Annotated in this window: 51 protein-coding genes, 4 tRNA genes and 1 other RNA gene; 11 read left to right on the top strand and 45 right to left on the bottom strand. The window is 45.0% G+C overall.

Going from position 1 to position 49,486, the window contains the following annotated elements:
• Positions 1-721 precede the first annotated feature (721 nt).
• The gene (locus Q7P41_RS10770; protein ID WP_303884168.1) at positions 722-1,396 is read right to left on the bottom strand and encodes a GntR family transcriptional regulator; all 675 of its coding nucleotides are present in this window, start codon (positions 1,394-1,396) and stop codon (positions 722-724) included.
• A gap of 242 nt (positions 1,397-1,638) precedes the next feature.
• Here Q7P41_RS10770 and nifS point away from each other — a divergent pair, with 242 nt between their 5' ends.
• From nifS to Q7P41_RS10785, 3 genes are read left to right on the top strand one after another with little or no spacing between them, the layout of a single operon-like run.
• The gene (nifS, locus tag Q7P41_RS10775) at positions 1,639-2,808 is read left to right on the top strand and encodes a cysteine desulfurase NifS (protein WP_303884169.1); all 1,170 of its coding nucleotides are present in this window, start codon (positions 1,639-1,641) and stop codon (positions 2,806-2,808) included.
• 5 nt (positions 2,809-2,813) lie between these two features.
• On the top strand, positions 2,814-3,227 hold the full coding sequence (nifU, locus tag Q7P41_RS10780) for a Fe-S cluster assembly scaffold protein NifU (RefSeq protein ID WP_303884171.1): 414 nt from the start codon (positions 2,814-2,816) through the stop codon (positions 3,225-3,227).
• Complete coding sequence (locus Q7P41_RS10785; protein ID WP_303884173.1) at positions 3,212-3,661, top strand: MOSC domain-containing protein; 450 nt, start codon at positions 3,212-3,214, stop codon at positions 3,659-3,661. Before nifU ends, Q7P41_RS10785 begins: the two co-directional genes overlap by 16 nt.
• A 66-nt stretch (positions 3,662-3,727) precedes the next feature.
• On the opposite strand, the gene Q7P41_RS10790 is transcribed toward Q7P41_RS10785, so the two are convergent.
• The 8 genes from Q7P41_RS10790 to Q7P41_RS10825 form a co-directional block, all read right to left on the bottom strand.
• On the bottom strand, positions 3,728-4,663 hold the full coding sequence (locus Q7P41_RS10790; RefSeq protein ID WP_303884175.1) for an oxalate oxidoreductase subunit beta: 936 nt from the start codon (positions 4,661-4,663) through the stop codon (positions 3,728-3,730).
• 14 nt (positions 4,664-4,677) lie between these two features.
• Positions 4,678-5,865: an oxalate oxidoreductase subunit alpha gene (locus Q7P41_RS10795; protein WP_303884176.1), complete on the bottom strand. Its 1,188-nt coding sequence runs from the start codon at positions 5,863-5,865 to the stop codon at positions 4,678-4,680.
• A 12-nt stretch (positions 5,866-5,877) separates the two neighbouring features.
• Positions 5,878-6,837, bottom strand: a complete 960-nt coding sequence (locus tag Q7P41_RS10800) for an oxalate oxidoreductase subunit delta (protein ID WP_303884178.1) — start codon at positions 6,835-6,837, stop codon at positions 5,878-5,880.
• Positions 6,809-8,881 (bottom strand): AAA family ATPase, encoded by a 2,073-nt coding sequence (locus Q7P41_RS10805; protein WP_303884180.1) that lies wholly within the window; start codon positions 8,879-8,881, stop codon positions 6,809-6,811. Before Q7P41_RS10805 ends, Q7P41_RS10800 begins: the two co-directional genes overlap by 29 nt.
• A 121-nt stretch (positions 8,882-9,002) precedes the next feature.
• Positions 9,003-9,173 carry a hypothetical protein gene (locus tag Q7P41_RS10810; RefSeq protein WP_303884181.1) on the bottom strand — a complete coding sequence of 57 codons (171 nt, stop codon included), beginning with the start codon at positions 9,171-9,173 and terminating at the stop codon, positions 9,003-9,005.
• A gap of 24 nt (positions 9,174-9,197) precedes the next feature.
• A complete protein-coding gene (locus Q7P41_RS10815; RefSeq protein WP_303884183.1) occupies positions 9,198-10,814 on the bottom strand; it encodes an L-lactate permease in 1,617 nt (538 codons plus the stop codon).
• Between the two features lie 302 nt (positions 10,815-11,116).
• A complete protein-coding gene (locus Q7P41_RS10820) occupies positions 11,117-11,758 on the bottom strand; it encodes a cysteine hydrolase family protein (protein ID WP_303884186.1) in 642 nt (213 codons plus the stop codon).
• Positions 11,759-11,760: 2 nt separating this feature from the next.
• The gene (locus Q7P41_RS10825; RefSeq protein ID WP_303884188.1) at positions 11,761-12,480 is read right to left on the bottom strand and encodes a class I SAM-dependent methyltransferase; all 720 of its coding nucleotides are present in this window, start codon (positions 12,478-12,480) and stop codon (positions 11,761-11,763) included.
• A gap of 67 nt (positions 12,481-12,547) precedes the next feature.
• On the opposite strand from Q7P41_RS10825, the gene Q7P41_RS10830 reads away from it, so the two are divergent.
• Entirely contained in the window at positions 12,548-14,155 is a 1,608-nt protein-coding gene (locus Q7P41_RS10830; protein ID WP_303884190.1) for a gamma-glutamyltransferase family protein, read from the top strand.
• A 34-nt stretch (positions 14,156-14,189) separates the two neighbouring features.
• Complete coding sequence (locus Q7P41_RS10835) at positions 14,190-14,645, top strand: pyridoxamine 5'-phosphate oxidase family protein (protein ID WP_303884192.1); 456 nt, start codon at positions 14,190-14,192, stop codon at positions 14,643-14,645.
• 113 nt (positions 14,646-14,758) lie between these two features.
• On the opposite strand, the gene Q7P41_RS10840 is transcribed toward Q7P41_RS10835, so the two are convergent.
• The 10 genes from Q7P41_RS10840 to raiA form a co-directional block, all read right to left on the bottom strand.
• Entirely contained in the window at positions 14,759-16,186 is a 1,428-nt protein-coding gene (locus tag Q7P41_RS10840) for an RtcB family protein (protein WP_303884194.1), read from the bottom strand.
• A gap of 18 nt (positions 16,187-16,204) precedes the next feature.
• Positions 16,205-16,618: an archease gene (locus Q7P41_RS10845; RefSeq protein WP_303884195.1), complete on the bottom strand. Its 414-nt coding sequence runs from the start codon at positions 16,616-16,618 to the stop codon at positions 16,205-16,207.
• A complete protein-coding gene (gene surE / locus Q7P41_RS10850; RefSeq protein WP_303884197.1) occupies positions 16,619-17,398 on the bottom strand; it encodes a 5'/3'-nucleotidase SurE in 780 nt (259 codons plus the stop codon). It lies immediately after the preceding gene.
• A 33-nt stretch (positions 17,399-17,431) separates the two neighbouring features.
• Positions 17,432-18,034: a site-2 protease family protein gene (locus Q7P41_RS10855; RefSeq protein ID WP_303884262.1), complete on the bottom strand. Its 603-nt coding sequence runs from the start codon at positions 18,032-18,034 to the stop codon at positions 17,432-17,434.
• 7 nt (positions 18,035-18,041) lie between these two features.
• A complete protein-coding gene (locus Q7P41_RS10860; protein ID WP_303884199.1) occupies positions 18,042-20,672 on the bottom strand; it encodes a CBS domain-containing protein in 2,631 nt (876 codons plus the stop codon).
• The gene (gene coaE / locus Q7P41_RS10865; RefSeq protein ID WP_303884201.1) at positions 20,669-21,559 is read right to left on the bottom strand and encodes a dephospho-CoA kinase; all 891 of its coding nucleotides are present in this window, start codon (positions 21,557-21,559) and stop codon (positions 20,669-20,671) included. Before coaE ends, Q7P41_RS10860 begins: the two co-directional genes overlap by 4 nt.
• Positions 21,519-23,504, bottom strand: coding sequence for an ATP-dependent helicase (locus Q7P41_RS10870; protein ID WP_303884203.1), 1,986 nt, complete (start codon positions 23,502-23,504; stop codon positions 21,519-21,521). The genes coaE and Q7P41_RS10870 overlap by 41 nt, the downstream gene beginning before the upstream one ends.
• Position 23,505: 1 nt before the next feature.
• Positions 23,506-24,165, bottom strand: coding sequence for a hydrogenase nickel incorporation protein HypB (gene hypB / locus Q7P41_RS10875; RefSeq protein WP_303884204.1), 660 nt, complete (start codon positions 24,163-24,165; stop codon positions 23,506-23,508).
• Positions 24,143-24,511, bottom strand: coding sequence for a hydrogenase maturation nickel metallochaperone HypA (hypA, locus tag Q7P41_RS10880; RefSeq protein WP_303884206.1), 369 nt, complete (start codon positions 24,509-24,511; stop codon positions 24,143-24,145). The genes hypB and hypA overlap by 23 nt, the downstream gene beginning before the upstream one ends.
• 97 nt (positions 24,512-24,608) lie before the next feature.
• The gene (raiA, locus tag Q7P41_RS10885) at positions 24,609-25,142 is read right to left on the bottom strand and encodes a ribosome hibernation-promoting factor, HPF/YfiA family (RefSeq protein WP_303884208.1); all 534 of its coding nucleotides are present in this window, start codon (positions 25,140-25,142) and stop codon (positions 24,609-24,611) included.
• 264 nt (positions 25,143-25,406) lie between these two features.
• Between raiA and Q7P41_RS10890 the strand changes: the two genes are divergently transcribed.
• Entirely contained in the window at positions 25,407-26,600 is a 1,194-nt protein-coding gene (locus Q7P41_RS10890) for a pyridoxal phosphate-dependent aminotransferase (protein ID WP_303884210.1), read from the top strand.
• A gap of 126 nt (positions 26,601-26,726) precedes the next feature.
• Here Q7P41_RS10890 and arcC read toward each other — a convergent pair whose 3' ends face one another.
• The 5 genes from arcC to rpsB all read right to left on the bottom strand — a co-directional run bounded on the left by arcC (position 26,727) and on the right by rpsB (position 30,588).
• Positions 26,727-27,695: a carbamate kinase gene (arcC, locus tag Q7P41_RS10895; protein ID WP_303884212.1), complete on the bottom strand. Its 969-nt coding sequence runs from the start codon at positions 27,693-27,695 to the stop codon at positions 26,727-26,729.
• 61 nt (positions 27,696-27,756) lie between these two features.
• Positions 27,757-28,320 carry a ribosome recycling factor gene (gene frr / locus Q7P41_RS10900; RefSeq protein WP_303884214.1) on the bottom strand — a complete coding sequence of 188 codons (564 nt, stop codon included), beginning with the start codon at positions 28,318-28,320 and terminating at the stop codon, positions 27,757-27,759.
• Positions 28,307-29,062 carry a UMP kinase gene (gene pyrH, locus Q7P41_RS10905; protein WP_303884216.1) on the bottom strand — a complete coding sequence of 252 codons (756 nt, stop codon included), beginning with the start codon at positions 29,060-29,062 and terminating at the stop codon, positions 28,307-28,309. The genes frr and pyrH overlap by 14 nt, the downstream gene beginning before the upstream one ends.
• Positions 29,063-29,142: 80 nt before the next feature.
• On the bottom strand, positions 29,143-29,736 hold the full coding sequence (tsf, locus tag Q7P41_RS10910; RefSeq protein ID WP_303884218.1) for a translation elongation factor Ts: 594 nt from the start codon (positions 29,734-29,736) through the stop codon (positions 29,143-29,145).
• 3 nt (positions 29,737-29,739) lie between these two features.
• Entirely contained in the window at positions 29,740-30,588 is an 849-nt protein-coding gene (gene rpsB, locus Q7P41_RS10915) for a 30S ribosomal protein S2 (protein ID WP_303884227.1), read from the bottom strand.
• Positions 30,589-30,798: 210 nt separating this feature from the next.
• Between rpsB and Q7P41_RS10920 the strand changes: the two genes are divergently transcribed.
• Positions 30,799-31,140, top strand: coding sequence for a metal-sensitive transcriptional regulator (locus Q7P41_RS10920; RefSeq protein ID WP_303884228.1), 342 nt, complete (start codon positions 30,799-30,801; stop codon positions 31,138-31,140).
• A 24-nt stretch (positions 31,141-31,164) separates the two neighbouring features.
• Here the strand turns inward: Q7P41_RS10920 and ffs are convergent.
• The 5 genes from ffs to Q7P41_RS10945 all read right to left on the bottom strand — a co-directional run bounded on the left by ffs (position 31,165) and on the right by Q7P41_RS10945 (position 32,828).
• Positions 31,165-31,264: signal recognition particle sRNA small type (gene ffs, locus Q7P41_RS10925), an RNA gene on the bottom strand.
• A gap of 34 nt (positions 31,265-31,298) precedes the next feature.
• Positions 31,299-31,391 (bottom strand) — tRNA-Ser (locus Q7P41_RS10930).
• Positions 31,392-31,456: 65 nt separating this feature from the next.
• Positions 31,457-31,549, bottom strand: a tRNA-Ser gene (locus tag Q7P41_RS10935).
• A complete protein-coding gene (locus Q7P41_RS10940; RefSeq protein ID WP_369693158.1) occupies positions 31,503-32,012 on the bottom strand; it encodes a nucleoside deaminase in 510 nt (169 codons plus the stop codon). The genes Q7P41_RS10935 and Q7P41_RS10940 overlap by 47 nt, the downstream gene beginning before the upstream one ends.
• Positions 32,013-32,177: 165 nt before the next feature.
• The gene (locus Q7P41_RS10945) at positions 32,178-32,828 is read right to left on the bottom strand and encodes a LexA family transcriptional regulator (protein WP_303884230.1); all 651 of its coding nucleotides are present in this window, start codon (positions 32,826-32,828) and stop codon (positions 32,178-32,180) included.
• A 146-nt stretch (positions 32,829-32,974) separates the two neighbouring features.
• Here Q7P41_RS10945 and Q7P41_RS10950 point away from each other — a divergent pair, with 146 nt between their 5' ends.
• Together Q7P41_RS10950 and Q7P41_RS10955 are read left to right on the top strand one after the other, a co-directional pair.
• On the top strand, positions 32,975-34,234 hold the full coding sequence (locus Q7P41_RS10950; protein WP_303884231.1) for a Y-family DNA polymerase: 1,260 nt from the start codon (positions 32,975-32,977) through the stop codon (positions 34,232-34,234).
• A 15-nt stretch (positions 34,235-34,249) separates the two neighbouring features.
• On the top strand, positions 34,250-34,642 hold the full coding sequence (locus Q7P41_RS10955; RefSeq protein ID WP_303884233.1) for a S24 family peptidase: 393 nt from the start codon (positions 34,250-34,252) through the stop codon (positions 34,640-34,642).
• A gap of 196 nt (positions 34,643-34,838) precedes the next feature.
• Here the strand turns inward: Q7P41_RS10955 and Q7P41_RS10960 are convergent.
• The 3 genes from Q7P41_RS10960 to Q7P41_RS10970 all read right to left on the bottom strand — a co-directional run bounded on the left by Q7P41_RS10960 (position 34,839) and on the right by Q7P41_RS10970 (position 36,313).
• Positions 34,839-34,915 (bottom strand) — tRNA-Arg (locus Q7P41_RS10960).
• Positions 34,916-34,930: 15 nt separating this feature from the next.
• Positions 34,931-35,024: transfer RNA gene (locus tag Q7P41_RS10965), tRNA-Ser, on the bottom strand.
• Between the two features lie 125 nt (positions 35,025-35,149).
• Complete coding sequence (locus tag Q7P41_RS10970) at positions 35,150-36,313, bottom strand: SurA N-terminal domain-containing protein (RefSeq protein ID WP_303884235.1); 1,164 nt, start codon at positions 36,311-36,313, stop codon at positions 35,150-35,152.
• Between the two features lie 131 nt (positions 36,314-36,444).
• On the opposite strand from Q7P41_RS10970, the gene Q7P41_RS10975 reads away from it, so the two are divergent.
• Positions 36,445-37,941 (top strand): AarF/ABC1/UbiB kinase family protein, encoded by a 1,497-nt coding sequence (locus tag Q7P41_RS10975; RefSeq protein WP_303884238.1) that lies wholly within the window; start codon positions 36,445-36,447, stop codon positions 37,939-37,941.
• Between the two features lie 9 nt (positions 37,942-37,950).
• On the opposite strand, the gene polA is transcribed toward Q7P41_RS10975, so the two are convergent.
• Positions 37,951-40,524, bottom strand: coding sequence for a DNA polymerase I (gene polA / locus Q7P41_RS10980; protein ID WP_303884241.1), 2,574 nt, complete (start codon positions 40,522-40,524; stop codon positions 37,951-37,953).
• 159 nt (positions 40,525-40,683) lie between these two features.
• Here polA and gltX point away from each other — a divergent pair, with 159 nt between their 5' ends.
• Complete coding sequence (gene gltX / locus Q7P41_RS10985) at positions 40,684-41,997, top strand: glutamate--tRNA ligase (protein ID WP_303884243.1); 1,314 nt, start codon at positions 40,684-40,686, stop codon at positions 41,995-41,997.
• A gap of 93 nt (positions 41,998-42,090) precedes the next feature.
• On the opposite strand, the gene Q7P41_RS10990 is transcribed toward gltX, so the two are convergent.
• From Q7P41_RS10990 to mnhG, 12 genes are all read right to left on the bottom strand, one after another.
• Positions 42,091-42,495, bottom strand: a complete 405-nt coding sequence (locus tag Q7P41_RS10990; protein WP_303884244.1) for a 4Fe-4S binding protein — start codon at positions 42,493-42,495, stop codon at positions 42,091-42,093.
• 12 nt (positions 42,496-42,507) lie between these two features.
• A complete protein-coding gene (locus Q7P41_RS10995) occupies positions 42,508-43,503 on the bottom strand; it encodes a respiratory chain complex I subunit 1 family protein (RefSeq protein WP_303884246.1) in 996 nt (331 codons plus the stop codon).
• Positions 43,500-44,732: a nickel-dependent hydrogenase large subunit gene (locus tag Q7P41_RS11000; RefSeq protein ID WP_303884248.1), complete on the bottom strand. Its 1,233-nt coding sequence runs from the start codon at positions 44,730-44,732 to the stop codon at positions 43,500-43,502. Before Q7P41_RS11000 ends, Q7P41_RS10995 begins: the two co-directional genes overlap by 4 nt.
• Before the next feature lie 14 nt (positions 44,733-44,746).
• Positions 44,747-45,292 carry an NADH-quinone oxidoreductase subunit C gene (locus Q7P41_RS11005; protein WP_303884250.1) on the bottom strand — a complete coding sequence of 182 codons (546 nt, stop codon included), beginning with the start codon at positions 45,290-45,292 and terminating at the stop codon, positions 44,747-44,749.
• The gene (locus tag Q7P41_RS11010; RefSeq protein ID WP_303884266.1) at positions 45,285-45,752 is read right to left on the bottom strand and encodes an NADH-quinone oxidoreductase subunit B family protein; all 468 of its coding nucleotides are present in this window, start codon (positions 45,750-45,752) and stop codon (positions 45,285-45,287) included. The genes Q7P41_RS11005 and Q7P41_RS11010 overlap by 8 nt, the downstream gene beginning before the upstream one ends.
• 21 nt (positions 45,753-45,773) lie before the next feature.
• Positions 45,774-46,115 carry a hydrogenase gene (locus Q7P41_RS11015; RefSeq protein ID WP_303884252.1) on the bottom strand — a complete coding sequence of 114 codons (342 nt, stop codon included), beginning with the start codon at positions 46,113-46,115 and terminating at the stop codon, positions 45,774-45,776.
• Positions 46,115-47,674: a proton-conducting transporter membrane subunit gene (locus Q7P41_RS11020; RefSeq protein WP_303884254.1), complete on the bottom strand. Its 1,560-nt coding sequence runs from the start codon at positions 47,672-47,674 to the stop codon at positions 46,115-46,117. The genes Q7P41_RS11015 and Q7P41_RS11020 overlap by 1 nt, the downstream gene beginning before the upstream one ends.
• Positions 47,671-48,018: a sodium:proton antiporter gene (locus Q7P41_RS11025; protein ID WP_303884256.1), complete on the bottom strand. Its 348-nt coding sequence runs from the start codon at positions 48,016-48,018 to the stop codon at positions 47,671-47,673. Before Q7P41_RS11025 ends, Q7P41_RS11020 begins: the two co-directional genes overlap by 4 nt.
• On the bottom strand, positions 48,008-48,502 hold the full coding sequence (locus Q7P41_RS11030; RefSeq protein WP_303884257.1) for an MnhB domain-containing protein: 495 nt from the start codon (positions 48,500-48,502) through the stop codon (positions 48,008-48,010). Before Q7P41_RS11030 ends, Q7P41_RS11025 begins: the two co-directional genes overlap by 11 nt.
• A gap of 5 nt (positions 48,503-48,507) precedes the next feature.
• Positions 48,508-48,777 carry a hydrogen gas-evolving membrane-bound hydrogenase subunit E gene (gene mbhE, locus Q7P41_RS11035; protein WP_303884258.1) on the bottom strand — a complete coding sequence of 90 codons (270 nt, stop codon included), beginning with the start codon at positions 48,775-48,777 and terminating at the stop codon, positions 48,508-48,510.
• Entirely contained in the window at positions 48,764-49,039 is a 276-nt protein-coding gene (locus Q7P41_RS11040) for a hydrogenase subunit MbhD domain-containing protein (RefSeq protein ID WP_303884259.1), read from the bottom strand. Before Q7P41_RS11040 ends, mbhE begins: the two co-directional genes overlap by 14 nt.
• A 2-nt stretch (positions 49,040-49,041) precedes the next feature.
• Positions 49,042-49,486: monovalent cation/H(+) antiporter subunit G (gene mnhG, locus Q7P41_RS11045; RefSeq protein WP_303884260.1), on the bottom strand; the 445-nt coding region annotated here is incomplete at its 5' end.

The following is a 49,486-nucleotide window of genomic DNA, read 5'->3' on the forward strand; positions in this document are numbered from 1 at the left end:
AAGTCTCCTACACCACGACTAGAGGTTATAAACACTGGCAGATGATCCCTCTAAATGGCAATAAATTCGGGGGAAATAAATACTTAGATACCTAAATACTTAGATACCAAGATAGGAAAGCTACTGAGCCAGGGGATATTAAACACGAGCGACAACTGTATGTAGCTTGTGGTTATTTAGTGAATGATTGGGAATTAACCTGAAAGGATATGAGACAAGAAGTACTTCGAGAATGGAAAAAACAGGAACAGAGACAAAAACATAAGCAATATTGTGAAATAGGTGAAGTAGCTCCAGTAATGGCGGGAATTTAACCTCCAGATTTAATCAGGGGGTAATTTGACAGAAAATTATGGACTTGACCCAACAAAAAGACACCGTAAATAAAGGTATTATACGATAAAGAAGAAGCAAAACATGAGTGCATAATTGAAGTATAAAGTCAGCGTGAAATTTATCTACTGCCATAGGCAGCGAAAAAAATCGCTCTTCTCGTCAATTTAGAGAAGAGCGATCCCATAAAAGCCTGAGTTGAACGCTGTCTGTTTGAATGCCAATTTGTTATTATGTTATCACGCAAAATTAAGCTTGTTTGTGCTTTTGTTCACCTTGACTTACTAAATACAAAAACCTCGTAATCGCTCGCAATTTTAGTTATGAATGCTTAAAAAGAAAATTGCAACAAACGAAAATAAGCCGCCTTTGATGCTTTCTATGGCCTTTACGAATTTTTTTGTAATTCCTTTATATATGCTTCTTTTGATCTTTTGATGTGTTTTCTAGCCCACTCTTCGGCCTTTCTGGGGTTTTTGGAAACCAATGCATCCAATATTTTTCTATGTTCTAGGGCAGCCTCCGATTTTCTGCCCGGGAATGCATATCCAATACGAGTATAGGCTTTTATACAATCCCTTAAATCCATGAGCAGTTGACATAATTTTTTATTTCCAGAAGCTCGATATAATCTTTCATGAAAAAGCATGTGAAGTTCTTCTAACTTATCGTCGTCATTTACATTGATGCACTGTTCCATATCCTCAACCAAGCTGCCAAAGTAGGCAAGATCATCGGGTGTCGCGTTAGTCGCTGCAAGACTAGCCGCAAGCCCTTCAAGGACCTCACGAACATGGAATGTATCCAATACTTCCTCTGGCGTAGGTTTTGCCACTATCACTGTTTTTCTCGACACTTGAACCGCTAATCCCATCGTTTTCAGGCGCTGTATTGCTTCACGCACTGGCGTGCGTGATACCGCGAGTTTTTCGGCAAGATCGCGTTCAATAAGAGGATCACCCGGTTGTAACTCACCACGATGGATGGCGGTCTTGAGCACAGCAAACACCTTGTCACTTATGTTAGTATCAACTAGTGGTTTTATAACGCTTGCCTTTTCCATGCTTCATCTCCTATTTTCCATAAAATTGCATAATAACATTGCCATTTGGCACATTATATACCAAAAGCCAGCTATAGTCAAAGACAAGCCCTTAAAGTAAAACTAAAAGTCACGATGGGTCGTCTTCTATGTACTTTTCTTAAAATAATTTCTAGACATTTCTATTTCATTTACTTGACAATCCTCTTCTTAGAAAATAAACTTAAGTTAGGTCAATCTAATAAAGAGAGGCGATGCAAACAATGAGCCGTTCTGTTTATCTCGACCATTCAGCAACTACGCCAGTCGACCATGATGTACTAGAGGCTATGATGCCTTATTTTACTTCCGATTTCGGAAATCCAAACAGCCTTCACGCATGGGGCAGAAAGGCACGAAAGGCCCTGGATGAAGCAAGAAATCAAGTAGCTCAATTAATAAATGCCGACCCCACGGAAGTAATTTTTACCGGCGGTGGCAGCGAAGCAGACAACCTTGCAATAAAAGGTATAGCTTACGCGCGAAAAGATAGGGGACATCATATCATAACATCTGCCATAGAACACCATGCAGTATTAGATGCATGCAAATGGCTGGGCAAAGAAGGTTTTGATATCACGATTTTACCGGTAGACAAATATGGAATGGTGAGATTGGATGAGCTCGAGCGAGCCATTCGACCTGATACAATTTTAGTTACTATACAATTCGCAAACAATGAAATAGGCACTATCGAACCGATAGAACAAATAGGAAGTATTTGCCGCGAACAGGGAGTGCTTTTTCACACTGACGCGGTTCAAGCAACGGGGCATCTTCCCATTGACGTAAAAAAACTTCCAATAGATTTGATGACAATGGCTGCACATAAAATGTATGGCCCTAAAGGCGTAGGTGCGTTGTATGTAAAGAAGGGGGTTAAAATCGCGCCTTTGATTCACGGTGGCGGACAAGAAAGAGGGTTGCGTTCTGGAACTGAAAACACTGCCGGAATTGTCGGATTCGGCAAAGCCGCGGTTTTAGCCGCAAAAAGGCTCGCGAACAACGAAAACGAGAACGAAAAACGTCTTCGCGATCGTTTAATAGACGGCATCCTTGAGCGCATCGATGATGTTATCTTGACGGGTCATCGCACTGAGCGCCTTCCCTTTCATACAAGTTTCTGCTTTCACTACATTGAAGGAGAATCCATGCTTTTGCGCCTTGATGCATTGGGAATAGGGGCAAGCAGTGGTTCTGCCTGTACGTCAGGAAGCTTGGAACCTAGTCATGTGCTCCTTGCCATAGGATTGCCACATGAGATTGCTCATGGGTCCTTAAGGCTGACTTTAGGAAAAGATACAAGTGATGAAGATATAGATTACGTTTTGGAAAACCTACCGAAAGTGGTAGAGTCTTTAAGAGCCATGTCTCCTCTTGGCAAAAGGGGGTAGTAAATGTGTATTCTCAAAAAGTAATAGATCTTTTTATGAACCCTAAAAATGTCGGACGCATAGATGATGCGGATGGAGTTGGCGAAGTCGGCAATCCCGTCTGCGGGGATGTCATGAAAATATATTTAAAAATAGAAAATGATCGTATTGTAGACGTCAAATTTGAGACCTTCGGCTGCGCCGCTGCCATTGCAACAAGCTCGATGGTAACCGAGATGGTCAAGGGCAAGACGCTAGACGAAGCACTTAAAGTCACCAACAAAGACGTAGCCGAGGCACTGGATGGGCTTCCACCTCAAAAACTACACTGCTCTTTGTTGGCCGAGGAAGGAATCAAGGCAGCCATAGAGGATTATTTGGCCAAAAAGGGCAACGCCAAGCAGGAAGAAAGCGAAGCGAAACAATGTGCGAAGGCGTAGTGTGGGCGGTATGCTTTTCTAAGAAAAAGGGCACCGTCAAGGAAGACGTTGGCGAGGCCTTGCTCGTCGAAGGCCTTGGCTTGGCAGGTGATGCCCATGCAGGCTTCATGCACAGGCAGGTAAGCTTGCTCGCCCTTGAGGACATAGAAGAAATGCAAGAAAAACTCCCCGATCTTAAAGCAGGGAGTTTTGCCGAAAACATCACGGTAAAAGGCTTTAATACGGAAAGTTTATCTGTCGGAGATAAGTTGCAAGTAGGTGAAGCTTTGCTTGAGGTGACACAAATCGGCAAAAAATGTCACAGCAAGTGTGAGATCTACAGGATAACCGGCGACTGCATCATGCCAAAGAAGGGCATATTTTGCGCTGTCACCAAGGGCGGTAAGGTAAAGAAAGGCGATAAGGTTAAGAAACTTCCAACGAAGGATAAATAGAATAGAAAGGAAACAGGCCCTCATATAAAAGAGGGCCTGTTTCTGCTAATCCAACTTAACTACACCTTACGACAGAGCTGCTATTTCGATCTCTATTGCCTTGACCTTCTGATCAACGAAATTCTGGATTTTTTCGATATGTTCAGGTTTTAAGTGCTTGAACCTTCCCTGCAGCTTAAGGAATTCGTCAACGGGTTTGCGCTCCTTAGGCATGTAGGACATTTTATACTTGCCATCTTCAAGCTCATATAGTTGAAACATGCCCGTATCCAAAGCAAGCTTTGCCATTTCAATGGTTTTATTTGAAGGGAACTGCCATCCCTTGGGGCAAGGAGCTTGGATGTGCAAATAAGCCGGACCCTCTGCATTAAGGCCTTTTCTAACCTTATTGAAAAGATCCACCGGGAAAGCGGGAGAGGCCGTGGCCAAATATTTAAGCTCCGGATGCCCATGAGCTATCATCTGGGCATTGTCCTTCGGCCATAGCCTTTTGCCTTCCGGTACCGCAGGGCCCGAGGGAGTAAACGTAGTAACCGCTCCCCAAGGGGTTGTAGGTGAAGTCTGAATGCCCGTATTAGCATAAGATTCATTGTCATAGCATATGTAAAGCACATCATGTCCGCGGTAAATCATGCCCGAAAGAGCTTGTAATCCAATATCGGTAGAGCCTCCATCCCCAGCCATGACTATCGCATGCGGACGCTCACCTGTGTATTTGCCCTTTCTCATCATGGCCTTATAGGCTGCTTCTATGCCCGAAGCTACTCCTCCGCCATTTGTAATTTGGGCATGGATCCAAGGCACCGCCCAAGGACCGCAACCGTAGCTTGTGTTTGCAACGTACATACAACCGGTAGGCCCCACGAAGATGGTATTTGGACCCGCAGCCTTCGCCACTAATCTATATACCAACGCAGGACCACACCCTGCACACGTCCTATGTCCGGGAACGTAGTATTCTTCCTTAGGCATATCACGAAGCGTTTTTATAGTCTCCAACATCACCTTCACCTCCTTTAAAGCTCGTACGGGAGCCAGTAAGAATCTCTTTCGACCTTGCCAGTTTTTGCAATTTCTTTTAGCTTAGCGTACATCTTATAGAACTCTTCCATGGTAATGACTTCACCGCCAAGCCCCCCGACAAAGCCAACCGTCTTTGTTTTATCTCCCAATCCGTATAAGGCCGTCCTGGCTTCACTCAGCAATACTCCTCCGTCGCCTGCAATGCCATAGTTAACGGAGTTATCCACCGCGCCCACGGCTTTGAACCTGGATAAAACATCTCGTACAATTTCCGTCGGGAAAGGCCTGAGGGTGCGCAGTTGCACTACGCCCACCTTTTCTCCGTGATTTCGAAGTTTTAGTGCAACGTTTCTGGCTGTAACTGAATGAGCTCCCTGAATGAAAATGACAACTTCAGCGTCATCGGTCATATATTCTTCGACAAAAGGACTGTACTTGCGACCAAATATTTCTCCGAATTCTTTGTAAGCTTCTGCTATTACTTTTCTGGCTTCTTGGATGGCTATGTACCGTTGATATTGAAGAGGCGGTCCCATCTCAGGTTCTATCTGAGCGCCTATTATCATGGGATCGGAAATATTGAGCGAATGTTTGTTCTTATAGGGTGGCAAAAATTCTTTTACTTGACCTTCGTCTGGGATTTCCACTTCACCGGCGATATGGGAGACAAAGTAACCATCCTGACAAGCATACTGAGGGAGCAACACTCTGGGATCTTCGCCAATTCGGTAATACAATAACGTCAAATCAAGAGCCTCTTGGGGAGTAGCCGCCCATCCCTGGATCCAACATTGATCTCGGCATGATTCGGCCTCTGTATGCTCAGAACCAAAGTCCCCGGGAGGATCAAGCGTCCTATCTGCAATCGCCATATGAACAGGCAGCCTTGTTCCTGAAATGGGAGAATACACCTCCATGGCATAAGTTACTCCCACTCCGGAGCTTCCAGTAAACGTCCTCGCACCAGCAGCCGATGCTCCATACACTATGCTGAGCTGGGCGTGTTCGCCATCAGCATGGATAAACTCGGCGTCCAACTCTCCATCAGCCACCATCCTTGCCAATTCAGACATTATACCCGTATAGGGCCTTATAGGAAACGAAGTAATCACGTCTACATCTGCAAGCCTTACGGCTTCAGCAGTGGCTACAACTCCAGATATAAGCCTCTTTTTTCCCATGGATCTCACCTCCTAATCCTCAAAATCCAGTTCTGGGACCATGGTTATTGCCTTAGTTGGACATACTTCTGCGCAAATGCCACATCCCTTGCAATATTTCAAATTAGTGAAATCCGCAGCCTCAGGTGTCTTGTAAACCACAACTGAATCGGGGCAATTTACCCAACATAGCAAGCAGTTAGTACAACGTTCTTTAGACCATACAGGACGTTCGCTCCTCCAATTACCCGTAATTCTCTTTTCGTTTTCCTTATCAACAGAAGGAACAGTGCCCGCAAAAGGAAGGTCCTCTGGTCCCAATGGCTTCTTAGGAGCCGGTTTAAACTCGGGGAATGTCGTATTTACTGTCACTAAGCGAACTTCATCATAACCATATCGGCAAGCTTCCTCGTTTTGAACCGAGGAAAGCACGTTCTCGGGCTTAACGATGGATTTTGCCTTCACAACGGCCCCGGCCAAAACGGCTCCAACGCCAACGCCTATGCCTGACGCATCAGTTGCGCCTTCGGCTCCAGAAAGTGTTTGCACGTGTCCGGCAACTTCAGTCGCATCGATGCACCCGATCGTTCCAAGATAGGTCGTGTCCTTTAAAAACTTCAAAATGTATTCTGGGTCTCTTTTTGTGTTGACTATTAACACACCACCCGGCTTCATACCTTGCAATACGTCGTTTCCCTTTACTAGAGCCTCATTAGTCAATACCACGACATCAGGGTGTTCATTTTCGTATACGTATTTGCTTAGCAGCGGCTCATCACTAATCCTGGCGTATGCGCGAACAGGGACGCCAACTCTATCGGGAAGATCGACGTAGTTTTCCCATGCTTGAACGTATTTACCTTCTTTAGATCCAGCATTAGCAAGCGCGAAAACGACATCCCTTGCGTCCTTATTCTCGATAACGCCTCGAGCCCAAGTTGTAATTTGAATAAGGCTCGGTTCCTCAAACAACTTCTTGACATCGAGATTCATTAAATTGCACCTCCCGTCTAAAATCAATCTCTTTCAAGACAGCCAATACCTCCTTATTTGTCAGGACCCCACCTCCTCTGTTTAGGATCTTTTTGGAAAGAACCCTATGACAAGCTTTTTCGATGATAGCTTTTAAGTCAGCGCCAGTCAGGCCTTCCGTAACCTCTGCCAAATACTCAATCGATACCTCGTGGTTGGGCAGATCTTTAAGAATGATTTCTAAAATTTCTTTTCTCTCTTCAATGGTAGGGATATTGAAGGTAAACATCTTGGTTAATCTGTTAGAAGAAATAAGAGATTGGTCAATTCCTTTAAGGGAGTTAGCTATCGCAATGATCACATTATTCACTTCTTTATTTGCATCAAGTTCCATAATTAGCTGATTAGTGAATCTCTCTCCAAGGGTTTGAACAGTACCATCTATTCGATCGAAAAGTAGCACACAAGGAGAAACTCTTTTAGCCAGCTTAAATACGTCACTTATGGACTGTTCAATGCCGATTTTGTGGGATATTAGCATGGGAGGGGTTATGTGTATGAGGTTAAGACCTGCTTCTTTAGCAATGGCGTTTGCCATCAATGACTTGCCAACTCCTGAAGGACCTAAGAAAAATATAAATCTGGCCTTTTTTAAACCATAACTTTCATATTCCTCGCTATGTTGCAGCGGTATTTTGACAAGCTCTAAAAGATTTTTTTTGATATCGTTTAAACCGCCTATATCTTCGAATCCGACTGAAGGGACTTCCACGACCATTTCCCTAAGGGCAGAGGGTTCAATTGCCTTTAAAGCGTTTTCAAAGTCTTCTTTAGTGACAATAACATCTCCAACTTCATGTCTGTCCATATAACGCCCGAGGGCGCGCATGCCTGCTTCTTTGCAAAGCTGGGCAAGATCAGCTCCTGTATACCCATGTGTCAGATACGCAATTTTTTTGAGATCGACGTCGGGTGCCAGGCTCATCCCTCTTGTGTGGATCTTTAGTATCTCTTCTCTTCCTCGTGTGCCGGGAACACCGATAAAGATTTCCCTGTCAAATCGGCCCGGCCTTCGTAAAGCGGGATCCAACAACTCGGGCATGTTTGAAGCACCTATAACTATTACGTCACCTCGTGATTTTAGGCCATCCATCAAGGAAAGTAGCTGCGCCACAACCCTTTTTTCGACGTCACCGACAACTTCTGAGCGCTTTGGCGCAACGGCGTCCAACTCATCGATGAAGATTATCGCCGGCGAGTTCTTTCTGGCCTCCTCGAAAATCTCTCTTAACCTGGCTTCACTTTCTCCATAATACTTGCTCATGATTTCAGGGCCATTAATTGCTATAAAATAAGCCCTGGAATCGGACGCAACGGCACGAGCTATCAAGGTTTTGCCCGTGCCAGGAGGCCCGTAGAGTAAAATACCCTTGGGCGGTTCAATACCAACTTTTCTAAAAAGATCAGGACGTGTAAGCGGAAGTTCAACAAGCTCTCTTACCTTTTTAACTTCCTCATCCAAGCCTCCTATATCTTCGTAGCTCACGCTATCTCTTTTAGAATCCAAAGTCTGATCTACCAAAATGATGGCGGTGTCTTTTGTAACAAGTCCTATCTCCACTGGAGGCGCCATACCCTGTACCCTCAGGGCTATAGCACTTCCACCATAAAGCACGACCGGGACTTTATTTGAAATAATGACAGCCCGGCCTAACAAGTGCCTTTTAAGTTCCTCTTGTGAAGGTATTTCATCAGGAGCAAGCCCTCCTCTATCCAACATAACCGTCTTCAAGGGAGTGGGTTCTACTTTTTCTACTTCAACTGGATCTCCAATGCTGACCCCCAAATTCTCTCGAGCTATGTTGTCAACTTGAATCAAACGGGCTCCTCGAAAATTTGTCGGGCAAGGAAAAACCTTTAAAGCTACTTGCGATTTTCCTTTAATCAAGAGGAAATCTCCAGTCTGGACTCCAAGGTTTTTCATATCCTCGGGATCCATTCTTACTATGTCTTTTCCCTTATCTTCTGGCAAGCCCTCTGCAACATAAAAGTGGTATTTATTCACCTTTCTATCCCTTCCTGCATCTTCTTGTATCCTTTTCACGCATTTGGAATACGGTATGCCAATCCTTGTTCAAAGATAACTCATTTTTTCATTCGCGTCAAGTGCAATATGGATATTGAGATTACCCTTTAAAAATGGGAATCAACATTGATATGACAAGAACGAGATATCCAATCACTTCTAAGGCAACATTCTCCTTAATGACTGCCGGATACAGCAAAAGAGGAGGTGCAATAAGCATTCCAAGAAGCGCGAATCCCAGTAACACCGGACTGGACTTTTTGCCGCTCATTATAAATCTCCCTCCATTTATATCCTAATAAACGTGCCTGCATAATATAAACAACATGACCCAACCCACAATTCCCAGGATCAGCGCTAAGGTAACGCAATATCTTAACGTTTTACCTATGACTTCCCCTTCGCGTCCGGTTAGCCCAACCGTCGAGGTGCCCACTATAACTTTAGATGGAGCCAACATGCTGCCTATGGAACCGCCTGCAGTTTGGGCAGCGGCACTAATTAACGTACTAATGCCGAGGATATTTGCGACTTGCACCTGAAAGGCTCCAAACATCACGTTGGAATTGGTGTTACTTCCTGTCATAAATGCTCCAAGTACCCCGACTAAAGGAATAAAGATAGGATATATAGAACCCAATGCATCAGCTACACCCTTTGCCAACATGTAAGTCATACCAGATTCGACCATTATAAAAGCCATAAGTACCATAGAAGTTGTAGCAATACTGGAGTTAACCCCTCCTTTTACAACTTTGGATAGAAGTTTCTTCAACATACCTGCTTTCCAAATACCTTTAGCACGATATATTAGTATGCCAATGAAAGATGCATAGAAAAGAAACGCACCTGCATGAGAAAAAATACCGACACTTGTAGAAGATCCAGCCGGCGTAACCCAACCAAGTCCTGTGGAGTATTCCCCGAATTTAAGTTTGAGAACTAATAGATTTTTTAGCCAATCCTCAACACCGGGCACAAACTTGACAAATAAAACAATGATGATCAGGGAATAATACGGAGCAAAGGCGAGGTTAAAGGGCATCTTTTTTTCCACTACCTTACCCTTTGCAGTTACGGGATTTGAAGTTAAGTGACCTGCAGAGGCCGAAGCTTCTACCGCGGCCTCGGTGTTGTATACCTTAACCCTTGATAAGACAGCGGTAACAACCATTCCAATGATCCCGGACAAAAAAGTGGCCAACGTTGGTTCCCATTGGGCTATAAACCAAAGCGAGATAGACATTGATAGGGAAACTACGAGTGTAGGTACAATTCCTTGACGCAGAGCTTTTGTGCCCCCGTAAGCATGCACCGCGAACATTCCGCAAAATATTCCTGCTAAAGCGATAAAAAATCCGCACCAAGGAGCCAAGTCAGCTGCAGACAACCCCGTAGCCTGCTGCAAACTTGCGAAAGAAGCAGCCATATCACCGAAAGTAACTGCCCAAGCATGCCCGATTAGCGCTACAGCTACGGCAGTGACAGGGTCAAATCCCATACCGATTAACAAAGGCGCCCCCACAGCTACAGGAACGCCAAACCCCGCAACTCCCTGTAAAAAGGTGACAAAGGCAAAACCGATCATTAAAAGCTGCAATATCTTGTTCTTCGTCATTGCCATAAAGGTGGCGCCAATGCTTTCTATTCCACCAGTTATATCTACAACATTATAAAGCAGTAAAGCACCCCATACAATGTACAATACGTAAAATGCCATTACAAAACCTTTTGCATTTGAATTGGCCAACAAATGAAAGTTTGCTTTAAATACCAGAACGGCAACCGCGAGTGCGACAAAAAAACCTGTCGGTCCCGCTTTTGAAGCACTCCATTTAAACCCCACCATCAAGATAAGAATGGCCAATATGGGAAGAGACGCACAAATCCACATAAAAAAATTTACTTGCATCTGTTAACCCCCTCTCCTCAGTGGACTTTAAAGGCAATGATTGGAATACCATATACTGCATTCCTATTAGTTATATGATTAACACAATTGATCTCTTATGTCAAGAAGCTAATAAGAAATTAAAATAAAATAAACATGTGAGAACGCTTTGCACCATATCGTATATATCTCGTTAATTTAGCTTTCTTAAAATGATTATCAACTGGCATATCGATATAGGGGGGTTTTAAAGGGAAATCAAAAAAATAAGAGGGTGCTGGAAAACACCCTCAATCCATTGAACTCATTTGCTTTATGTCCTATTACGCTCTACTTTCTAATTTTGCTTTCAATACGTTGTTTCTAATTTTTTCTACTAAATCGTCTTTCGGTGGATTGGGCAAGCTCTTGATGAACTCCTCCACCGTCATCAGCTTAATGCCGATGTTTTTCATATCATTGAGATTTGCTTCATGAACCTCTGGACTGCTGGCTCCCGTCCCATCGGTAAGGACGATAACTTCGTAATCCAGGGAGTTAGCGTCCCAGACTGTACCCCTGATGCAATTAGGCGTTTGAACTCCCGTAACGACGACCTGATCCACGCCAAGGCGCTTTAAAAGATTGTCTAGTTCGGTCTGAAAGAAAGCGCTCCATCGCTTCTTGCAAATTAGGTATTCGCCTTCTATGGGTTTAAGCTCATCGACAATTTCTCCACCCTTCGTCCCTTCGATCAAGGCCCCACCGACCTGCACGAACTTATCGTATCTGGTGATTTCAACGTCGCTTCCGTCGGGCCGATAATAGCGGAATACGTGTACAACGTACAGCCCGTGTTTTCGGCAAGCTTGCAAGGCTTCACGTATCTTTTTTGCCACCTCCATCGCGCCTTTCACTTCAAAGGGCGCCCCTGGCAAACAAAAATCATTTTGCATGTCGATAATTAAAAAAGCAGTATGACCCATTCTCAATCAAGCTCCTTTCTTTTAGGTAAAGGCTTATAAGACACGGCACAAATGAACCCACCATCGGTCCTGCCCTGCCTTTGAGCTTTTTCTTCCAGTGCCAGTGCCTCTTCCACATTCTCGAAATTAAAATCCGGAGGAACGAATAAAACCGCCTTGCCCTGAACGTTTTCACCAGGCATGGCAGCAATAAGTTCATCTAACGTTCGAAAGTGGGCATGTCTAAAGACGCTTTCAGAATCTTTCTTGGCCTTTTCCTCGTAATACATGCTCCAGGCGCTTCCTCCTCCAATAAGACCGATTACCATGCGACCGCCCGGTTTTAGCACGCGATAAATTTCTAATAGAGTTTTCTTTAAATCAGAGGCGAATTCTAGGGCCGAAAGAGAAACTACTGCATCGAAGGTCTCATCCTCGAAGGGCAGGTTGTTCGCATCGGCACGGCAAAAGCTTATGCAGAGATTTTCCTTGGCAGCCTTCTCGCGCGCTTTAACCAGCATGGCTTCCGAAATATCGACACCTGTAACTTCGGCTCCCAATTTGGCTAATTCCAAAGAAAGATTTCCCGTTCCACACCCTATGTCTAAGATCTTCATCCCCGGTTGGGGCTTTAAGAATTCGTATATGACTTCTTTTTCGATCCTGTCTACCAGCCTACCTTTTGGCGTCTTGTACCAATCGTCATAGGTTTCCGCCATTTGAACGTCAAAAATATCGGACAATTTACATCACCCCCCTTTTCGAATATTAGTTTATACTAATTAAAATATACCATGCGAGGTGATTTTTATGTGGTTTGATCCTTATTCACATAAATATCCGTCACGGCGAAACCTCGTATTCGCCAAAAAAGGGGCGGTCGCAACTGGACAGCCTTTAGCAGCTGAGGCTGGACTTGAGATCTTAAAGAAAGGCGGGAATGCCGTAGACGCTGCAGTAGCTACAGCTGCATGTCTGACCGTCGTAGAACCGGCTTCTAATGGCATAGGCGGGGATGCTTTTTGTATAGTTTGCATTGACAATAAATTATACGGCCTAAATTCCAGCGGCCCTGCGTCAAAGAACATTTCTATCGAAAAACTAAAAAGCGAGGGATATGATGAAATCCCTCCCATCGGTTGGCCCGCCGTTACCGTCCCCGGTGTTCCAGCAGCCTGGGCCACCCTAGTAAAGCGCTTCGGCAAATTGCCTTTAAACGAAGTTTTAAAACCAGCCATTCAATATGCTAGGGAAGGTTATCCCCTTTCCCCGGAATTGACGAAAAACTGGAAAAGACGTTTTGAGTGGTATCAAGAGGTCGCAAAAGATGATGTATTTCAGCACTGGTTTGAGACCTTTGCGCCCCTTGGACGAGCTCCCCTTCCCGGAGAGATTTGGAGATGTGAAGCAATGGCAAATACCCTACAAGAAATAGGAGATACTTGGGCGGATTCATTTTATAAGGGTTTGCTGGCGGAAAAAATCGTGCGTTTCTCTCGCCAAACCGGCGGTTATTTTGATTTAAGCGACTTTGAATCCTTCGAGCCCGAATGGGTAGAGCCACTGCACATTAACTACAGGGGGATAGATGTATGGGAACTTCCTCCTAACGGACAGGGACTTGTAGCCTTAATTGCCCTCAACATACTAAAAGGATACGAAATGATCTACAAAGAGGATCCCAGATCTTATCACCTTCAAATAGAGGCCATTAAGCTGGCCTTTGCCGATGGTTTGTCACTAATAGGAGACCCCAGTTATTCTCATATACCTATAACTAAGCTATTATCCGAAGACTACGGCCAAAAAAGGAGAACTGAAATAAGCGAAAAAGCTAAGATTTATGGTCCAGGTATCGTCCCAGAAAGCAATACAGTGTACCTCGCTACAGCCGACGAGGAAGGCAACATGGTTTCTTACATTCAAAGCAACTACATGGGATTTGGGTCTGGTCTTGTAGTGCCGGGCACCGGAATTGCATTACACAATAGAGGGCATTGCTTCGTTTTAGACCCTAAACACCCTAACGCCCTTGCCCCCCGAAAGCGCCCTTATCATACGATCATTCCGGGATTTTTAACAAAAAACGGATCGCCCATCGGGCCCTTTGGAATCATGGGAGGATACATGCAACCTCAAGCTCATGTGCAAGTTCTGGCAAATTTACTGGATTTCCATCTTAACCCTCAAGAGGCATTGGATGCACCGCGCTGGCAGTGGATCAAAGACAACGTGGTATCGATAGAATACGGAACACCCGAAAACATTCCGGCGGCTTTGTCCAGAATAGGACACGACGTGAAAGTGGAGTTGGAGCACCACTCCTTCGGTAGAGGTCAAATAATATGGAAGACAGAGCACGGGACTTATTGCTGTGCTACAGAACCTCGAACTGACGGACACATTGCCGTTTGGTAACTAAACCTTTCAGGTACAAGAAGGAGGGACTGCTTTGAGAAGGAAAGATCGCGAAATAACCGATGCAAAACAAATTGAAGAAATCTTAAAAGAGGGGAAAGTTTGCTATTTGGCTCTTTGCAAAGAAAACGAACCCTATGTGGTGCCCATGCATTACGCATGGCAAAGCGGATATCTTTATCTTCATTCTGCTCGAGAGGGGAAAAAGGTCGAATTTGCCAAACAAAACCCTCACGTTTCATTTTGCATAGTTCCACAATGGGAAATAATAGAGGGATCGAGATCATGTGATTGGACAACTCATTATCGCAGCGTTATGGGATCGGGTGTCGTGGAATTCGTCGAAGATGTAGCCGAAAAAACAAAGGCTCTTGAAACCTTTATGGGACACTACACTTCTGAGCGATTTGAATTTTCCAAGGCCATGTTGGATCGCGTATTGGTCTGGAAAATTAAGGTCGACGAGCTAACAGGAAAGAAAAATCCTTAAGTTCCTTAAGTAAGGGCTAGAAATATGAATTTAAAAGACGAGGCCAATGAAAGCCATTCTTTGGCCTCGTCTCTGTATTTCTTAAATGCGATTATTCAATGATTTTACGCACTTTAACCTTTGATGACCGCTAGAGGACGTACTCGGGCAATTTTTCTGCTTATTCCCGCTTTTTCAACGACATCTACAACGCGCGATACGTCCTTATAAGCCTCTGGAATTTCTTCTCTTACAGTCCTTATTTGTTCGGCCATAACTTTTATGCCCTTTTCTTCAAGCCTTTTTAAAACAGTATCCGCTTGTTCGTCTTTCATGGCGGACCTTCTGCTCATCACCCTTCCTGCGCCATGGCATGTTGAAGCAAAACACTCTTCCATTCCCCTCTTTGTTCCAACCAGGATATAGCTTTCCGTGCCCATGCTGCCCGGTATTATCACCGGTTGTCCAACTTGACGAAACTTTTCAGGTAAAGACGGATGTCCAGGAGGGAATGCTCTGGTTGCGCCCTTTCTGTGAACACACACGTCCATGAGCTTGCCGTCAACTTCATGTTTTTCGATATGGGCTATATTATGACTAACGTCGTAAAGAAGCTTCAAGTCAGTTTTTGGGAAAAACCTGCTAAATACATCCCTTACAAGTTGGCCTATTACCTCTCTATTGGCCAAGCCATAATTTGCTGCAGCCTGCATGGCACCTAAGTAGCTTTTCGCCTCTTCTGATTTTAAAGGTGCACAGCATAATTGTCGATCGGGAACGCTTATGCCGTACTTGTTCATTGCCCTAAGCATGACCTTTATGTAATCATCGCATACCTGGTGTCCCAGCCCTCGGCTGCCACAGTGAATCATCACCGTGACTTGTCCCAAATTTAAGCCGAGTTGCCTTGCTACATTTTCATCATAAACTTCATCTATAACCTGGATCTCAAGGAAGTGGTTACCGCTACCCAAAGTACCTAGTTGAGGCTTGCCTCTTTCCAGTGCCTTCCTTGAGACGGCACTTGGATCAGCGTGAGGAAGCTTGCCTCCATCTTCTATGCATTCAAGGTCCTCCCGTTCGCCGTATCCTTTTTTAACGGCCCATGCAGCCCCATGCTTTAGCACTTCTAACAGCTCGGCCTCGCTTATTTTCAAGGCTCCCTTGGAACCTACGCCGCATGGCACCTTGGAAAATATCGCAGCCGCTAACTCGTCTATGCGGGATGCCACTTCATCCTCATCTAAAAAAGTCAACATCACCCTAACGCCGCAGGATATGTCGTAACCAACCCCTCCAGGGGAAATAATTCCCTCTTCCATAGAGAAGGCTGCAACTCCACCTATAGGAAACCCGTATCCCCAGTGAATGTCTGGCATAGCGTAGCTGTGCTTTAAAATTCCGGGCAAGCATGCCACGTTTGCAACTTGTTCCAAGGCTCCCTCCTCTTCCAAACCCTGAATTATGTAGGAGTCTCCGTATATGAGCCCTGTGACTCTCATCCCGGCCTTGAAATCCTTTTCCAACATCCACCTGACGTGATCCAATCTCTTTAACGCCATAGTGGAAACACCTCCTTCTTACAGGTCGAGATACACTCTAAATTTCCATATTGGTTCACTCTTGATCTCCGCACCTCCGTAAGTCACGGCCTTAACTGCCCTTACGGGGCGAGGCGCATCTTGCAGTGTTCCCCTCGCAAGAAGCTTAACACCCTGCAAGTCAATTTCTACATTCTCGGGCAAAAATATCTTCCCTTTAACCTCATATATAAAAAGAAGTTCATTCAGCCAAGACACGAAAAGCTCGAGTAGATCGATGCAATCAAGTTCTACAACGTATTCTTCGCCAGACTGTGACTTTGAAGTTTCCAAAAATTCGCCGAATATAAAAGAATACAGCGCCTTGGCCGATTCCGTTATCAGACTCTCGGCGTCTGAAGCTTTTATTTCTAAGCCGGCATCCGCAGTATGAGGCAACTCCACCCACGGCATTTATAACATCACTTCCTCCAGTCCTTCATTCTTCAACTTTTGCAGAGAAGGGTAATGAGTCATGTCCAAATGCACCGGCGTAATCGAAACATAGCCATTTGCCACTGCCCAAACGTCGGTACCCTCAATGAGTTGATCTGCCGGTTTGCCTGCTATCCAATAATAGACTCTGCCATGCGGGTCTCGTAATTTACTGACCTTTCCCTCGTATATTCTAAGGCCTTTTTTAGTGACCTTAAGCCCAGAAATGGCTTTTGCATCTTTATTCGGTATATTGACGTTTAAAAGCAACCCTTTACCCAAGGGATGACTTTGAAGCCACTGGATTAATTTCAGCGAAACCATACCAGCGGTACTGAAATTAGCGCTTTCTTCGTCTTCACAGTCCAGAGAAAAGGCTATAGAAGGGCGTCCGAGCACTACCCCTTCCATAGCAGCTGCAACAGTCCCGGAATATGTTAGATCATCGCCCAAATTTGGACCAATGTTTATTCCCGAACATACAAGTTCTACGGAAGGATCTAACTCTTCGAGTCCGAGCACTACGCTGTCAGCAGGCGTCCCATTGCAAGCGTAAACAACAATTCCTGACGGATAGGGACCATTGCTCACTTGCCACAATCTCAAGGGACGATGCAAGGTTAGGGCGTGCCCTCCGCTGCTATGCTGTCTCTCGGGAGCTACGACGATGACCTCATGCCCTCCACTTTGCAAAAAGGTGGCTAAAACTATTATCCCACGGGAGAGAACACCATCATCATTGGTGACTAATATTCTCATATTAAACCTCTTATAAAAATAAGTTTCAATTTATTATAACATGATCCGAAATATAGCCATGATCACGGGCGTCATAATCGCTTGAATAACGCCCAGCATAACTAAAACCAGTATTATCAAAACGCCGTACCGTTCAAGATAAAGATAAACCTTCATTGCCTTAGGGGGCAAAAAGACGTAAAGGATCCTTGAGCCATCAAGGGGTGGTATGGGAAGCAAATTAAATACCGCTAGCCCTACGTTGATCATGATCATGAGTAATATAAATCTTGAAAGGGCAAAATTCCTAAAAAATATGGCGGGAAACAACCTGACGATCAAGGCACAAACGATAGCCGTGATTAAGTTGCCAGCAGCACCGGCAAGCGAGACAAGGGCAAGATCTCTTCTTGGGTTTTTAAAGTTCCTAGTGCTGATGGGCACGGGCTTTGCCCAACCAAATCGAAATATGAGAAGCATGAGCGCTCCGATGGGGTCTAAGTGCGCTAAAGGGTTCAAAGTGAGACGCCCCGATTTCAAGGGGGTATCATCGCCCAATTTATAGGCCACATAACCGTGGCAATATTCGTGAAAAGTGATGGCCCACAATACGGCCGGCAAGCTCAACAGAAGATCTACCCAGTTTGGAAATCCCATCATATCTTTACCCTTTCTTTAAAGCATACAACGGATAGCGCTTTTTCACCCATTTGATTTCGTCCTCCCTAGTTTCAACTTCCCCTCTAAGTCGAGCCCGTAAAAGCTCGTCTAGTATCTTTCCAATTATGGGACCTCTGGGATAGCCTAACTCTACCAAATCTCTTCCCATAAGTATAGGATGTACTCTGTGAAGCCGCGTCAGAAACAGCAAAATTCTCCTCCTAACGCGCCATTGTTCCGTAGCTGCAGCCCAGAAAAGTGCAGTCACATAAGGTACATCTGCCAAGAAAAGATAAATCTCATCGTGGCTTCTCATGCCCCGTCCTCCAATGGCGTTTTCTGCGGTTCCAAGATCATCTAAAGCCTTTTCTATAATCTCTCTGTCCAATTTGGACAAATGAAGTTTATCAAGCGTCGCGTTTTGCACCCATTCTACCGATGAAAAAATTATCGCCGCCAGAAAGGCCAACCAAACCTTTTCTTCCATATGGGGCAAATCGTAGCGAAGGCGGCGCATAAAGAAAGACAATCTGCGGACAATTCGAAGGCAATTGCGATCTATCTTAATCCCAGGGAACAAAGCTTCAAAGATCCCAAGACGTACCATTTCAAGCACGATTGGATAAACTTTCTCCTCAAGAAAGATCAGTTTGAGCTCATTTTTAACTCTGGTACCAGAAAGTAGCCCTAGCAATCCACCTTTGACAGCACTCATTATTAACCTGTAGGTGTTATCCTCGAATTCAAAACCAAGCCTGTGTTTTAACCTAAGACCTCTCAAAACTCGAGTGGGATCTTCAACGAAACTTAAATTATGCAAAACGCGCAACTGTCTTTCTTGAAGGTCTCGCCGTCCACCAAAATAATCGATCAATGTGCCCCATGAAGTTTCGTTAATAGATATGGCCATGGAATTGACCGTAAAATCCCTCCTGTAAAGATCATGTTTCAGGCTATCGCCTACAACCTTGGGCAGTGCAACGGGATATTCGTAAAATTCTCTGCGAGCTGTGGCGACATCAACTTTCTTATTCCCAGGAAAAACTATTGTTCCTGTCCTATAGCGCTCATGCACAGCGACCGTGCAGCCATCGGTTTCCCACGATTTGATAAAAGAGATCGCGTCGCCCTCAATTACGATGTCCAGGTCTTGGTTTTCCTTGCCCAATAATAAGTCCCTCACAAAACCACCCACAACGTAGGCCTTAAGTGACATTTCTTCTGCGCGCTTGCCCAAGCGCCTGAGAGTTTGAGTAATCCACGGCGATAGCCTTTGCGCCATGAGCTCTGAAACATCTTCCGTCCAAGGAAGAACGGACCCCAGAGACCTTTCCTCAGGAGGCACAGAAATGGGATAAAGTGCCCGAAGTAAGTCAGTCCTGGTTATAATGCCCACAAGCAAGCCGTTTTCTTTAACGGGCAGGCGACCTATGTTGTGAAATACCATCAGCCTATGGGCCTCTGAAACAGACGCTTCAGGATGGACGGTGATGACTCCTTCGGTCATAAATTCCCGCACTTTGGCACTGCCAAAGCCATGAAGATGTGCCTTATCCAGGTCTTTACGGGTTATGATGCCTATGAGATTGCCATCTTGAACAATGGGCAATCCCGAATGACCGTAGCGAATCATGAGCTTATAAGCCTCATCCACCTGAAGATCAGGATCTATGGCCATTACGGGGCTTGTCATAACGCTGGCCACCGTCAAAAGGGGCTTGATATCTCGGGCTAACTTATCTTCGACTTCCTTTATTAAAATATAAGGATTGGTACGTTCAAGTGTCACTGATGCGGCCTGAGGATGTCCTCCCCCTCCCCACTGCGCCAAAAAGTCGGACACATTTAAGATTTCCTCTTTGCTTCTTGCAACTATATAGGTTCTTTGCCCCATGGAAACGACGCATACAGCAACATCTGCGTCAAAGTAGTCGCGCAAGCGATGCGCAAATAAAGATAGACCTTCGACGTATCGGGTCGCGTTCAAGGCAGACAGGACAACTTTGGCCCCATTTATGTACCTTTCCCATGAATTGTCTATGAGTTCGTTTAATAACTGTTTCTCGGCCGACGTGAGGGATTGCTCAACGAAAATGGGAATTTGGGTCATATCGGCTCCTAATTCCCTTAATGTGGCGATAATTTCGTAATCTTTCCTGCAAGTACTTCCAAAGGTCAAAGCTCCCGAATCTTCATATATACCCATGGCAAAAAGAGTAGCCTCGTGAGGGGAGATTGCTATCCCTCTTTCCAGAATGACCTCCACGAGCAAAGTCGTACACGCCCCTAGGACTTCCACCCTGCTATAAGAAGCTGGCAACTCATCTAATACGTCGCCGGGATGGTGATCGTATACATGAATCGTCACGTCTTTTTTTCCAACAAGTGCCGCGAAGGGTCCTATGCGCGACGCAGAACGGGTATCTACGACTATCAAGGTCGTAACCTCGTCCATCTTTACCTTGCGGGGGGTTAGAACTTTATATCTGCTCTGATAGCGTTTTAAGTAGTCCCTGACGTTTCTCGATGCCGAGCCCGAAAAGCAGGGAACCGCTCCCGGATATAACTTTGCAGCAGCTATCATGCTCGCGAGCGAATCAAAATCCGCTCCGATGTGAGTAGTGATTACCTTCAAATACCCAAAACCCCCTTAAGCCACAGCAAAGCTTTGGGGTTCACCCATTTCAAGGGATGAACCAGAATAACAGGTGTGTCATAGCTGTGCTTTTCCAAGATAGTTTTTCTTAAGGGATATAATCTGCATTGAAGAGATTTAAGACTGACCTCCCATTCCTCTTCATCTTCAACATTTTCTTGCCATAGATAGATGCTTCTTGCGGGATGGATGTTGGCACACGCGGCTAGCTTTTTTTCAATGCATTCTCTTGCAATATTAACGGCTTCTTCTTCTCCTCCACAGGTTACTGAAACCATTATTGGATAGGCAAGCTTTAAAAGAAGATCTCCCAAGGCATCTACCTTTTCCCTCAAAGATTGCAGGTCACCGTCGTTTTCTATAACCCAATCTGACATTTTCTTTTTTTCCTCGGCCGGCAAAAGCCACCTTTCCCTCAAGGCTATGGCCTTTTCGTCTAAACCTCTTATAAGGTTTCTTTTTGATCTTACTTCTTTAGAAGCGGTCACGTAAACCACAAAGTCTACCCACTCAGGTTTGCCAGCCTCAAAAAGTAAAGGTATCTCAAAAACTTTTAGGCCATTATCGCCCGATAACGCCTTTTCCATCTCCACCATGACCGAAGGATGAATCAGTTCGCACAACCATTTATACTCCGTCTCGTCATAAAAAGCCTTAGAGGCCACGACATGTGGTAGTATGCGATCATTTTCATCCAATATATCCTTCCCCCAGCGTTTGCTTGCCGCCTCTATTATTTCGGGCCTTGTCCATATTTGCCTTACTATCTTGTCAGCATCTACAACAACGGCTCCCATCCTTTCAAGCAAGCTACTGACGGTGCTTTTACCTGCTCCAATATCTCCAGTTAGCCCTATGACCAACATCAGTCAACACCTCTTCATCTAAAGCCATATCGTAAACTCTCTTATAGCACTCGGGGATTTCCTCTAAAAACCTCGAAAAGGCATTATACTGCAAGTTGCCAAACAGCATTCTTCTTTGAGCGCCTGTTAAATACAACCTTTCCATGGCACGAGTCATCCCCACATAACATAATCTTCTTTCTTCTTCCAGCTCCGAGTCATCCATTTTTGCCCTCGCGTGAGGGAAAATGTTTTCTTCCAACCCGACCAGAAAAACGATGGGGAACTCAAGTCCCTTAGCTGCGTGAAGTGTAAGCAGGTTTACCCTGCTATCCTCGATTTCTTCTACGTCCGCATCAGAATAAAGAGCGATCATCGATAAAAACTTGGCCAAATCGCCACCTTCCACGCTTACCGAAAGAAGCTCGTGCACGTTTTCGACCCTGGACTCCCAGTCGTCGGGATATTTCTCCCTCAGATATAAACCATATCCCATTTCGTCCATTATGAAATATATGACTTCTTTAATTTCGCTTGAGCGCAACAATATTTGAACCATATAATCTGCTATCTCTTTGGCACCTGCTTTTGCTCTGCCCTTGAGCGGCAAATCTTTGGCTAAAGAAAGTTCCTTCCATAGATCTAAGGGATTCGCATATTGCAAGGACGTGCTCGCGATGAAATTTTCCAGCGCCGCCAAACTCTTTATACCAAGACCCCTGGCAGGCACGTTTCCTATCCTATGCAATGCGGCACCATCGGCCGGATTAACTGCCAGCCTCATGTAAGATAAGACGTCTTTTACTTCCCTTCTTTCATAGAAGGAAACGCCTCTTACGATCCTGTAGGGAATGCCACTACTTATGAGGTTCTGTTCGTAGCTTCGGCTCATGGCATTGATTCTATAAAGTACAGCTATATCATCGTAAGAGTATCCGGAATGACAAAGTCTTCTGATTTCGTCAGCTATAAATTGCGCTTCGAGGCGGTCGCTTCCTGCCAAATATACCATGACAGGGGTGCCTCTTTGATTTGCAGTCCACAGATCTTTAGGTCTTCTTTCAGCATTATGCTTGATCACTGCGTTTGCAGCATCAAGGATCATGCCAGTGGACCTATAATTTTGATCAAGGGTGATCACCTTAGCTCCGGGAAAATCGTGCTCGAAGTTCATTATTATGGACATATTAGCCCCACGCCATCCGTAAATGGACTGATCGGGATCGCCTACAACCATAATGTTGCCAGATTTGGCCAGCATCTTGATAAGCTTATACTGAGGCGGATTTACGTCTTGATATTCGTCAACGAGTACCCACTTGAAACGTGCTCGCTCCTTTGCAAGCACTCTTTCATTCACGCTGAACAAGTGTAGGGGCAAAAGAAGCAAATCATCGAAGTCAACTGCCCCCTGCCTTCGAAGTTCCTCGTTGTAGGCATCGTAAAATTCTCGCCACCTTGTCTCAAGCGTAACATCCGATAAAAGCGATTTCGGATCGGCATTTGCCTTAGCCCTTGAGATCATATCCAGGATAAATATCGCGTCAAACCGCTTTTTGTCAATATTGAAATCCCTCATTAGCTTTTCCACTACCTTTTTAGAATCGCCTTTATCGAAAACGGTAAAAGGAACCTTTATCCCAACATCTTGGGTCTCCTTCGAATAGCGATAAAGAAGTTCCACGCCATAGGAATGAAAAGTCGAAATATGTAAATTTTTAAAACTTGATCCCAAAAGGCTTTGAACCCTGTCTTTCATCTCTTTGGCAGCCTTATTGGTAAAGGTAACCGCTAAAATCTGCCATGGCGAGGCAAGGCCGGAGGCAACCAGGTAGGCGAACTTGTAGGTCAACACCCTCGTCTTCCCGCTTCCGGCACCAGCTAAAACCAAAAGAGGGCCCTTATCATATAAAACTGCTTCCCTTTGTTTTGGGTTCAAATGAGAAAGAAGCTCTTCAACTTGCAACTTAATTTCCCCTTACCTCGTTTAACCAATCCTTTATGGAATTAACTAATTCATCCACACCTTTGTCTTCCAGCGCTGCGAGTTCAAACCTCGACGCCTTCGGATTTAGCTTTTTTACGTCATTCCAGAAAGTTGATTTATCAAACTTTATGAAGGGCAGTAGGTCCACCTTTGTGAGCAGCACGGCCCTCGCCTTGTGAAATAATGAGGGATATTTGAGAGGTTTATCGTCACCTTCTGGAACGCTTGAAATGGCCATTTTAAAGGATTCACCCAGGTCAAACTCCGCTGGGCATACCAAATTTCCGACGTTTTCGACGAAAAGGACATCTATATCATCAATCGGTATGTCCTGCAAGGCTTTCCTCACTAAATGGGCCTCCAGGTGACATCCTCCTTGGGTATTTATCTGAACTACCGGCGTTCCTGTAGCGGCAATGCGTTCAGCATCCTTAGATGTTGCAACGTCCCCCTCTATAACTGCGCATCTCAAATCCAATGCTGGCAATAACTTCTCCAGCACTGTAGTCTTGCCCGATCCGGGAGAACCTATCATGTTTATCATCAATATTCCCTTTTCACGCATTATGTTCCTAATAAAAGAAGCGTGTTCTTCGTCCGCCGCCATCACGGACTTTTTAATGTTCACGAGCTTTGGCATGTTTTACTTCCACCTCCAAGTTAGTCAACTCAAGTTCCATTCCACCTAAGACGTTTACATCGATAGAACCACACTCAGGACACAAACCTAAAAACTCCTTGTCATTCCATATATGGCCACAACCTTCACACTTAACGCGCAAAGGAACTTCTTCCATCTCAAGTATTGCACCTTCCATTATGGTGCCCTTTGAAGCTACGTTAAAGCAGAACACAAGTATATCAGGCACAATTTGACGCATAGCTCCTACCTTTAGTCGCACACGAGTAACAGCTTCCCAATTTTGTTCTTGAGCCATTTTAGTTATTTGTTCCATCAACGCCTCTACAATAGACATTTCATGCATATCACTGCACCTGCCAGTTCGATTTTATACCAAAATTAAGGGGGCTGATCGCCCCCTTAGGTGAATTTTAAATTGTCGGCTCTAAAGTCCACATTTACTATTCGGGTTCGATCAAACCATAGCCTCCACTTTTTCTTCTGTAAACCACGTTTATCAATCCCGTGTCGGCATTTCTGAAGACGAAGAAGTCATGACCAAGCAGGTTCATCTGCAATGTTGCCTCTTCTGGTGTCATAGCCTTAATGGGTACTCGTTTTCTTCTTTCAAAAAATATAGCTTCCTCCTCTACGGGACGAGTATCAGCAGGTTCTAATCCGAAGGAAATATCGTGAGTTTTTAGTTGAACTCTGTCTTGGAGATAGGATTTGTGACGCTTGATTTGCCTCTCGATATTTTTTAACGCTTTGTCAAAGGCTTTGCGGATATCGGGAGCATAATCCTCACCCCTCATTATGACACCATTGACATCTGAAGTTATCTCAACTACATGCATTCCGCGGGTATAACTGACAACAACTTGGGTGTCCAAAATACGATCAAAGAATTTCTCAAGCTTGGATAGTTTCGACTCCATATAGGCCTTAGATGTGTCCGAAATATTAACATTGCGCGTGACAAACCTTATATCCATCAATATCGCCTCCAGTCATTTCCGGTGCAATGGTAAGCTTATTTTACCACGTATGATCGTTTTCCTCGAGCGGATAGGGCCTAAATTCACATTTAACCGGTTACAAGCAACTTGCCTTAGATTAAACAATATCCTTTATTTTAACCAGATAATATCATAATAGGCGATTTTTTACTTAATCGGGCTTTTTAACAAAATAGCTCAAGATGAGTAAATGCTTTATAATACATAATAATAGCATGCAATTTCAGGAGGGATGTTTCGATGAAGTTTTCGACAAGGGCAAAAAACATGGAGCCATCCGCGACTTTGGCCATCAGCGGAAAAGCCAAGGCCATGAAGCGCGAAGGAAAACCAGTAATATCCTTTGGTGCGGGCGAACCGGATTTCACCTCTCCAAAGGCTGCGCTTGACGCAGCAAAAGAAGCTATAGATAAGGGAGAAACTCACTATACACCCGCAACCGGAATACCGGAACTGAAAGAAGAAGTGGCCAAGTACTACGAAAGGCGCTTTGGCCTTAAATATAACCCAAGCAAGGAAGTGATCATTGGTTCCGGCGCAAAACCCCTCATTTTTGAGTCGCTTGGATGTTTTGTGGATCCTGGCGATGAAGTTTTGATATTTGCTCCGGCGTGGGTGAGCTACGTCGAACAGATTAAGCTATGTGGCGGAAAACCCGTAATTATTGATACCACCCAATCGAATTTTTTGCCCTCTCCTTCAAGTATTGAGGCTTCGCTGACCCCCAACACACGAGGCATGATAATCAACACGCCTTCTAATCCGGTAGGCGTCGTGTATCCCGAAGAAACTTTACAAGCTATAGCTGACTTAGTCGTCAAACACGACTTGTGGATCATTTACGACGAAATATACGAAAGGCTGGTCTACGACGAACTAGAACACATAAACATCGTTTCGCTGGATTCCAGATTGCGCGATCGCACAATATTAATCAATGGAGCCAGTAAAGCTTACGCAATGACCGGTTGGAGAATTGGTTATGCACTTGGCCCACAGGAGGCCATGTCAAAGATCGGCGACTTTCAGGGCCATCTTACTTCGAATCCTTGTTCCATCGCCCAATGGGCCGCGCTTGGAGCCCTAAGAGGAGCCGAGGAAGACGTAAAGAAGATGCACAAGGCATTCGATGAAAGGCGAAAAAAGATGGTCTCCTTGCTCCGTGAAATACCTAACATAACACTTGTGGAACCGAAAGGGGCCTTTTACGTGTTTGTAGATATCAGAAACTGCTTAGGAAAGACGTACGAAGGTAAAACTATTGACGATGACGTCAAATTTTGCGAGATGGCCCTGGAGAGTAAATATATAGCCATAGTTCCAGGTAGCGCCTTCCTGGTTCCTGGGTTCGTAAGGTTCTCTTACGCCAATTCAATGGAAGAAATAGAAGAGGGAATAAGGCGCTTCAAGGAGATGGTAGCGACTATAAGATAACGCAAGTAAAGACTTACTTGACGCAAAAAACCGCGAGGCATTAGGTTTGTCGCCGTTAAAAACAACCTCCTCGCGGTTTTTAATTTTAAACTTCTTATCATTACAATACAATTTATTACAAATTTATTACAATATGGAACTTTTTTCTTTAACAGAAACTATCTGAGTCCCCGTCTCGCCTTTTAAAGCTTCCAAAGCGGAGTCCAACTTAGCGATTATTGCTCTTTTGCCTCCATTTTCTATGAACCTAATGACAGCTTTGACTTTGGGTTCCATGCTCCCGGTTTTAAAGTGACCTTCAGCCTCGTAAGCTCTTAGTTCTTCGGGAGTCACTACGTCGAGCCATTTTTCGTTGGGTTTTTTGAAATTGATGGCAACTTTGGGAACATCCGTTAGAATCATGAATATATCGGCTCCAACTTCTTGGGCCAACCTTTCACCTGCAAGGTCTTTATCAATTACAGCCTCTACACCTTGGTAAGTGCCATCTTTTTTCTTAATGACGGGAATCCCGCCTCCGCCACAGGCTATGACTAAAAACCTCTCGTCAAATAAGTGCCTGATCCCTTCTATTTCGACGATATGTTTCGGATCTGGCGAAGGAACAACACGGCGCCATCCCCTCCCCGAATCTTCGATCCATACTTCGCCCTTCTCGATCATCCTCTTTTCAGCTTCCTCGGCGGTATAGAAAGGCCCTACCGGCTTGGTAGGATTGACAAAGGCAGGGTCATCGGGGTCAACTTCGACCTGCGTCACGACACAACAAGGTTCCCACCCTTTTAACTTTTTACCAAGCATGCAGTTTTTTAAAGCCTGGCACAACATATAACCTATCATGCCTTGACTCTCGGCCCCACATACGTCCATAGGCATTGGCGGCACCAAGTTGCTTCCCGCTTCGTTTTGAATCAAGATCGCGCCTACTTGTGGTCCGTTGCCATGAGTGACTACCACCTCATAACCTGCTTCAAGCATCCTCACTATTTGCATAGCAGTGGACTTAACATTTTCCATCTGTTCCTCAAAGGTTCCCTCTTGTCCACTTTGAAGTATTGCGTTGCCTCCTAAGGCGACTACCACCTTTTCTGTCACTTTGAACCCTCCATTGCCAAGGGCTTTTATTTTATAAAATATTCGACGGGAGTTGGTTGTGCTAACCTTCCAAGATTTCCTTTTCTTTTTCTTCCAATATTTTGTTCACCATTTCGATATATTCATCCGTTATATCTTGCACTTCCTGTTGAAGGCGCTTAAGTTCGTCCTCGCTGATTTCCCCTTCTTTTTCCTGCCGCCTCAATTCATCTAGGACTTCGCGCCTTATGTTCCTTATAGCAATTCTGGCTTCCTCGGCAAATTTTTTCACTAATCGCGATAGCTCTACCCTTCTTTCCTTCGTCAGTTCCGGCAGTGTGATTCTAATGTTTTCCCCATCTACTTGAGGCATTACACCAAGCTGCGATGCTTGTATGGCCTTTTCAACGGCTTTTATTGCCGTCTTATCCCAAAGGGATATCAGGATTTGTCGCGGTTCAGGTATAGATATGGTCCCCATCTGTTTGATAGGCGTTGGTACTCCATAATAATCCGCCTTAATGTTTTCAACCAAAGCGGGATGGGCTCGCCCAGCACGTATGCCAACCATCTCTGACTTAAAATGCTCAACGGCTTTTTTCATCGATTCTCGCATATCCTTTAAAATTTTCCTATCCACAGCCATAACCACCACTCCCCCCTCTCGCAGAAACTAACGTGCCTATTGGTTCGCCATCTATCAATAACCTTTTAAGGTTTCCCTCTTGAAGTATATCAAAAACTATGATGGGAATTGAATTTTCCATGCAAAGCGAAAAGGCCGTAGCATCCATGATCTTAAGCTGTTTGCTTAATGCCTCCAGGTACGTCACAAATGACAGTTTTTTTGCATCTTCATACTTCATCGGATCTTTGTCGTAAATGCCTTCTACTTTTGTGGCTTTAAGCAAACAATCCGCTCCAACCTCTGCTGCACGAAGCGAAGCTGCCGTATCAGTTGAAAAGTAAGGAGATCCCGTTCCAGCCGCAAAAATAACCACGCGCCCTTTTTCCAAGTGTCTCAAGGCGCGCCTCCTAATAAAAGGCTCAGCAATTTCCTGCATGTTCACAGCTGTCTGAACCCTTGTGGGCAAACCCAAACGCTCCAAATTATCCTGTAAAGCCAGTGCGTTTATAACGGTTGCGAGCATGCCCATGTAATCTGCCTGTGGTCTGTCCATCCCAACGGCCGCAGCTTGAGAGCCCCGAAAAATGTTGCCGCCTCCTACTACCATCGCTATTTGAATCCCATGCTGGGCCACCTCAACTATTTCCTTTGAGATTTTGGCAACAGCATCAAAGTCAATGCCAAACGATTTATCGCCGGCCAAAACCTCACCGGATAACTTCAGCAACACACGCTTATATTTGAGATCATCACACCCCAAAGCACGCCAACCTCCGATGTAGTGTATTTATTAAATTAAAGAGGGGTCAGGAAAGCCCCAACCCCTCAACATATTTCTAACTATTCCCCTATTGCAAACCTGGCAAATCTTCCGATAACTATGTTTTCGCCCAGTTTTGCTATCGCTTCGGTTATTAGATCCTTGATCTTTTTATCGGGATCCCTTATCCACGCCTGTTCAAGCAAGCATGTATTTTCATAGAACTTTTTAAGACGTCCTTCGGCTATCTTATCCACTATATGTTCAGGCTTGCCTTCTTCTAGGGCCTGCTTGCGATATATTTCCTTCTCTCGTTCTAAATCCTCAGCAGGTACATCCTCAGGGGATATATAGTATGGAGAGGCAGCGGCAATATGCATCGCTATCTCCTTGCCCAGCGTTTGAAATTCGTCGGTCCTGGCCACAAAATCCGTCTCGCAGTTTAGTTCAAGAAGCGTGCCAATCTTACCAGTCATGTGTATATAACTGAATACTAATCCCTCGGTTGCAGCCCTCCCGGCTTTTTTAGCGGCCTTAGCAATGCCTTTTTCCCTGAGGTAGTCTATGGCCTTTTCTACATCTTCCCCACATTCTTCTAAGGCTTTTTTGCAGTCTAGTATACCCGCACCGGTGCGTTCCCGCAGCTCTTTGACAAGCTTTGTATTCACGGCCATTCATTATTCCTCCTTCCAGCCTTTGCGCTCTTCAAGTTCATCTTCGACAAGTTCTTCTTCAAATTCACCGTAAACTTCGTGCAATTTTTCCCTTACCTCAATCTCTTCCGATGGCTCCTCATCATCAGGACCGACTGGTACCACTTCTTTTTGAGCCGCCATGCTATCGACACCCTGGCGTCCTTCGATAATAGCATCAGCCATTAATTGTGTTATCAACCTGATAGCCCTGATAGCGTCATCGTTTCCAGGTATGGGAAAATCGACCACCGTCGGATCACAGTTGGTATCAACGATAGAGATTATAGGGATGTAAAGCCTTCTGGCTTCAGCAACCGCGATGTACTCCCTGCGCGGATCTACCACGAACAAGGCGTCAGGCAAATCTCGCATATCTCTAATTCCGATCAAATACTTCTCAAGTCTTTCTTTTTCTTTGCGAAGCTTGATTGCTTCTTTCTTCGGATATTTCAGAAATTCTCCTTTTTCCTCCATCTCTTGGAGCTCAATCATGCGGCGAACTCTCTTTGAAATGGTCGAGAAGTTGGTAAGCAAACCACCCAGCCATCTTTGATTAATATAAAACTGGCCACAACGCTCCGCTTCCTCTCGAATCGTCTCTTGGGCCTGACGCTTAGTGCCAACAAAGAGGACAGAACCTCCTCCTTTGGCAACCTCCCTCAAGAAATCATATGCCCTCTCAATAGCCTTGACGGTCTTTTGTAGATCTATTATGTAAATACCGTTGCGCTCCGTAAAAATATAGGGCTTCATCTTTGGATCCCATCTTCGAGTCTGATGCCCGAAGTGGACTCCACACTCTAAAAGCTGTTTCATCGTTACTACCGACAAGCAAATCCCTCCCATGGTTTTATTCTTCCATGACCATCATCCGGCGCCGGAACCTCAAAGAGGCACCCCCGCCTCCGTCCAGCCATGTGCTTTATAAAAGCCACATGGGAGTATACCATATAACTAGATTGACCTTCAAGGTCCTTATTGTTAAAATTGTGATCAAAGGGGTATTTTTAAGAATGTATCGTAACAAAGGGGGAAACTATCATGGCAAAAAAGCTCACCGAACATCTAGAAGAGCTCCCGGCAGAACGCAAGGCAATTTTAAATAGACTTAGAAGGGCTGAGGGTCAATTAAGGGGAATTCAACGGATGATCATAGAAGATAGGCCCTGCGTAGAGGTGCTGACTCAGTTATCCGCTGCAAGAAAGGCGATGCAACAGATATGTGTGGAAATTGTAAAAAACAACCTATACAACTGCATTAAGGAAAGCACAAGTTCGGAAGACAACATCGCGCAATTAGAAAAACTCATAGGTGCCCTTATCGATCTGGTGCCCCCGGCATCGGCACAAGAAGAATGCAAGTCGGGAAGCAATACTGTTTAACCTGCTTTATAAAGCGGCCCTCCTACAGGCCCAGCTTTTCCATGGCACCCGATGTACACTGCTTACCGTTGCTCCCTTCCGGGCCTGGCGGGGTTCACAGGACATCGCCGCATGGGACTAAGCCATAAGGAGGACCGCAACTTAAAGTCCAAAAATAATGGCGGAGAGGGTGGGATTTGAACCCACGAAGCGGTTTTTTGCCGCTTACTCGCTCTCCAGGCGAGCGCCTTCGACCGCTCGGCCACCTCTCCTTTTAATGGATTTCCCCTAGCAAGTTAATCATACCAAATCAATTAAATAAAAGCTATTTCTTAAATGGCGGAGAGGGTGGGATTTGAACCCACGAGACGGCTCATCACCGCCTAGTCGATTTCGAGTCGACCGCCTTCGACCGCTCGGCCACCTCTCCCGTCATTACGCAGTAAGTAAAAAAAATCGTGCAAAATTGCTTTACATTGAGCGCCAAGTACGCCCGCTTCTACCTCACAACGCCAAGGAAGTCTTTTGTCTTCCAGGACCCTGTACAAAGACCTGCACGCACCGGCCCTCGGATCAAGAGCACCAAATACTACCCTTTTTAACCTTGCCTGCAGCGCAGCACCCGCGCACATTATGCAAGGTTCAAGGGTTACGTACAAAGTGCACTGAGAAAACTCTCCTCTAGATAATACCACAGATGCGGCTTTAATGACGTTTATTTCAGCATGCGCTGTGGGATCCTTTAAATATTCTTTGGTGTTGTGAGCTCGGGCAATTACGTCTTCGCCGCGCACAATGACGGCACCAATGGGTATTTCTCCATCATCGAAAGCCTTTCGTGCTTCCTCTAGAGCAATCTTCATAAACTTTTCATGTAAAATGCGATTTTGCATCTGTCTGGCATACCTTTTTTAAGTAGCACCTTAATAGCCGGTGCTTTAGAAAAATACCACGACCTCGCCATAACGTCAACTTCAAGGTTTAACCATCTTGTCGCCATATTTTACCACCTTGTCAATTTTACCCTAAACTAAATACTAAATTTCTTACAATAAACATCAAAATTCTTTCTTGGGCTTACCTATTATCCAGACGACTTTTCCAATTATTTTTACCAAGCCGGAGGTCAAGTCCTCCTTATTAAAAAACATGGGGCTGTAAGAGGGGTTTGCCGGCCTCAACTCTAACGAACCATCAGCTTTTGTGTATATATACTTTACCGTCCACTCATTTCCAATGGTCACCAAAGCCACATCCCCTTGCCCTACTTCCCCGTTAGGGTTGACAACGACTATGGAGTTATCCGTAATTCCGGCTCCGATCATGCTTTCGCCCGAGACTCTTACCGCAAAGGGAGGAATATCTCCCACAGGACCTAAAGCGTCGTCTGGTACATATATCATTTCTTCAACAGCCGGGTAAACCCCCGTTTGATCCATCCCCTTCCCTGCTGCTGTTACAGAAGCTTGATCTAAAAGCACAACCTCAGTCACATTCAAGGCTTTCTCGGCAAAACCTTCAAGTCCGGTTAGGTAATCTATGCCGGTTCTGAGCTCACTCGCTATTCTGACCAATAAATTAAGGCTCGGCGTTTTTTCTCCTTTTTCTATTTCACTAATATAAGATGGACTTGTTTTAACTCGCCTTGCCAGTTCCGTAACTGACATCCCCATTTCCTTTCTCAACCTCCTAATGCGTTCTCCTAACATGGCACCTTTACCTCCATCCTAAATAGTGCGCTACACGCGAAATCAATATTCGCTACAAGCGAAAATGATTCTTTAGACTCATTGATATTTTACCTATAGCGAATATATTTGTTAATAGGGATTAACGATTTATGGGGGTCATCAAAATGATAGCTCTCGTCGATTGCGACAGTTTTTATGCTTCGTGCGAAAGAATATTTAGGCCCGATTTAAAAGGAAAACCGGTGATCGTCTTATCCAATAACGACGGCTGTGTCATCGCCAGGTCGCGAGAAGCCAAGGCTTTGGGAATCCCCATGGGCGTGCCATACTTTCAAGTCAAGGAACTGGTCACAAAAAACGACGTGACCGTCTTCAGCTCAAATTACGCCCTTTACCAAGATATTTCAAACAGGGTCCTAGCGACAATACAGGACTTTTGCCCAGAGATAGAGCCCTACTCCATCGATGAAAGCTTCATGATGCTCGACTCCTTAAAATTAGCCGATGAAGACGCTTTTGCCAAAAGACTGCGTAAATCCATAAAAAGATTGGTCGGGATTCCCGTATCCATTGGTATCGGTCAGACCAAGACTTTGGCAAAAATAGCCACCAAAATAGCAAAGACAAGCAGTGAAGGTGTATACAATATCGCTTCGCAAGTGGATCCTGATTCCGTTCTTGCTGATGTGAACGTAGAAGACGTATGGGGGATAGGGTTTCGTCAGTCCAAAAAGCTTCGAGCTGTTCGTATACGCACCGCTCGCGATCTCAAATACGCGGAAGATGGGTGGATCAAGAAACACCTCTCCGTTGTCGGCTTAAGGACGGTATACGAACTTCGAGGGTTCAGGTGCTTCGGCTTTAAAGAAACTCCAGACAACAGAAAGACCATTTGCGTATCGAGGTCGCTCGGGGCTCATTTGACGAGCTACGACGAACTCTCTCAGGCCGTGGCCTTCTATGCTTCTTTGGCCTCGGAGAAACTAAGAGCACAAAGGTCGCTAGCCAACGCCGTCACGACCTACATCGCTACAAGCTTTCATACCCAAGATTTCTACTGGGGCAGCAGAAGTGTATGCCTTGTGACTCCTAAAAATGACGCTCCTTCCATCGTCAAAGCCGCCTTAGAAGGGCTTAAATTAGCTTACATTAGAGGAAAGAAATATAAAAGGGTTGGTGTTTTACTTTCTGAAATTGTTCCAAGTGAGGCGCGACAAAAGGGACTGTTCTGCGATCTACGGCGATCCATGAAATTGGATGTCTTAATGCAGACGATCGATAAAATGAACCTTGAGGCCAATAAGCCCATCATTTGGCTCGCTGCCGGCGGAAAACCGGAAAGTCAAAAATGGATAGCTAGTGCAACCATGCGTTCGCCTCGTTATACATCCTATTGGGATGAGATTCCCCTTGTAAGCACGTAATTGGAGGTGCCGGAAATGCGACGCTTCAACACTACCACGGGTTTTCCCACACCTGCAGCGGAAAAAGCTCACGCCTTAGACTTAAACGAACTGATCATACGTAACCACGCATCGACTTATTTTTTTCGTGCTTCCGGTGACTGCCCCGAGCTAGGCATCGGAAATAATGATATTTTAGTAGTAGACCGCTCGCTGAATCCCGTAGAAGGCGACGTTGCCATAGTGATAAAAGACAACACACTGCGCCTCAAGGAAATTACCTCATCAGATATTGCATCCTGGGTCAATGAAAACACAAAAACCACCTCTACTCAAGAAAAATCTGACTTGCCGCAGGAATGGCAAGAGGACTTTTTTGGCGTGGTAACGTGGATAATACGTAAAGTTAAAATAAAGAGGATCTCCTGAGCCTTCAGCGCAGTTTAAACTATCCTGGAAGGCATAAGAACCACAGCCATAAAAAACACTCCCTTTCGCCTCGCATTGATGGCAAGGGAGTGTAAAAATAGCTTTTTCATGGACAACAGATTATGCATTTTTGCCTAAATTGCAAGTTTAACGAAAAGTGTCGAGATTGCAGGTTATGCCCGTGTTTTTTAAATCATGGCGCGCCGGAGAGGACTTGAACCCCCAACCTTCGGATCCGTAGTCCGATGCTCTATCCAGTTGAGCTACCGGCGCACCTTCTAGAAACAATGGCGGTGGGAGAGGGATTCGAACCCTCGAGGGCGGTTTCAGCCACCCTACTCGCTTAGCAGGCGAGTGCCTTCAGCCACTCGGCCATCCCACCTTGCATAGTCATTCTAGAAAGTAACCGGATTTATGTCAATCCCTAACTGGCTCTTTTATGAAAATACGCTCGTAAAACCTAGAATAGCCTATTTCTTCGCTAGAAATAGTTAAAGGCCATCGACCTTACTTTGTCTCGCTGTCACTTTGGGATTGTTGGACAGACTGCGATTCTTGTGATTCTTGAGATGGCAAGTCACTTTGTTGAGCTGCCTCGTTTGTGCTAGTTTCGGACTGCTGTTCATCAACATCTTGTTGACCATCAGGTTGTTGAGGCTGTTCTTGCCGTTGTGGTGCCTCGAACACAGACGCGTCGACAATATTGACATCAGCGTTGTCTATTAATTCCTGCAAATAAGCCTGACGTTGGGCTTGCATCTTTTGCTGGTTCAACGCTAATTTGATGCTGTCTTTAACTTCTTCAAAGGGAATTTTCTCTTGTTTTTGGTGCTCTTTGACTAAATAAACTGCTATCTGATCTGTATCCAGTTGGGTGGGTTGACTCACGTCTCCCGCCTTTAATTCCCTCAAAGAAGCCATTCCCTCCTGAGCTTCTATGGTTGCCATGGACAATAATAAAGGATTATCATAGGGCGTGCTATGCAATATCTTATCGCTATAACGTTCCATTACCTCATCCCAAGGCTGTCCATCCGCTAAGGCATCCCTTGCTTCTTGCGCAATTTTGCCATCGGAAAAGATTGCATAATTGACCCAAAGACCCTCCGGTCGAACGAAATAAGTATCGCCGTTGACCTCATAAAACTCTTTAACTTCCTCTTCTGTGATAGTGTCATCAACTTTCACAACGGCCTGTAACAGCTTTTGTTGGGCAAGCTGCCTACTAAGCTCCTTTTTTAGATCTTCTTCTCGTATATTATATGCCTTTAAATAATCCTGATATGCTTCCTTTGTTGGGAATTGAGCAGCTATCCGCTCCATCGCAGCTTCTATTTCTTCATCTGCAACTTCAATCTTATTTTTCTTTACTTCCTTGTCCAGCTCCATGTCCAAAATGATTTGATCTAAAATGTGTTTCCTCAATACGTAATACTGTTCTTGCGCTAAGTTGCTAATTCCCATCTGCTCCATAAGTTGTCTGACGCCCATGTCTATCTGCGAAAGCATAATGTTAGTGCCATTAGCCTTTGCTACAACTCGGTCCTTGCCAGCAGAAGAATCGCCCTTTCTAGAGTAAAATCCATACCCGGCAAAGATCGAGATCACAAATGCAACGGCGACGATAATCATGATTCCTTTTGTCTTGGTACGAAGCGTCTTCAAAACCATTTAACCTTCCCCTTTCCTCTTGCATGATTCGTCAAAGCAAAATTCACTCTCAATGCCCTATAGTATATACCAACAAGCATTTTATCAAAATAGGTATATCTCCATATATAATATAATCATCTAACAAAGAGGTGATATTTTTGGGCATTTTAACGAGGGGCAGCGAGCTGGCTTTAAATGCCATACCTTTATTTCTCAAGTTACGCAACTTGAGCTTACGCAGCTATAAGACCATTCCTGAGGATGAGGTTGCAGACATAAAGGCAAGATTTGAACGGCTTGGGCCCTCCTTCATAAAGCTTGGTCAAATGTTAAGCTGTCATTATGACATATTGCCCCCAATAATTGCTGAGGCATTGTCACATCTTCTGGACGAACTACCTCCCTCGCCTACAGACAAGGTATTAAATCTCGTAAATAAGGAACTAGGAACATCGATGAATGAAGTGACTTTTTGGGATCCGAATCCCGTTGGAGCAGCAAGTTTGGCTCAGGTACACAAATGCACCTTAAAAAACGGGCATGTGGCTGCAATGAAAATCTTAAGGCCGGGTGTAGAGCAACTCATCGATGAGGACATAAAAATCATGAGGTTTTTGATCAAAAGACTGCCCAAAACACAGGCATTTCCCATAGATCTCAAGGATACGTTGGATGAGTTCTCGACCAACATAATAAAGGAGCTCGATTTGCTCAGAGAACTTGCCTGTATGAGAAAGTATGGCGAGGGATTGCCCCCCGAGTGGGAAGTAAAAGTACCGAAAGGATACCCCGAATTATGCACCAAAAACGTACTAACCATGTCCTTTCACAGTGGCATCAGATTAGATAAAGCAGTGCAGGGGCTATCCCGGTTTAGACGCCGCCATATGGCTCTCTCTTTGACCAAAACATACTTGTTTAAATTCCTAAAAGACGGCATGGTCCATTCCGATCCGCACTTCGGCAACATCCTAATAGACGAGAATTCTTTGGTGCTTTTAGATTATGGCGCTACCTGTTTTTTATCCGAAAAGATCAGACGTAAATCCATGCTCCTCTTTTGGGGGCTTTTGCGAAGAGATGTAAGTTTAGTTTATAGCAGCCTTGCATCACTAGGGGTAATTCAGGGCCATGTTGATCCTTTGGCCCTTGAGAATGAAATCTATGACTTTCTTGAAGATTATCTCCACAGACCTTTGGGTCAACTTTCACTACCAGATATGTTAAAAGACCTGATTTCACAAAGCCCCATCTGGGGGATAAAAATACCCAAGCCCCTGCTTTATCAAGTTAAAGCTCTATCTATGCTTGAGGGAACGCTCCATACCCTTTATCCGGAAATCGGATTTGAGGAACTGTTAGACGAGAGTTTCCAAGAGGTAACCTCAATATTAAACCTCAAGCCCCTGCTTTTAATGGAGCTGGGCAAGGAAAAGATCAAGCGCGCATTTCTTGACATCTCCTCAACTACCTCTGCTGCTGTGTCAAGCCAAAGGACAGAGAACGTCTCTCATGGTACCACTCGCCTTTTCTCGGTCCTTTCACTACTTATTTTTGGAGTTGGGTTCATAATCTTACCGCAAAGCACTCACTTGTATTGGCTCGCCCTATGGTTGTTTGCCTCTGCCTTCACAATACGAAGGTAAACAAAGACATCACACTTCCGCCAGGGTGTACCCACTTTTTATGTCAACCTCCAGTGGCACGGAAAGCTTCACTACTTCTTCCATGTTTCTTTTAAGAAGCTCGGACACCAGAGCTTCATCCTTAGAATAACACTCACATATTAAAGAATCGTGCACCTGTAAAACTAAATTTGCATCAATATGCTCTGTTTGAAGAGCTTCATCAAAACGTATCATAGCAAGCTTCGTTATATCGGCGGCGGTACTTTGAATGGGAGTATTTATGGCCACTCTTTTTAATGCCGCAGTATTATTACCCTCAACGGTGGTAACCTCGCTCAAGGGCCTTCTCCTGCCGAACAAAGAAAGAGTGTATCCTCTTTTTTTCGCTTCTTCATAGCTTTTTTCTATATATTCCCTCACTTTGGGAAAACCCGAAAAGTAGCGCTCAATAATGGCTTTTGCCTCTTCTCTTCCGATCCCGAGTCTTGAGGCAAGGCCGTAAGGCGTCATGCCGTAAAGCAGGCCAAAATTTATCATTTTGGCCATTCTCCTTAACTCGGGGGAAACCCTTTCGGAATCTATGCCAAAGACCCACGCAGCAGTTTCGGCATGGATGTCTCTGCCTCTTTCGAAAGCCTCACGAAGCTTTTCGTCACCAGATATATGCGCTAGCACCCTCAGTTCTATCTGAGAATAATCAGCCCCAATAAATTTGCCTCCCTGACGGCTCGGTATGAAAGCTTCTTTAAGCCTTATTGCCCAATCGCCATATGCAGGGAGATTTTGAAGGTTGGGATCTCTGCTGCTCAAACGACCTGTCCCCGTACTTGTATGCTCAAAGGTTGTGTGTACCTTTCCAGTTTTTGGATCAATCGCATCGATCAACGGCTGCACAAAACCCGTAAGCATCTTGGATAACTCACGATGATCCAAGAGAAGTTTTGCAACTAAAGCCTCGGGGCGATCCAGGCGACTTAGCTCTTCAAGTACGGTAACATCCGTGGAATATCCCGTCTTTGTCCTTTTGATCACGGGCAATCCCAGGTGCTCAAAGAGCAACCATCCTACCTGTTTCGGGGAATTTAGATTGACCTTTGAACCAGCGGCCATGTCAATGGAAGCATTGACGTCTTCTAAAGTCCTTTCAAGCTTTTCCTTAATTTTCCAAAGAAGATCGAGGTCCATGCGTATTCCGTGCATTTCCATCTTCGAGAGCACGAGCGATAGTGGCACATCTATTCGGTACATTAGTTCGAGTAGCTCGTGATCCATCTGTGCAGACAGCTTTTTACATATATCAAAAAGTGACAAAGCTTCCTCTTTCAGTCCCGCCTCGCTGTTTCTCGCCTCTTTTATCTTCTTTAAACCTTCTTTTGACGTTGACATGTCTGGATGCAGTAAGTAGTAAGCTATTTTCCCGTCCCAGACGTCGTCTGGAGCACAGGGTGACCGTTTTAAGGCTGTTGTTAATTCCTTGAAACCCCAAAGCAATAACCTTTGACCTTTTATCTTTTCCATCAATTTGTCGTAATCTTCAGATTCCCTTGTGTCGATCACGTATACCGAGCCGTCCTTTTTTGCCACAGCGCACTTTGTCATCTTAAAGCTTTGAGGGTACCGCCCTTCGGCCTCAAAAGACAAGGAAACGGTTTTATTTTCATCGTCATGTGCTTTGGTTAGTTGACTCGCCGTTTCGGATCTATCCACGATATCGGGGGTTTTTTTGATCCTCTCATCCTGGACCTTGAGCCCGAGCCTTTCTGGTATTTGCCTGAAACCCAATTTTTCGAATATATCGACTAAAGCCTTATCGTCTCGATGCCCATTTTGCTCGAATACCTTTGGATCTATTTCTAGCGTATCGCGCAGGCGAATAAGTTCTCTCCATTGAAATAACTCTTCTTTTTTCTCCTTCAAATTTGAAGTAATCCTGGGTGGCAATTCGTCCAAATACTCATAAATATTTTCTAAACTACCGTACTTTTGTATTAACGCCGACGCCCTCTTGGGTCCTATCCCAGGGATGCCTGGGATATTGTCCGCCTTGTCTCCAATAAGAGCCAGGTAATCTGGAAAAGATGAAGGGGGGAAGCCAAATTCCTCCTCAAAGGTCTTTTCGTCATAAATCTTAAACGTTGAGACTCCCTTTATGGGCCTCAACACCTTTGCGTTGGCCCTGACCAGCTGGAGCATATCCTTATCAGCTGTCAAGACCAAAATCTCCCCTTTATCCTTTAAAGAGCGCACACAAGAAGCAATGGCATCGTCAGCCTCTACGCCTTCTATCTCCACTACAGGGTAGCCGAAGTGCTTCATAAGCTCTTTAAGTATGGGTATTTGCGCTTTAAATTCCTCTGGTGCTGGCGGCCTTCCTTCTTTGTACTCTTCATATGCCTTGTGTCGAAAGGTCTCGCCCTTTGCATCAAAAAATATCACTACTCGATCTGGTTTTTCGTCGTTTATTACCTTAAGTAGCATATTTAAAAACCCCAGCACAGCGTTGGTAGGTGTCCCATCTGGCGCGTTTAGCTCGGGTAATGCATAGTATGCCCTAAAGGCCAAAGCATGCCCGTCCACCAAAAGAGTCCTTTCTCCGCTCAAAAGATGACACATCTCCTTTATAGTTTTGATACAATTGTAATACAAGTGATGCGCGACTACAAAAATAACTTCTAGCAAGTTTATTAAGTCGAACATGATTTAGCAGCAAGCTATCAGCATATTACATCAAATGCTCTTAATATCAGGAGGTATTAAAATATGACCGAAGAAGTTAGAGTTCGCTTTGCGCCAAGTCCGACGGGAAACCTTCACATCGGAGGTGCCCATACTGCGCTTTTTAACTGGCTTTGGGCCAGACACGAGGGTGGTAAATTTGTGCTTCGCATCGAGGATTCGGACAGAGAACGCTCCACCAAAGAATATGAGGAAAATATATATTCAGGTCTTGAATGGCTCGGCCTTCACTGGGACGAAGGGCCACAAATTGGTGGGCCATACGGTCCGTATCGTCAATCAGAAAGGTTGGACATATACCACAGTTACGCAGACAAGCTTTTAAACGAAGGATTGGCTTACCGTGAAGGTGAAGCCGTCATTTTCAGGGTCATGCCTGGAGAGGTCGTCTCCTTTGACGACATAGTTTACGGTCACATTGAGGTTAAAAGCGAGACATTAAAAGATATTGTACTCATAAAAAGCGATGGTACGCCGACCTATAATTACGCTGTAGTCATTGACGATTTCACTATGGCTATAACACACGTGATAAGAGGCGAAGATCATATCGCTAATACCCCAAAACAAATTTTGCTCTACAAAGCCTTGGGGATAAAACTGCCCGAATTTGCCCACCTTCCAATGATATTGGGAAAGGATAAAAAGAAGCTTTCTAAACGACACGGCGCTACCAGCGTGCTTGAATATAAGGAAATGGGCTTTTTGCCTGAAGCGCTTTTTAACTTCCTGGCCCTTTTGGGTTGGTCTCCCGGGGATAATCGTGAGATCTTTTCCGTAGAAGAGGCAATCAAATGGTTTGACATCAAAGACGTCAACAAACGCGCCTCTGTATTTGACATGGATAAATTACGCCACATCAACCAAGAACACATTAAGCGCATGGATCCCGAGAGGCGCTTAGAAGCGGTAAAACCTTTCTGGGTGGCCCTTGACCTTCCCATCGAAAAACATAGTCCGGAATACCTGGCAAAGGTCCTAGAAATAATGGACGGGAGAGGGCAAACCTTAAAGGAACTGGCAGAATATACAGACTACTTTTTAACCTTTGAACCAGTCAAGGAAAGGGTGGACTTTGAATACACAGAAAACGTCAGGGAAGTGCTTCGTCCCTTTTGCAATGATATGATAAAGCTCTCCCGATGGGACTCGAAGGCTTTGGAAGAATTTGCCAGGGAGTGGAGCGCGAACAAAAAAGTCCCTTTGAAAAAAATAGCCATGCCCTTGAGAATATTGCTAACCGGCACCAAGGTAAGCCCCGGTATATTTGAGGTTATAGAGCTACTGGGCAGGGAGGAAACTAAAAAAAGGCTCGCCCATTGGGGAATTTTGGGTTAATTAAACGGGACAAGGGGTGTTTCACACGTCCTTAAGACCCGAGCTTGAAAGGAACACACAAATTTCATGCTCGGGTCTTTCTTAATTTAGTCGCTAATTGCTTCCTGCAACCACTTGCTTCTTTCGATCGAAGGAGGATAACAAAAATTCGTCGCTCATCGATAAACACTGCACGGGACATATTTCGGTGCACTGGGCACAAAAACAACACCTATCGATATGCACCATTATTTTCTTTTCTTCAGCAATGTAGGATATTGCATTTGCGGGACATACTCGGATGCACAACCTGCATCCGATACACTTGCCCTTATCATATGATATTCTTCCCCTAAAACCTTCAGGCGTAGGCAGGGGCGTATTAATCTTCGCCTCCCCTGCTTCAACTTTCTTTAGAATTGCCGTCAAGTGATCTGGTATGCGCGCAAGCGGAAACAAGTTGGTGAAAGGCTTTTTAATAAACTGTTTTAAAATCATAAGAAACATCTTATTTATCAATTTATGTCCCCCCTAAAAAAGCATCACGTCAAGCGAGACGAGGATCATCCCCGCTAGCGCCAATCCTCCCATTTGAAACCAATAAAACTGGGAAGCCTGCCATATCTTAAACCTTCCGTACATGGTCCTCACGATAGTAATTGCCACAATCTGAACAAGTAAAACCTTTACCCAAAACCATAAAAAATCAATTACGACAAAATAGGCTCCGTTCAAACCGAGCAACTTTCCTAATGAAAACGGGAAAAATAAAGGTACCAACAGCGCAGACATAGCAAGGGACCTCAGGGCAAACGTGAGTTTGAAAAGCGCCAGATTTCTTCCTGAATATTCGGTCAATAACCCCTCTAAAATTTCGGTCTTTGCTTCGGCTATATCCATGGGAACCTTGCCCACCTCCGCCGGAATGACGCCCAACAGTGCCAATAGCAGGGCGAGTAAGCCCATGGCACCTACAAGACCAACGGTCTTCCATACGGGAACGGCGACAAAGGTCTCAAGGCTAAAGGGAGCCCCGGGAACTCCTTTTTTATACACCACCCATGCTAGAGTCAACACCACTAAAGCCAAAGGAAGTTCGTAACTCATCATCAAAACCATCTCTCGCTGAGAACCTACATTGGCGTAAGGAGAACCGCTGGCAAAACCTCCTACGACCATCATCACGGCAGATGCTGCCAGAAGGTAAAGGATTAATATCATGTCTCCGTTTCCCGCCAAAATGGGCGGTATAGAGCCGATTGGTATATAAAGGAAAATCACTAGCACTAGCACCATTGCCATCCATGGAGACGCCTGAAATACCGTCCTAACAGCCCTTCTCGGCACTATAGATTCCTTGCCCAGCAATTTTATTACATCGTAAAAGGGCTGCAGCAAAGGCGGGCCAAAACGCCTCTGCATCCTGGCATGCACGATCCTGTCAATACCTTCATATAAAAGCGCAATGATTATGACAAGACAAAATAGTGCAAATCCTGATATCACCCTTGCGAGTAATGAGTTCATCGATGCATCAGCCTCCTAGTCTTGTCGCGGCATAACTTAATGAGCTCTTCCTTGGTGGTCATAGTAGATGAGCCCTTTTCGTCCACAACTAGCATTCTTTCCATGCAAGAAATGCATGGGTCAATGCTGTTGATGATTAATGGCGCATCGGCAATTTCCTGGTCTTTAAACATGATGGGCCACGACATTGCATTCGCATAAGTCGGCGCCCTTACCTTCCACCATGTAATGTTCTCTTCTCCCTTGGTTAATTTGATGGCATGAGTATCATCGCCCCTGGGAGCCTCTATAGAAGATTGCCCTACGCCCTCAGCTTCCTTTAAAAGGCTAAGCAATTTTGCAGGCTTTGGCTCGTGCATGATAGGTCCATCAGGCAATCCGTCCATACACTTTTTTACTATATCTAAGGACTGATAGACTTCCATAACCCTAACAAAAAACCTGTCAAAGACATCTCCATGAACTTTTCCTAAGTAATCCTGAGGAACGACAGGCTCCACTTCCAGGTCTTCGTACGCCTCATAGGGAGATGACCATCTCAAGTCCATGCGCAATCCGCTAGCCCTTGCAGTCGGGCCTACTGCGCAATATCTTATGGCGTTTTCTTGTGAAAGCACGCCTACATTTCTCATTCTTGCTTTCACGATCGGATCTTCGGTGACTACATTATAAAAGTACGAAAACTCACGGTTATAATAATCGAGCATCTCATTTATAGCTTTTGCAACCTTAGGAGTGATATCCCGGCGTACACCTCCTATAGTTCCTACCCCGTAATTCACTCTGTTTCCCGTCATGGCCTCCAATACGTCCATGACCTTTTCTCGAAGCAACATGCCCAGATTAAAGGCCGAGTCATACCCGAGGGTGTAACAGGCCACACCCGCCCACAGGATGTGGGAATGAATACGCTCAAGCTCGAGCAGGATTGTCCGTATATATTTTGCTCTGGGCGGCACGGGGATACCCGTAGCATCTTCCACTACGCGCACGAAGGAGACTATATGGGCAAAAGAACAAATCCCGCAAATCCTTTCAGCTAAGTAGATCACCTGAATGGGATTTCTTTCTCTTGCCATGTATTCTATTCCCCTGTGTATGGCGCCAGGTCTTATGCGTACGTCGACTATCCTTTCACCGTCCACCTGCAACCACGCGGTGATGGGCTCCTTCAAGCCGACGTGTACAGGGCCAATAGGAATGGTATAAGTCTTATTTTCCTCAGCCATTGTTCATCACCCTTCTAAGAAAGTTCCCTTATGTGTCTCGAAGAAAGCCCCGACTCATCGCGTCGCCATGGGTGAACTTTCTCATCCCAATCTTCGGGCAAAAAAACCAGTGATCGATCTGGTAAGCTTTCGAAAAACACGCCCAACATCTCGTGCATTTCTCGCTCGCTATATTCTATTCCCGGAATGCGATCGTAAAGGGAAGGCACTGAAAGTTCATTTTTCGGCACTAATACCGAGACGACGACGCCAAGTCTTTTGCCGCGCCCAGCGCTTGAAAATAAAGAAAAATGATAATTTAGCAAAATGCAATCTCCTACATCATCACCCGAGATAACGTGAAATATGGGAAAGTCAAATTCAGAAAGAAGATCGACCAACTCGATGAGGGCGTCTTTGCTGCAAGAGATCCAAAGGTCATGGAAGGCCACTTTTTCCTCCTTGCCGGCAGTTCTGGCTCTTATTTCTATATTTTTAATTTTATTTCCTAATTTTTCTTCCAAAAAGGATTTTAGCTCCTCCGCTGGTCTGGCTTCAAAGTTTAGCATTGCCTTATACATTGCCACCGCCTCCCGACTCAAGAAGCTCTTTTCTTTTTTCCTCGAGCTTAACGATCGCCTTGGTCACTCCATCTATGATGGCTTCGGGCCTGGGAGGGCATCCGTGAACATATACATCTACTGGAAGTATGTTATCCACTGGTCCATCCAAATTGTATGATTTATAAAATACGTCACCAGAGGCACCGCAGTTGCCTACGACTACGACGACCTTCGGACCAGGTATTTGAGCGTAAATGCGGCGCAACCGATCAGTCATATATTTCGTAACTGGACCAGTCACAAGGAGCGCATCGGCATGCCTTGGAGATCCCACCAACTTCATTCCGAAGCGTTCTATGTCATACCGCGGCGTAAGCAGAGCCACTATTTCAATATCACAGCCATTACAGGATCCACTGTTGCAGTGAAAAGCCCATATTGACTTTGGTAAAATTCCAAGCTCTTTTTTTATGTCCATCTTAAACATAACACGATCCTCCTACAAAAGAATCAAAAGCGAAATGATAGCAGCCGTGACGATGAGAAAGCCCATATAGTCGGAAAGGATGCCCGTATGAAGATTTACCAGTACTTCATAAAAACTGGCAAGGGCTTTTGTAAATCCCCAGTAAGACGAACTGGCTGGGACAGCCAGATCCTCTCCATCTTGCGGAACTGGATTACCACCGTAAAACACTTCGTCTTGATATGTACCCTTTTCGTAATCGCTCCTGCCCGTAAAGCGAATGAATAAAACTACCAACGCCCCAATGGCAAAAAACATTATCCAGGCATAGACGTTCCAATAACCAAAACCTGTGTATAGGGTCCCAATCGTCATCACAATCCACTCCCCATTACCGCCTGAATGTAGCTGGCCTGATTGACCAAATCACGAGCAGCTGGTTCGATCAAATTAGATAACGCCCAATTTGGCATCAAGCTCAACCCCAAGATCATCAAACACAAAACAGACATGCCTACGATCATGGTTAGAGGAACTTCCCTAGTAGAAGCCAGTTCCTCCCTTGATGGACCCAAAAACCCCGATTGAAAAACCTTCACGAATGAAGCAAGCGTGAGTATGGATGTAACCATCGCCACTACAGCTAAAAAGGGATGAACGACAAAGGACGATTCGTATATCAAAAGCTTCGACACAAACCCGTTGAACGGAGGCAAACCTGCAATTGCTGCGGCTGCCACGGCAAACATCATCGTCGTATAGGGCATATTTCTGGATATACCGCCCAGCTTATCGAGCTCTGTCGTACCCGTAGCGTAAAAAAGCGATCCCGCCGTCAAAAATAACAAGCCCTTGTACATGGCATTGTTTATAATATGAAAAATGCCACCCTTCATCGCTGTAAAGCCATATTCACTCATCGCTTGCGGACTTGATAGCGCTAGCAAACCTAAGCCGATCCCCATAAGCATGTAACCCGTCTGAGAAATGCAATGGTAAGCCATCAATCGCTTGGCTTCCTTTTGAATCACGGCCATAATTACGCCTATGAACATGGAAAGTAAGCCAAAAACTATGATAATCCACGCAAGAACAGACCCTTGAAACGCCTGTCCATACACGGAAAAAGCAATTCTAAACATGCCATAAAGCGAAGCTTGTCCCACAACAACAAGAAAGCAAGAAACTCCAGCAGGCGCCTGACCGTACGCATCTGGCTCCCACATATGCAATGGAACAGCCCCGCATTTCATTGCCATAGAAGTTATGAAAAGTACTAGCGCTACTTTTTCAAGAAAACCAACTTGCATGTTTTTGGCAACAGCAGCCATGTTAAGCGTTCCGTAGATGCCGTAAAGGATGCCCACCCCAATCAAGAACAAAAGTGCGACAAAAATTGATAAGACAGCATATTTAAAACTAGCCTCTACCGCCTCAGGTGAATCTCTCCAAAAGGCGATCAGCCCAAATGACGCCACTGAAGCTATTTCCAGAAAGACAAAAAAGTTAAAGAGGTCTCCAGTCGCCTCAAGGCCAAGCATTCCAGTAAAAAGGAGGAAGAATAGGGCTACAAACTTATTGCCATCGTGTACGCGATCTAAAAATCTTATTGAAAATAAACCGCTCGCCAAGGTAGCCAAAGAACCTGTTAAAATCATAAAAGCCCCAAAGGCGTCAACCTCCATGATAATGCGTATGGGCAATGCCATACCCGAAGGTAAGGTCAAATTCCATTTTTCCCCACCCATAACATATACCATAGTTCCAGATATCCCGACTCGTCTCCACAAAAGGAAGGCTAACACGGTGGTTGCCACCAAAATAAAGGTAAACCACAAATTGCGCAGTATCGGCTTCACCATTAGCAACGCCACAAAAGCTCCTAACAATGGCACGGAAAGGACCAAGGCGGGAAGATGTACCTGCCAGCTCATCCCCTTAGCCTCCTTATCTCATAGACATCTAAAGTTTCGTAGTGCTTGTATAAAAGCATGATCAAGGTCAACAAAAGCGCCGTAGTAGCTAAACCAATTACGATCGCGGTAAGCGTTAATGCCTGCGGAGTAGGTAAAACCATTTTCTTAAAATCACCGGCCAAGGTGTAAACGGGAATGGAGCCTCCAGTCCTATAGCCTAAAACTATAAGAAAAAGGTTTGTAGAGGATTCTACTACGCTCACAGCAATCGCTATTTTTATGATATTGCGCTTAAATAACACTCCATATAACCCTATGACGAACAATGCGCCGACTGCAATCATGGGCATATTATTTATCATCTTCGCTTCCCTCCTTGCCACCTTCCATCACATAACGCATGCCTAAGAACATGAATATGATTATCGTTGACAAACCGCCAACGACCTCAAGACCCACAGCCATATTTGCCAAAGCAATCGTTCCTGAGCTGTTCAAAATACCTGCGTTAGGACCTATGGTAACAGGAGAGCCGAATAGTCCGCCTTTTAACGCCAAAAAATTGTACAAAAAAGTTGTGGATAGGCCTAAAAATCCAATACCTACAAAAGTAATTAGCCCAAGGCCTTCGAAGGCAGTGAAGATATCCATTTTTACCCATTCAAAAAAGCGCTTTCCGCCATGGGCAACTAACAGAAGAGCAATAAAGGTAGCAACTATGGCACCGCCCTGAAATCCTCCACCTGGAGATAAATGTCCATGAATGATCACATAAGCTCCAAAGATTGCCACAAACCAAGCAAAAATATTGCATATAGTTCTGACGACTATCGATAAAGGTTTCATAGTGTCTACTCCTCCTTTCGGAAGAGCGCAGCGACGGACATTACAGCAGTAAAAAGCACTGCAGCCTCTCCCAAGGTGTCAAAACCACGGTAATCAAAGACTATCGATGTTACCACGTTATTGGCCGCACGCTCGCTTTGCGCGTTGGCTATAAAGTAATCATCCATGGCAGGTTCTCTTGGTTCGCCAAAGGGATGAATATCATATAACCCTTGACACAAAATTCCCACGAAGACCACGAAAAAGATTAAATAAATTATCCTAGGACCTTTCATCTTTATCGTTCCCCTTCCTGCGCCAGCCGGATGACTGGCAAGCTCTAAGGGCCATTATATAGATGGCCGTGGTCAACCCAGCTCCGATGGCAGCTTCCGCGATGGCTACATCAGGCGCTTGCAAGATATAAAACTCCAACGAAATGAGCAGGCTCATTGCGCACAAAGAGATCACGGAATTCAGCAAATTATCGAACCAAATTGCAAAAAAAGCGGATATCATAATCGCCAACAGTATAGCAATATGAGCTATGTCCATCATGATCAATTCTCACCCGCCTCTTTTTCCGCCAACTTGTCGACTATCCCCAAAGGTTTAACGCCACTTCTATGTGCGGCACGCGCTATAGCATGTGCGCCTGTAGGATTTGTAATCAGGAGTGCAAATATTGCGATTATGACATGAATGGTGAAGGTTATAAACCTCGGCTCACCTGTTGTTACGTATTTGGATATTGCGTAAACCACTACTGATGCCGAAGTAAAGATGGAACCAAATGTGGTACATTTTGTCGTTCCGTGAAGACGGGTATATACATCTGGGAACCTGTACAAGGCTATAGTTCCTAGCACATTAAAGGTTAATCCTATTCCTAAAAACAGCTTTATCAAAATCGCTACCGTTAATCCGTTCAACTTAAAAACCTCCCTCGACGTGACGTGCGATGAACAAGGTGCCAACGAAAGACAATGCAGCATACACGATCGC

This window comes from Acetomicrobium mobile, assembly GCF_937920065.1.

Excerpts from the sequence above, each read along its gene's own strand:
- raiA (WP_303884208.1), bottom strand. The coding sequence starts at position 25,142 with ATGGATATAAGGTTTGTCACGCGCAATGTTAATATTTCGGACACATCT.
- Q7P41_RS10845 (WP_303884195.1), bottom strand. The coding sequence starts at position 16,618 with ATGCCGTGGGTGGAGTTGCCTCATACTGCGGATGCCGGCTTAGAAATA.
- Q7P41_RS10795 (WP_303884176.1), bottom strand. The coding sequence starts at position 5,865 with ATGGGAAAAAAGAGGCTTATATCTGGAGTTGTAGCCACTGCTGAAGCC.
- Q7P41_RS10830 (WP_303884190.1), top strand. The coding sequence starts at position 12,548 with ATGTGGTTTGATCCTTATTCACATAAATATCCGTCACGGCGAAACCTC.
- Q7P41_RS11015 (WP_303884252.1), bottom strand. The coding sequence starts at position 46,115 with ATGACGATTGGGACCCTATACACAGGTTTTGGTTATTGGAACGTCTAT.
- Q7P41_RS10770 (WP_303884168.1), bottom strand. The coding sequence starts at position 1,396 with ATGGAAAAGGCAAGCGTTATAAAACCACTAGTTGATACTAACATAAGT.
- hypA (WP_303884206.1), bottom strand. The coding sequence starts at position 24,511 with ATGCATGAAATGTCTATTGTAGAGGCGTTGATGGAACAAATAACTAAA.
- nifS (WP_303884169.1), top strand. The coding sequence starts at position 1,639 with ATGAGCCGTTCTGTTTATCTCGACCATTCAGCAACTACGCCAGTCGAC.
- Q7P41_RS10785 (WP_303884173.1), top strand. The coding sequence starts at position 3,212 with ATGTGCGAAGGCGTAGTGTGGGCGGTATGCTTTTCTAAGAAAAAGGGC.
- Q7P41_RS10855 (WP_303884262.1), bottom strand. The coding sequence starts at position 18,034 with ATGGGATTTCCAAACTGGGTAGATCTTCTGTTGAGCTTGCCGGCCGTA.
- coaE (WP_303884201.1), bottom strand. The coding sequence starts at position 21,559 with ATGTTGGTCATAGGGCTAACTGGAGATATTGGAGCAGGTAAAAGCACC.
- Q7P41_RS10820 (WP_303884186.1), bottom strand. The coding sequence starts at position 11,758 with ATGGGTCATACTGCTTTTTTAATTATCGACATGCAAAATGATTTTTGT.
- Q7P41_RS10800 (WP_303884178.1), bottom strand. The coding sequence starts at position 6,837 with ATGAATCTCGATGTCAAGAAGTTGTTTGAGGAACCGAGCCTTATTCAA.
- gltX (WP_303884243.1), top strand. The coding sequence starts at position 40,684 with ATGACCGAAGAAGTTAGAGTTCGCTTTGCGCCAAGTCCGACGGGAAAC.
- Q7P41_RS11025 (WP_303884256.1), bottom strand. The coding sequence starts at position 48,018 with ATGATAAATAATATGCCCATGATTGCAGTCGGCGCATTGTTCGTCATA.
- Q7P41_RS10815 (WP_303884183.1), bottom strand. The coding sequence starts at position 10,814 with ATGCAAGTAAATTTTTTTATGTGGATTTGTGCGTCTCTTCCCATATTG.
- Q7P41_RS10945 (WP_303884230.1), bottom strand. The coding sequence starts at position 32,828 with ATGTTAGGAGAACGCATTAGGAGGTTGAGAAAGGAAATGGGGATGTCA.
- Q7P41_RS10950 (WP_303884231.1), top strand. The coding sequence starts at position 32,975 with ATGATAGCTCTCGTCGATTGCGACAGTTTTTATGCTTCGTGCGAAAGA.
- Q7P41_RS10840 (WP_303884194.1), bottom strand. The coding sequence starts at position 16,186 with ATGGCGTTAAAGAGATTGGATCACGTCAGGTGGATGTTGGAAAAGGAT.
- Q7P41_RS11040 (WP_303884259.1), bottom strand. The coding sequence starts at position 49,039 with ATGATGGACATAGCTCATATTGCTATACTGTTGGCGATTATGATATCC.
- Q7P41_RS10995 (WP_303884246.1), bottom strand. The coding sequence starts at position 43,503 with ATGAACTCATTACTCGCAAGGGTGATATCAGGATTTGCACTATTTTGT.
- Q7P41_RS11030 (WP_303884257.1), bottom strand. The coding sequence starts at position 48,502 with ATGAAACCTTTATCGATAGTCGTCAGAACTATATGCAATATTTTTGCT.
- Q7P41_RS10810 (WP_303884181.1), bottom strand. The coding sequence starts at position 9,173 with ATGAGCGGCAAAAAGTCCAGTCCGGTGTTACTGGGATTCGCGCTTCTT.
- mbhE (WP_303884258.1), bottom strand. The coding sequence starts at position 48,777 with ATGAAAGGTCCTAGGATAATTTATTTAATCTTTTTCGTGGTCTTCGTG.
- Q7P41_RS10955 (WP_303884233.1), top strand. The coding sequence starts at position 34,250 with ATGCGACGCTTCAACACTACCACGGGTTTTCCCACACCTGCAGCGGAA.
- Q7P41_RS11000 (WP_303884248.1), bottom strand. The coding sequence starts at position 44,732 with ATGGCTGAGGAAAATAAGACTTATACCATTCCTATTGGCCCTGTACAC.
- surE (WP_303884197.1), bottom strand. The coding sequence starts at position 17,398 with ATGAGAATATTAGTCACCAATGATGATGGTGTTCTCTCCCGTGGGATA.
- frr (WP_303884214.1), bottom strand. The coding sequence starts at position 28,320 with ATGGCTGTGGATAGGAAAATTTTAAAGGATATGCGAGAATCGATGAAA.
- Q7P41_RS11010 (WP_303884266.1), bottom strand. The coding sequence starts at position 45,752 with ATGGACATAAAAAAAGAGCTTGGAATTTTACCAAAGTCAATATGGGCT.
- Q7P41_RS10940 (WP_369693158.1), bottom strand. The coding sequence starts at position 32,012 with ATGCAAAATCGCATTTTACATGAAAAGTTTATGAAGATTGCTCTAGAG.
- hypB (WP_303884204.1), bottom strand. The coding sequence starts at position 24,165 with ATGCCAAAGCTCGTGAACATTAAAAAGTCCGTGATGGCGGCGGACGAA.
- Q7P41_RS10890 (WP_303884210.1), top strand. The coding sequence starts at position 25,407 with ATGAAGTTTTCGACAAGGGCAAAAAACATGGAGCCATCCGCGACTTTG.
- Q7P41_RS11005 (WP_303884250.1), bottom strand. The coding sequence starts at position 45,292 with ATGTATAAGGCAATGCTAAACTTTGAAGCCAGACCAGCGGAGGAGCTA.
- Q7P41_RS10920 (WP_303884228.1), top strand. The coding sequence starts at position 30,799 with ATGGCAAAAAAGCTCACCGAACATCTAGAAGAGCTCCCGGCAGAACGC.
- Q7P41_RS11020 (WP_303884254.1), bottom strand. The coding sequence starts at position 47,674 with ATGAGCTGGCAGGTACATCTTCCCGCCTTGGTCCTTTCCGTGCCATTG.
- tsf (WP_303884218.1), bottom strand. The coding sequence starts at position 29,736 with ATGGCCGTGAATACAAAGCTTGTCAAAGAGCTGCGGGAACGCACCGGT.
- Q7P41_RS10970 (WP_303884235.1), bottom strand. The coding sequence starts at position 36,313 with ATGGTTTTGAAGACGCTTCGTACCAAGACAAAAGGAATCATGATTATC.
- Q7P41_RS10790 (WP_303884175.1), bottom strand. The coding sequence starts at position 4,663 with ATGTTGGAGACTATAAAAACGCTTCGTGATATGCCTAAGGAAGAATAC.